47 protein-coding genes (1 of these 47 running past the window's edge) are annotated in these 57671 nt (G+C 73.7%); 38 read left to right on the forward strand and 9 right to left on the reverse strand.

Going from position 1 to position 57671, the window contains the following annotated elements:
* Positions 1 to 46: 46 nt before the first annotated feature.
* The gene (locus tag ACFPFQ_RS17825) at positions 47 to 11131 is read left to right on the forward strand and encodes a hypothetical protein (RefSeq protein WP_379620139.1); all 11085 of its coding nucleotides are present in this window, start codon (positions 47 to 49) and stop codon (positions 11129 to 11131) included.
* On the opposite strand, the gene ACFPFQ_RS17830 is transcribed toward ACFPFQ_RS17825, so the two are convergent.
* A complete protein-coding gene (locus ACFPFQ_RS17830) occupies positions 11113 to 12468 on the reverse strand; it encodes an MFS transporter (protein WP_379620141.1) in 1356 nt (451 codons plus the stop codon). The two genes, ACFPFQ_RS17825 and ACFPFQ_RS17830, sit on opposite strands and share 19 nt — an antisense overlap.
* Before the next feature lie 85 nt (positions 12469 to 12553).
* On the opposite strand from ACFPFQ_RS17830, the gene ACFPFQ_RS17835 reads away from it, so the two are divergent.
* From ACFPFQ_RS17835 to mutM, 7 genes are all read left to right on the forward strand, one after another.
* Positions 12554 to 13522 carry an Lrp/AsnC family transcriptional regulator gene (locus ACFPFQ_RS17835; protein WP_379620143.1) on the forward strand — a complete coding sequence of 323 codons (969 nt, stop codon included), beginning with the start codon at positions 12554 to 12556 and terminating at the stop codon, positions 13520 to 13522.
* 50 nt (positions 13523 to 13572) lie between these two features.
* Positions 13573 to 14052 carry a hypothetical protein gene (locus tag ACFPFQ_RS17840; RefSeq protein WP_379620145.1) on the forward strand — a complete coding sequence of 160 codons (480 nt, stop codon included), beginning with the start codon at positions 13573 to 13575 and terminating at the stop codon, positions 14050 to 14052.
* A gap of 55 nt (positions 14053 to 14107) precedes the next feature.
* The gene (locus ACFPFQ_RS17845; RefSeq protein WP_379620147.1) at positions 14108 to 15742 is read left to right on the forward strand and encodes a lytic transglycosylase domain-containing protein; all 1635 of its coding nucleotides are present in this window, start codon (positions 14108 to 14110) and stop codon (positions 15740 to 15742) included.
* 62 nt (positions 15743 to 15804) lie between these two features.
* Positions 15805 to 16374 carry a YceD family protein gene (locus ACFPFQ_RS17850; RefSeq protein WP_379620149.1) on the forward strand — a complete coding sequence of 190 codons (570 nt, stop codon included), beginning with the start codon at positions 15805 to 15807 and terminating at the stop codon, positions 16372 to 16374.
* Positions 16375 to 16448: 74 nt separating this feature from the next.
* Complete coding sequence (gene rpmF, locus ACFPFQ_RS17855; protein ID WP_379620151.1) at positions 16449 to 16631, forward strand: 50S ribosomal protein L32; 183 nt, start codon at positions 16449 to 16451, stop codon at positions 16629 to 16631.
* A 13-nt stretch (positions 16632 to 16644) separates the two neighbouring features.
* Positions 16645 to 17391 (forward strand): ribonuclease III, encoded by a 747-nt coding sequence (gene rnc, locus ACFPFQ_RS17860; protein WP_379620153.1) that lies wholly within the window; start codon positions 16645 to 16647, stop codon positions 17389 to 17391.
* Positions 17392 to 17401: 10 nt separating this feature from the next.
* Positions 17402 to 18274 (forward strand): bifunctional DNA-formamidopyrimidine glycosylase/DNA-(apurinic or apyrimidinic site) lyase, encoded by an 873-nt coding sequence (gene mutM / locus ACFPFQ_RS17865; protein ID WP_379620155.1) that lies wholly within the window; start codon positions 17402 to 17404, stop codon positions 18272 to 18274.
* A 126-nt stretch (positions 18275 to 18400) separates the two neighbouring features.
* Here the strand turns inward: mutM and ACFPFQ_RS17870 are convergent, their stop codons facing one another.
* From ACFPFQ_RS17870 to corA, 3 genes are all read right to left on the reverse strand, one after another.
* Positions 18401 to 18529, reverse strand: coding sequence for a hypothetical protein (locus ACFPFQ_RS17870; RefSeq protein WP_379620157.1), 129 nt, complete (start codon positions 18527 to 18529; stop codon positions 18401 to 18403).
* A 45-nt stretch (positions 18530 to 18574) separates the two neighbouring features.
* Positions 18575 to 20014: a diaminopimelate decarboxylase family protein gene (locus tag ACFPFQ_RS17875; protein WP_379620159.1), complete on the reverse strand. Its 1440-nt coding sequence runs from the start codon at positions 20012 to 20014 to the stop codon at positions 18575 to 18577.
* A gap of 155 nt (positions 20015 to 20169) precedes the next feature.
* On the reverse strand, positions 20170 to 21204 hold the full coding sequence (corA, locus tag ACFPFQ_RS17880; protein WP_379620161.1) for a magnesium/cobalt transporter CorA: 1035 nt from the start codon (positions 21202 to 21204) through the stop codon (positions 20170 to 20172).
* A 162-nt stretch (positions 21205 to 21366) separates the two neighbouring features.
* Here corA and ACFPFQ_RS17885 point away from each other — a divergent pair, with 162 nt between their 5' ends.
* The 6 genes from ACFPFQ_RS17885 (at position 21367) to ACFPFQ_RS17910 (ending at position 27661) form a co-directional block, all read left to right on the forward strand.
* On the forward strand, positions 21367 to 21687 hold the full coding sequence (locus ACFPFQ_RS17885) for a PadR family transcriptional regulator (protein ID WP_379620163.1): 321 nt from the start codon (positions 21367 to 21369) through the stop codon (positions 21685 to 21687).
* The gene (locus ACFPFQ_RS17890; protein WP_379620165.1) at positions 21684 to 22883 is read left to right on the forward strand and encodes an HAAS signaling domain-containing protein; all 1200 of its coding nucleotides are present in this window, start codon (positions 21684 to 21686) and stop codon (positions 22881 to 22883) included. Before ACFPFQ_RS17885 ends, ACFPFQ_RS17890 begins: the two co-directional genes overlap by 4 nt.
* A gap of 357 nt (positions 22884 to 23240) precedes the next feature.
* On the forward strand, positions 23241 to 23333 hold the full coding sequence (gene kdpF, locus ACFPFQ_RS17895) for a K(+)-transporting ATPase subunit F (protein WP_379620167.1): 93 nt from the start codon (positions 23241 to 23243) through the stop codon (positions 23331 to 23333).
* Position 23334: 1 nt separating this feature from the next.
* On the forward strand, positions 23335 to 24996 hold the full coding sequence (gene kdpA, locus ACFPFQ_RS17900; protein ID WP_379620169.1) for a potassium-transporting ATPase subunit KdpA: 1662 nt from the start codon (positions 23335 to 23337) through the stop codon (positions 24994 to 24996).
* On the forward strand, positions 24993 to 27047 hold the full coding sequence (gene kdpB / locus ACFPFQ_RS17905) for a potassium-transporting ATPase subunit KdpB (protein WP_379620171.1): 2055 nt from the start codon (positions 24993 to 24995) through the stop codon (positions 27045 to 27047). The genes kdpA and kdpB overlap by 4 nt, the downstream gene beginning before the upstream one ends.
* Positions 27047 to 27661: a potassium-transporting ATPase subunit C gene (locus tag ACFPFQ_RS17910; RefSeq protein WP_379620173.1), complete on the forward strand. Its 615-nt coding sequence runs from the start codon at positions 27047 to 27049 to the stop codon at positions 27659 to 27661. The genes kdpB and ACFPFQ_RS17910 overlap by 1 nt, the downstream gene beginning before the upstream one ends.
* A 22-nt stretch (positions 27662 to 27683) precedes the next feature.
* On the opposite strand, the gene ACFPFQ_RS17915 is transcribed toward ACFPFQ_RS17910, so the two are convergent.
* On the reverse strand, positions 27684 to 29270 hold the full coding sequence (locus ACFPFQ_RS17915; protein WP_379620175.1) for a Na+/H+ antiporter: 1587 nt from the start codon (positions 29268 to 29270) through the stop codon (positions 27684 to 27686).
* Between the two features lie 95 nt (positions 29271 to 29365).
* Here ACFPFQ_RS17915 and ACFPFQ_RS17920 point away from each other — a divergent pair, with 95 nt between their 5' ends.
* The 3 genes from ACFPFQ_RS17920 to ACFPFQ_RS17930 are packed head-to-tail and all read left to right on the forward strand — an operon-like array spanning position 29366 to position 32929.
* Complete coding sequence (locus tag ACFPFQ_RS17920; RefSeq protein WP_379620177.1) at positions 29366 to 31867, forward strand: DUF4118 domain-containing protein; 2502 nt, start codon at positions 29366 to 29368, stop codon at positions 31865 to 31867.
* Positions 31864 to 32553 carry a response regulator gene (locus tag ACFPFQ_RS17925; protein WP_379620179.1) on the forward strand — a complete coding sequence of 230 codons (690 nt, stop codon included), beginning with the start codon at positions 31864 to 31866 and terminating at the stop codon, positions 32551 to 32553. Before ACFPFQ_RS17920 ends, ACFPFQ_RS17925 begins: the two co-directional genes overlap by 4 nt.
* 40 nt (positions 32554 to 32593) lie before the next feature.
* On the forward strand, positions 32594 to 32929 hold the full coding sequence (locus tag ACFPFQ_RS17930) for a YciI family protein (protein WP_379620181.1): 336 nt from the start codon (positions 32594 to 32596) through the stop codon (positions 32927 to 32929).
* A 306-nt stretch (positions 32930 to 33235) separates the two neighbouring features.
* Here ACFPFQ_RS17930 and ACFPFQ_RS17935 read toward each other — a convergent pair whose 3' ends face one another.
* A complete protein-coding gene (locus ACFPFQ_RS17935; protein ID WP_379620183.1) occupies positions 33236 to 33994 on the reverse strand; it encodes a CAP domain-containing protein in 759 nt (252 codons plus the stop codon).
* A gap of 19 nt (positions 33995 to 34013) precedes the next feature.
* Between ACFPFQ_RS17935 and ACFPFQ_RS17940 the strand changes: the two genes are divergently transcribed.
* The 7 genes from ACFPFQ_RS17940 to ACFPFQ_RS17970 all read left to right on the forward strand — a co-directional run bounded on the left by ACFPFQ_RS17940 (position 34014) and on the right by ACFPFQ_RS17970 (position 43980).
* A complete protein-coding gene (locus ACFPFQ_RS17940; protein ID WP_379620185.1) occupies positions 34014 to 34307 on the forward strand; it encodes an acylphosphatase in 294 nt (97 codons plus the stop codon).
* 36 nt (positions 34308 to 34343) lie between these two features.
* Positions 34344 to 37955, forward strand: coding sequence for a chromosome segregation protein SMC (smc, locus tag ACFPFQ_RS17945; protein ID WP_379620187.1), 3612 nt, complete (start codon positions 34344 to 34346; stop codon positions 37953 to 37955).
* A 31-nt stretch (positions 37956 to 37986) separates the two neighbouring features.
* Complete coding sequence (ftsY, locus tag ACFPFQ_RS17950; protein ID WP_379620189.1) at positions 37987 to 39321, forward strand: signal recognition particle-docking protein FtsY; 1335 nt, start codon at positions 37987 to 37989, stop codon at positions 39319 to 39321.
* Positions 39322 to 39445: 124 nt separating this feature from the next.
* Positions 39446 to 40858, forward strand: a complete 1413-nt coding sequence (locus ACFPFQ_RS17955; protein ID WP_379620191.1) for an ammonium transporter — start codon at positions 39446 to 39448, stop codon at positions 40856 to 40858.
* Positions 40859 to 40863: 5 nt separating this feature from the next.
* Positions 40864 to 41202 (forward strand): P-II family nitrogen regulator, encoded by a 339-nt coding sequence (locus ACFPFQ_RS17960; protein WP_379620193.1) that lies wholly within the window; start codon positions 40864 to 40866, stop codon positions 41200 to 41202.
* 88 nt (positions 41203 to 41290) lie between these two features.
* A complete protein-coding gene (locus ACFPFQ_RS17965) occupies positions 41291 to 41629 on the forward strand; it encodes a P-II family nitrogen regulator (protein WP_379620195.1) in 339 nt (112 codons plus the stop codon).
* Positions 41626 to 43980, forward strand: coding sequence for a [protein-PII] uridylyltransferase (locus ACFPFQ_RS17970; RefSeq protein ID WP_379620197.1), 2355 nt, complete (start codon positions 41626 to 41628; stop codon positions 43978 to 43980). The genes ACFPFQ_RS17965 and ACFPFQ_RS17970 overlap by 4 nt, the downstream gene beginning before the upstream one ends.
* Before the next feature lie 99 nt (positions 43981 to 44079).
* Here ACFPFQ_RS17970 and ACFPFQ_RS17975 read toward each other — a convergent pair whose 3' ends face one another.
* A complete protein-coding gene (locus tag ACFPFQ_RS17975) occupies positions 44080 to 45393 on the reverse strand; it encodes an MFS transporter (protein ID WP_379620199.1) in 1314 nt (437 codons plus the stop codon).
* Complete coding sequence (locus tag ACFPFQ_RS17980; protein ID WP_379620201.1) at positions 45390 to 45818, reverse strand: MarR family winged helix-turn-helix transcriptional regulator; 429 nt, start codon at positions 45816 to 45818, stop codon at positions 45390 to 45392. Before ACFPFQ_RS17980 ends, ACFPFQ_RS17975 begins: the two co-directional genes overlap by 4 nt.
* Before the next feature lie 173 nt (positions 45819 to 45991).
* On the opposite strand from ACFPFQ_RS17980, the gene ACFPFQ_RS17985 reads away from it, so the two are divergent.
* From ACFPFQ_RS17985 to rplS, 13 genes are all read left to right on the forward strand, one after another.
* A complete protein-coding gene (locus ACFPFQ_RS17985; protein WP_379620203.1) occupies positions 45992 to 47305 on the forward strand; it encodes an ammonium transporter in 1314 nt (437 codons plus the stop codon).
* Entirely contained in the window at positions 47302 to 47640 is a 339-nt protein-coding gene (locus ACFPFQ_RS17990; RefSeq protein WP_379620205.1) for a P-II family nitrogen regulator, read from the forward strand. The genes ACFPFQ_RS17985 and ACFPFQ_RS17990 overlap by 4 nt, the downstream gene beginning before the upstream one ends.
* Positions 47641 to 47779: 139 nt before the next feature.
* Positions 47780 to 48364: an AAA family ATPase gene (locus ACFPFQ_RS17995; RefSeq protein ID WP_379620207.1), complete on the forward strand. Its 585-nt coding sequence runs from the start codon at positions 47780 to 47782 to the stop codon at positions 48362 to 48364.
* A gap of 44 nt (positions 48365 to 48408) precedes the next feature.
* Entirely contained in the window at positions 48409 to 49941 is a 1533-nt protein-coding gene (gene ffh, locus ACFPFQ_RS18000; RefSeq protein WP_379620209.1) for a signal recognition particle protein, read from the forward strand.
* A gap of 6 nt (positions 49942 to 49947) precedes the next feature.
* Positions 49948 to 51024 (forward strand): amidohydrolase family protein, encoded by a 1077-nt coding sequence (locus ACFPFQ_RS18005; RefSeq protein WP_379620211.1) that lies wholly within the window; start codon positions 49948 to 49950, stop codon positions 51022 to 51024.
* Positions 51025 to 51132: 108 nt separating this feature from the next.
* Entirely contained in the window at positions 51133 to 52269 is a 1137-nt protein-coding gene (locus ACFPFQ_RS18010; RefSeq protein WP_379620213.1) for a CPBP family intramembrane glutamic endopeptidase, read from the forward strand.
* A 166-nt stretch (positions 52270 to 52435) separates the two neighbouring features.
* The gene (rpsP, locus tag ACFPFQ_RS18015) at positions 52436 to 52891 is read left to right on the forward strand and encodes a 30S ribosomal protein S16 (RefSeq protein WP_379620215.1); all 456 of its coding nucleotides are present in this window, start codon (positions 52436 to 52438) and stop codon (positions 52889 to 52891) included.
* A gap of 73 nt (positions 52892 to 52964) precedes the next feature.
* Positions 52965 to 53204 (forward strand): RNA-binding protein, encoded by a 240-nt coding sequence (locus ACFPFQ_RS18020; RefSeq protein ID WP_379620217.1) that lies wholly within the window; start codon positions 52965 to 52967, stop codon positions 53202 to 53204.
* Position 53205: 1 nt separating this feature from the next.
* Positions 53206 to 53745 (forward strand): ribosome maturation factor RimM, encoded by a 540-nt coding sequence (rimM, locus tag ACFPFQ_RS18025; RefSeq protein WP_379620219.1) that lies wholly within the window; start codon positions 53206 to 53208, stop codon positions 53743 to 53745.
* A 102-nt stretch (positions 53746 to 53847) separates the two neighbouring features.
* The gene (locus tag ACFPFQ_RS18030) at positions 53848 to 54063 is read left to right on the forward strand and encodes a helix-turn-helix domain-containing protein (protein ID WP_379620221.1); all 216 of its coding nucleotides are present in this window, start codon (positions 53848 to 53850) and stop codon (positions 54061 to 54063) included.
* A gap of 14 nt (positions 54064 to 54077) precedes the next feature.
* Positions 54078 to 54647 carry a Clp protease N-terminal domain-containing protein gene (locus tag ACFPFQ_RS18035; protein ID WP_379620223.1) on the forward strand — a complete coding sequence of 190 codons (570 nt, stop codon included), beginning with the start codon at positions 54078 to 54080 and terminating at the stop codon, positions 54645 to 54647.
* A gap of 27 nt (positions 54648 to 54674) precedes the next feature.
* Positions 54675 to 55433: a tRNA (guanosine(37)-N1)-methyltransferase TrmD gene (gene trmD, locus ACFPFQ_RS18040; protein ID WP_379620225.1), complete on the forward strand. Its 759-nt coding sequence runs from the start codon at positions 54675 to 54677 to the stop codon at positions 55431 to 55433.
* 148 nt (positions 55434 to 55581) lie between these two features.
* Positions 55582 to 55941 (forward strand): 50S ribosomal protein L19, encoded by a 360-nt coding sequence (gene rplS, locus ACFPFQ_RS18045; RefSeq protein WP_379620227.1) that lies wholly within the window; start codon positions 55582 to 55584, stop codon positions 55939 to 55941.
* A gap of 153 nt (positions 55942 to 56094) precedes the next feature.
* Here rplS and ACFPFQ_RS18050 read toward each other — a convergent pair whose 3' ends face one another.
* Positions 56095 to 56244, reverse strand: a complete 150-nt coding sequence (locus ACFPFQ_RS18050; protein ID WP_379620229.1) for a hypothetical protein — start codon at positions 56242 to 56244, stop codon at positions 56095 to 56097.
* A 693-nt stretch (positions 56245 to 56937) separates the two neighbouring features.
* On the opposite strand from ACFPFQ_RS18050, the gene lepB reads away from it, so the two are divergent.
* A protein-coding gene (lepB, locus tag ACFPFQ_RS18055) for a signal peptidase I (RefSeq protein WP_379620731.1) crosses the window boundary here: on the forward strand, positions 56938 to 57671 show its 5' portion. 256 nt of this gene lie beyond the right edge of the window; the window shows 734 of its 990 coding nt (coding positions 1-734); the start codon lies at positions 56938 to 56940; the stop codon falls past the right edge of the window.

Genomic DNA, 57671 nt, shown 5'->3' on the forward strand with positions numbered 1-57671 from the left:
ATCGCTCCCGCCCGCCGATCCCGGCGCGCTGGTTCCCGGCGCGCTGGTGCCCACGGTCGTGCTGGTCGCCGTCGCGGGGATCGCCGGGGTGGTCGTGGTGGTCGCCGCCGCGAAGCGGCTGGCGCGCCTGGTCCGGACCTGGTCGGCGCGCCTGCGGGTGGGGGTCGCCGCGACGGTGACCGCGCTCGCGAGCGGTGCCTGGGCCGTGACCGGTGGCGGTCCGGTCGCGGTGGCGATCGCCGCCACCGGCACCGCGGTCGCCGCCGCGGCGGTGGTCGCGAACCGTGCCGGGTCACCGGCGCAGCCGCGCGGCCCGCCGTCGTCACCGCGCATTTCCCGCCTGCAGCGTGCGGCCGCGGCCGCGGCGATGGTGATCGCGATCCGGGCCCCGGGCATCGCGACGGCCGCCGACGCCGCCGTGACCCGGTGGCAGCGCCTGCCGCGCGGCGTGCGGTCCGGGCTCGCCCGGACCGTCCGGTTCCCGGGTGCGCTGCTGCGCGAGGTCCGCTCCTGGACGGTGCGCGTCCTGTTCGAGGTCCGGTTCTACCTGCCGGTCCTGCAGATGGTGCTGCTGTGGGTGCTGACGCTGGTGGTCGGACCCGCCGCGGCCGCGGCGATCACGTCGTACGTGCAGGTGTTCCCGCACGGCAAGGTGACGAGCCGGCGCAACCGCAACCCCGGCCGGCTCGTCGAGTGGGCGGGCGCGGCCGCCGTCACCATCGAGCTGGCGTCGACACCGGCCGTGCCGCTGCCGCTGCCCGCGGTGCTGCACGCCGTGGTGGACGCCTCGTTCCGCAGCAGCATCGTGTTGTTGCTGGGCCCGGTCGTCGAGTCGACGGGGACGTTCACCGCGATCACCGACCCGAGCCAGTGGCCGGCCGGGGTGCTGCCGGTGGCGCGCGGCAGCTTCTCGTTCGTCGTGCTCGGGTCGATCCGGATCGACCTGTTCGGGCAGGGCTACCAGCTCGGCGGCAAGCAGGCGATCACCGGGCTGACGTCACCGAAGGTCGCCGGGATGCGGCCGTGGCGGCGGCTCGTGAACTGGGTGCGCTCCCACGACATCGCGCTCTCGACGACGAACCTCCTGCGCTTCTTCACGGTGTGGCAGCTCGGGTTCGGTGTCGGGCTCCCCGGGGTGACGTGGAACCTGTTCGAGCTGCGGATGTCGATGCGCGAGCTCGTGATCGCCCGCGGCGGCCGCAAGCGCACTTTCAGCCTCCTGGAGGGGCCGAGCAACGTGGTGCGCGCCGCGGTGCGGTGGACCGGCCGGTTGCTCCCCGGCCCGTTGCGGCGCGCGGCGGCACGACGCGGCGGCCGGTGGACGGCTCGCGGTGACCGCTACCGCGCGCGGTTCGTGGCGCGGGCGACGTCGGACATCCGGGCCGAGCTGGCGCGCCAGCGGCCGGCAGCGGCGGTGCTCGCCGAGCGGCGGCGCCGGTTGCACGCCGAGTTCGACGCCGTGCTGGCGGACCGGGCCGATCCCATGACGCAACCGGCCGCCGCGGCGCTCTGGCAGCGGATCGGGCGGCTGGACCGGCGCCGCGCGGCCGTCGAGGCTGCGATCGCCGAGAACGAGGCGCGGCTCACAGCGCTCACCACGCAGCCGGCGGTCGGTGGCGGGCCGCTCGGGAAGGACTTCACCCCCGAGGAGTCGGCGCTGGTCGGGGCGGTGCTGGCGGCGGCGGACGACATCGCGCGGTGGAGCGGGCAGCCCGTCCACAACCACGGCCCACCGCTCACCGACGAGCAGCTGGGTCCCGACGAGCAACTGGGCACGATCACCCGTGAGCGCCTGGTCGCCGGGCTGAGGCGCCACGGCGTCGAGCCGGCGCGGGCCGCCGACATCGCGGACCGCTTCTACGCCTTCGCCTGGCGCGACGCCCGCACCGGCCGCGGGGTGATCGTGGTGCCGGCCGAACGGCTCGCCGACCTCGAACGCACCGGGATGCTCGGAGCGGTCATCGCGCACGAGCGCGACTTCCACCTCGGCGCCCCGCACGACGAGGCAGCCCACGCCGCCCACGCCGATGCGTTGATCAGCGCGTTCGAGGCGCGGCTCGCGCAGGGCGACGCCCTCGAACAGCTGCTGGTCGCCGCGGAGGCACAGGGCCGCCTCACGCCGTACGCCCCGATCGATCTGTTCGAGCCCGCCGCCGTCGCGGGGGTGCCGGTGTGGGTGCTCGACGACCCGGCGGCCGAGATGGATCCGGTGCTCGCCGACCGGGTGGCGTTCCGGTGGCACGGGCGCGGGGTGGTGCTGACCGCGGCGGTACTGGCCGAGATCCACGCGCACCTCGATGCGGGACGGCTGCGCGCCGACTGGTGGACCGGCCTGTTCACCAGCGCCCCTGACTGGGCCGTCCTCGGCCGCGCCCCGCCCGGCGCGGGCGGCCCCGGCCCCGTCGGCGCCGAGCTCGTCCAGCGGCTGGACGCGGCGCGCGCCTGGGGCGTCGACCTCACCGCGGCGCAGGTGGCCCACCGGCGCAGCGCGGCCTGGGCCGGCTTCGCACCGCGGACCGGCGGAACGGGCGGGCCGGCGTGGGAGCTGGCGACGGCATTCGGCACCGTCGTGCTGTCGGGCGAGCAGCTCAGCGCCGACGGCACCCCGTTACTGGCGTCGCCGGCGGTGGCGCTGGGCCAGCTGGCCGAGGGTGCTGCGCGCTGGCTCGACGAGCCGCTCCGCGGCGAGGCGCTGCTCGGGCTGGTGGCCGCCGCGCTGGCGCGCACGCCGATCCGCTCCGACGGCTCCGCAGCGGTGCGCGTGATCCGCGTCCGGTTCGACGCACCGATCGCCACCCTGATCTGGGCCGACGGGCAGGTCACCCGTGACGTGGAGCTGGTGCTGCAGCAGACCGCGCCCGGCCGGTACCTGCTGACCGCGCTGCACCCTGTCTCCGAGGGCGCGCCGCCGTCGCTCGTCGCCGACGACGCCCTGTTCACGGCGGCCCAGGCCAGTGTCGTGGCCATCCGGGACCGCACCGGCCAGATCATCGGCAGCGGCGTCGTGGTGGCGGCGGCCACTGCGACGACGCCGGCCCGCGTGCGCACGGCCTACCACGTCGCCGAGCTGATCGACGGCCGCACGACGGTGGACGGGCGCCCCGTCACGGAGGTGCGCTCGCTGCCGGTCGACGCCTACGGTGACCTGGCCGAGACCGCGGCGGCGGGCCGCGGCTTCCTGTCGTTCGGGCTGGACTCGGGGTCGGCGCCGACGCTCGACGTCGCGGAGTTCGCCGTGTGGGGGCTGCCGCGCCCGGCGGCCGCGGTGCGCGCGGAGCCGGTGGCGAGCGGGGACGTGCTGACGGTCGTCGGCTTCCCGAGCGGGACCTACCTGGTGACCGCCGCGTTCGTCCTCAACACCCGCAGGGGCCTGGTCGACACGATCGCGATGGTCGGCGGCGGCGCGTCCGGCGGGCCCGCGTTCGACGCGGCCGGTCGGGTGGTCCTGACCGTCGCGATCAGCCGGGCCGGGCGGCTGCTGGGTCCGGGCCCGGCGCTGCAGAGCCGGTTCGGTGCGCGGATCACCACCGGCGCGGCCCGGCCCGTCCCGGCGATCTACGAGAGGCGCCCGTTCGCGGAGCCCGGGGACGAGGAGCGGGCGGTCGCGGAGATCACCGGACACCTCGACACGGTCGAGGCGCTCGTCGCGGAGCTGACCGCGGAGCTGCCCGACGACCCGGCCGGGGTCGCCGCGACGATCGACGGCGACACCTACCAGTTCGTCGGGTTCGTGCGTGACCGGTTGGTCTCGGCGCCGGCGACGGAGCGGTTCCGCCTGCTGGCCGCCCGCACCGACGCGGTGTTCGAGGCGCTCGAAGCGCTCGACGCCGCGGCCGCACCGCGACGCCCGGGCCGTCACCGTGGCGGCGGCCCGGGGGCGATGATCATCGCAGGCCTCGCGGGGTCGGGACTCGTGCTGGCCGCGCTGGTGGCGTCGGCCCGGCCCGCTGCCGCGGCGACGGCATCCGGTGGCCCGTCGGTGGCACCGGGGATGCTCGAGACCGCCGCGCAGCTGGGCGTCACGGCGGCGGTGCTGGTGGCCGGCGCGGCCGTGGCCGTCCGCGGTGTCGCCGCGGTGGCGCGCTGGTTCGCGTCGCGGACCGGCACACCCGACGGCGCCCGGGCCCCGCCGCTGCAGCGGCTGCGCGTGACCGTCGCCCGCATCGTGGCCGTCGCCGCGATCGCGGTGGGGATCCTGCTGACGGTCGCCCCGGCCGCTGCGGCGGATCCCGGCACCTCGACCACCGCCGACGTCGTGGTGCACCGCAACGACACGCTGACGGCCATCGCGGCCGAGCACGACACCTCCGTCGTCGCGATCGTGCGGGCCAACCCGGGGCGGTTCGGCGACGCGCGCACCTGGGACCTGATCTTCACCGGCGAGCACCTGAACGTGCCCGTCCGCGCCCCGGCGACCGTGGCGCCGCCGGAGGTGGAGCCGCACACGCCGCCGGTGGTCGTGGCCCCGGAGCAGCCGCAGGCCCCGCCGGTCGTGGTGGCACCACCGGCGCCATCCGGTCATGACGGCGGCGACCCGCGGTGGATCGGTTGGACCGGCCGGCTGGGCGGCGCGGTCGGCGCGCTCGTGCTGCTGCGGTGGTGGCGCGTGAGCAAGCGGCACCGGGCGTTCGACCGTCGGACCGACGGCTGGGAGCGGATCCCCGCCGCGGGGCCGCCCGACCCGGTGCGCGACCTCGAGGTGCTCCTGCAGTGGGTGCTGGGCAGGCTCGCCGTCACACCGGGCACCGGTGCCGACCTGCGGGTGCTCGGGCAGGCCGGCGGGGAGGACGCCGATGCGGCGCTCGTGGCGGTCACGCTGCTCGGCCTGCGGGAGCGCCCGGCCGGCCGGGACGCGCTGGTCGAGGCGCTGGTGGCGGCCGGGCTGATCCGGATCGACGAGGCCCGTGACGGTGCGCGGACGGCGATCGGTGCGCTCGCGCGGGCACGGGGCCGGGGGGCCGAGGTTCGGGCGGTCGTGGGCCGCCTGCGGGCTCGCGCCCAGAACTCCGGGGAGCCCGCCGAGCTCGCGGCACTGGCGGCCTACCTGGCCGGGTTGCCGGATCGCACCGCGGTCGGCCGGCTCGTCGCCGACCTCGTCGGTACGGGCCTGCTGCGGATCGAGCGCACGGCGCGGGGTCGCGTGCTCGTCCCGGACGGCGAGCTCGCCGCGCTGCTGGCGGCGGCCCCGCCGCAGCTGCTCGTCGGGATGGGCCGCAACCTGCACGCGATGCTCGGTGGCGGGCCGCAGGATTCGGCGGCCGACCTCGCCGCGGCCGTCGTCGCGGTGGTGCGGGAGGCCGTCTGGGACGCCCGCACCGCCCGGCCGGGCCGCTGGTCCCGGCTGCCGCTGCGGGTGCGCGGGCGCGCGGCGGAGCTGGCACGGCTGTTCGACCCGGTCCGGGCCGCGGCGCGGGCCGTCGACGACGCCGCGGCGCACCTGCGCGACATGCGCCGCCAGGCGAACCGGGCGGGGCAGCTCCCCGCGGCGGCGCTCGCGCGCGCCGCGGCAGCGGCCCGGCTGGAGGAGGTGCGCGGGGGTCCGGTGTGGCGGCGGCTGGTGCGGTGGCCGCGAACGTTGCCGGGTTCATCGCGTGATCCAGGCGGTTCCTCGCAAGGCGCCGCCCGCAGCTCATACCGGGGTATTCGCCAGGGCGGCAACGCCGCGAGGGGCCGCCTGGGCGCGCGAGGGACCCGGTGGACGTTTGTGGTCGCCGCACCAGGGGCGCTGCCGATCGCTCGGCTGCGGGGGGTGCTCATCGCGCGCGCCCACCGGCGGCTGGTCGACGGCCTTCCGGCGGAGCTGCGGGGAGCGGCCCCAGAGCGCCTCGCGGAGGTGCTGGCCGAGCAGGTCCGGACGGCAGCGGCGGCCGTCGCCGCGGCGCAGGCGGTGGAGCGGGCAGCGGCCGTCACGGCGTCGAACGCGGCCGCCGTCGCAGGGTTCACCCGCCGGGAGACCGCGCGGCGGCGCGACGTGGCCATCCTCGGGCCCACGCGGTTCCTGCCGGCGCTGGCCGGGCTGATGGGCGCGTTCCCCGGGCAGGCCGCCGGTGCCCAGATGATCGCGGGCACCGAGTTCGCCGCGGCCTACGGCAAGCCCGTGTCGTGGGTGACGCAGCAGGGCGCGGTCGGGACGAGCGTCGCGGCCGGTGCCGGGCTCACGGCGGCGCTGCTCGGCGACCGGTTGATCCGCAACATGGTCGCGATCATGGCGCTGGGTGCGGCGGGGTCGGCGGCGTTGCTGGTGATCGGACTGCTGCCGGTGCCCGCGCTGTTCCTGCCGGGCGTGCTGACCGTCGGTGTCATGGGCGTGGCGGGTGGGCTCGTCCGCGGGCGGATGGACCGCTACCACCCCGTGGCGGTGGAGCTGAAGGACTCCCGCGACACGAGCTACGAGACGTCGTTCAAGGTGGCCCAGTTCGTGTTCCCGCTCGCGATCTCGCAGGGCACCGCCGTCGTCGGTGTACCGGTCACGATGGTGGCGCTGGCGCTGGTCGCCGCCGCGCTGACCGTCGCCGTGTGGGTCGTGCTGCGCGGCGAGAGCCCCGACGCCCGGCCGCGCGCGCCGCCGTCGGTCGGTGCGGCCGTGCGCGGCAACCTGCAGCAGGCCTTCGGCACGCCGCGCGGCCTGCTGCGCTGGGTGCTGTCCATCCCGCTGCTCACGGCGCTGACCGGCCTCTACGCGACCGCGCTCGGCGGCGCGATGGTCGATCAGATGGTCGTGGTCAACGACCCGACCCACGCCGTGTTCGCCTCCACGGCCACCGCCGTCAGCGTCCTGGTGACGGTTCGCGGCGTCGCGTCGGTGCTCGTCGGCGCCGGGTGGGAGCGGTTCAAGGAGCTGCTGGGTCGCCCGGGAGCGCTGCGCCGGGCACTGGGCAACCGCTCGGCGCCGCTCGGGACGCTGAGCGAGGCCAGGGTGCTGCTCGCCGTCACGCTGCTGGCCACGTCACTGGCCGGGCCCGTGCTCTGGCTGCTGCTCGCGCCCGGGCTGGTGCCGTTCGGGGTGCTGTTCACCCTCGGCGCGGTGTTGACGGCGTGGGCACGGATGCCCACCAACCGGTGGATGGAGGGCGCGACCGGCGCGTCGCTGAACAACACGGCAAAGGCCGGCAGCCTCGCGCTCGGCGGCGCTGTCTCGGCCGCGGTGCTCGGCGCCTACTCGACGCTGGTCACGGCCCAGGTCCGGGCCGGTGGCGATCCCGCCGCGCTCGTGGCGGCGGCCGACCTGCGGCTGGCCCTGCTGGCCGTCCCGGTCGTACTGCTCCCGGTACTGGTGGCGCGCCTGATCGGGACGCTGCGCACCGGCACCATCGACGAGCTGCGCACGGCGTTGGCGCGGGTCGGTGCCGATGCCGCGGAGACGGCCACGATCGCAACCGCACTGACCGGGAGCGGGCTCAACGACGTCGGATCCGTGCGGGCCCTGTTCCTGCCGGGGACCTGGCGCCCGCGGCTCCTGGCCGACCGGCGCCACCGGATGGGTGCCGCGCGGCGCGCGTCGGTGGAGCTGACCGACACCGAACGGGCCCGGTTGCTCGCCGCGCTCGCGACGTTCGAACCCCGCTCCGGAGGTCGCCTGGCGCGGGGCGTCCGCGCCGCCGTCGAGCGGATCCGGCAGTTGCGGCCGGGCCGTGGTGACCGGGCTGCGCGGGCACCGCCGGTGCGCGACGCGGCCGAGCTGCTGAGCGCCATCACGCAGCGCACGACGCGGATCGCGGCGATCCCGGCGGACCGGTGGGTGCCCGAGCAGGTCGTGCTGCGCGACGGGCTGGTGTCCGCGCTGTCGGGGATCCACACCGGCGAAGCGACGGGACCCGCCGGGCTCGCCCGCGCCGAGGAGCTGCTGGCGGAGCTGGACCACCACATCGCCATCGCGGCCGGTGCCGGCCGGAACGCGGGATGGCGCGGCGGGACGAGCCGCAGCCTGCGCGTCGCGCACGGGGTGGCGACGACGCTCGGGGTGGGGCTGCTGCTGTTCGGCATGTACTCGATGACGATCCTGGCCGGTGCGGTGTCGGGCATCGGCGAGGGCGTGCTGTTCGTCGTCGCGCTCGGGGCGCAGGTGGTGGGGATGATCGCCATCGCGCCGTGGTGGACGAAGCTGTCGCACCGCGGGATGACGGTCGCGATGCTGCTGGCGTCCGGCGCGGGGTACCTGCTGTTCGCCGCTGCCGGCGGCTGGACGCCGGGCTACTACCTCGCTGCCGCCGTGATGGGCCTCGCGGGCAGCGCGAACCTGACGCTCCTGTCGCTGTTCGGCGGCTGGGTGGCGCGGACCACCGCGTACCGGCGGGCGCAGGGCACCCCGGTGGTGCTGTTGGAGGGCGTCATCGGGTTCGCCGTGCTCGGACTGGTGCTGACCCTGTCGGGCATGCTGACACTGCAACCGCTGCTGCTGCACATCGGGCTGCCGGTGGCGGCGGCGGTGTCGGCGGGACTGGTCGCGCTCGTCGCAGCGGCACTGTGGTTGACGACGCCGGCCACCCGCTGGGACCGGGAGGTCCCCGACTCGATCACCGACCTGATGCTCGGGCCGTTCCGGGCGCTGCGCCACCGCTTCATCCGGGCCGTGGCGCTGCTCTACGGGTTCACCGCGGCCACGATCGGCGCGTTCGACGCGATGTGGCGCAGCGCGATCGCGCAGCTCGGGCCGGCCGCCGAGTGGGTGCCGTCGGCGGCGAGCTTCGGCTTCGTCGCGGGCGGTGTCGTGGTGGCGGTGCTGCTGGCGGTCCCCGAGGTCGTCGCGGCCCGACGGGGTGGGGCAGCGGTGCCCGTCGCCGGGCTGCTGCAGCGGCGACCGGCCGCGTTCGTGCTCGGCATGGGCGCCCTGATGGCGCTCGGCGCGGTGGCGGTGGTGGTGTCGCAGCACCTCACCGGGAACCCGGCGCTGGGCATCCTCGCCGCCGCCTACCTGGGCGAGGCCGGGTCCACCGGGATGATCCTGGGCGTCGACGCGATCATCGACGGCCGGGCCGACCTCACCGCGACCGAGAAGGCACAGGCGAAGGGCGCCGCGAACACGATCAAGGCGATCGGCCAGTTCGCCATGGGCAGCGGGGCGGCGACGGCGGTGTGGGCCGGCAGCACCCCGCTGCCCGCCGGCTGGGACGGCGTCTCCCTGCTGATCGCCGCGGCGGGCGGTATCACGCTGGTGCTGGCCGTGCGCCTGGTCCGCTACGGGCGGGGCCGGATCGCCGGGTTGGGCCGCACGCTCGCCGTGCTGGTGCCCGCTGCGCTGGTCGCAGGGCTCGCCGCAGCGGCAGCCGCGGGCCGGCCGGCGGCCGTCGCGATCGTGACCGCAGCCCGCAGCGGTCCCGGGACCGGGGTGCTCGCCAGCGCCGCGGCGGTGGCGGCCACCGTGGCGGTGACCCGGTGGGTCCGGGTGCGCGGTCCGCCTGCCTGGGTGGTCGCCGCGCGCCGGTGGGCCGCGCGGCTGCTGCGCCGTGGACCGGGCGGGGGACCGTCGCTGCTCGGTGGCGGGGAGCTGAGCGGGCGTGAGCGGGCCATCACCGCCCAGATCGCCGCGACGGCCCCGGTGGCGGAGGAGCTGCCGGCGAGCGACCCGGAGGTCGCGGTACTCACCGGCGGGCTCGATGCGGCGACCTTCCGCGCGCACCACGCGCGGGGGATCCGGGCCGTCGACGGCTTCGCGACGCGGCGGGCACTGGCGGGCTCCGGCGCCCGGCTGGTCGTCTGGGCGGCTGCCGACGGCTGGCTCCACCTCGACTCCGCCGTGCTGGCAGCGCTGCGGGCGGGCGCGCTCGACGCCGCGGCGCGCCGGGCGCTGTTCACCCACGAGCTCGTCCACACCCGCCACCCTGGCCGGTCGGAGGCCGACGTCGCCGGTGCCGCTCCGCTGCCGGACCTGGCCGCACTGGCCGGGGTGGTCGGCACCGACCGGTTCGACGGGCGACTCGTGCCCGTTCTCGACGAGGCCGGTCATCGTGTGTGGCAGGGGCTCGAACTGGGCCGCCACCCGCCGGCCGCGCTGAGCCGCCTGGTGCGGGTGAGCGAGCCGGGCAGCGCGTTCGGCGAGACCACCGTGGGGGTGCTCTGGTGGGTCGACGGCGGCGTCGGTCACGTCGTCGTGCCGGAGCCGGAGCGCCCGCGGCGACGCTGGGGATGGGGGCGCCGCCACGAGGTCGTCGACGTCCAGCTCGCGGTGGGCGGCAGCGCCTGGAGCGTCCCGGGCACCGAGGTGCTGCCCCACTCGCGCCGGACTGCGCGCCCCGGCCTGCGCGTGCTGCGGATCGAGGACCCGCGGCTCGGCCCGCTGTTCCCGGAGCCGACCGGGTCCGGCCCGGTGACCGGGCCGGTTGTCGTGATGGGCCGTCCGGCCGGTCGCGTCGACGTGCGCTACGCGGACGCCGTCGCGGCGCTCGACCTGCACGGCCAGGCGGTGATCACCGGCGGGCTGCTCACCGATGCCGGCGCGGAGGTTCTGGAGGTGGTCGGGCACGGCTGGCCGGAACCGGTGCACACCGGTGGCGTGTTGATCACCCGGCGCCGTGATGATCGGGGAGTCACCGTCGAGCACCTGGTGGGGCTGCTGCGACCGGGCGGCCGAATGCGGGGCGCGGGGGAGGTGGTGTTGCTCGCGACACCTGCCGCGGCCGTCGAGGCGGTGCTGGCCGGGCTCGGGGTCGCGCGGCCCGGTCCGGCCCCGGTCGACCGGGGTTGGGCGCAGCGGCTGGCGGCCGCGCCGCGCTACGCCAACGGGATGCCCGCCGCACTCGGCGCGGAGCTCGCCGATCTCGTGCTGCACTCGGCGCCGCCGGCGCCGGTCGGCGGCACCGCGGCCCGCGCCCTGACCGCGGGGGGCGCCCACGTCCTGTGGGCGCTGCGCGCCGACGGCTCGCTCTGGATCAGCAGCCCGACCGGGCGCCGGTACGACCTGCTCGTCGTCCACTCGGTCGTCGCCGACGGGCAGGACGTGCTCGCCGCCGGGGAGGCCTGGTTCCGCACCGGCGGCTCCGGCGAGCACATCAACCTCGACAGCGGCCACTACCACTGGGACAACTCCGAGGCTGAGAGCATCGCGGCGCTCGAGCTGGGCCGCGCGGCGTTCCACCGCCACGGGATCACCTTCGACGCCGCCGAGCACCGTCCCGGTCACCGGCGCGGTGCCTGATCGAGCGAGCTGGCGCGGGCCGGTCGGACCAGCAGCGCCAGCGTTCCGGCCAGCAGGGCCAGCCCGGCGGCCACCGCGCCGACACGTCCCAGGCCGGTGCCGGGGGCGGCGCCGGCGAACACGATCCCGAGCGCGGCGACGCCGAGGGTCTGCCCGAGCTGGCGCACCGTGGTCATGAGGCCGCTGACCCGGCCGGCCTGTTCCGGGATGACGGTGGCCATCACGGCCCCGGCGATCGCCGGCCCGGCGATCCCGATCCCCAGCCCGGTGACGAGCAGCCCCGGCGCGATCGACCACGGGTCGGGCTGGGCCGACGCGCCCTGCAGGGCGCACCCGATCCCGCTGAGCAGCAGCCCGACCCCGAGCGGGATCCGCGGTGCGACGCCGTGCAGCAGCCGCCCGGACAGCATCGAGGCGATCGCCGTGGCCGCGGCCAGCGGCAGCAGCGCCACCCCGGCCGCGAGCGGGTCCAGCCCGAGCGTGCCCTGCAGCCACACCGACGTGTACACCAGCGCCGCGAACGCGACCGACCACACGCCCGCGCCGGTCAGCGCCGTGGCGAACGGCAGCTGCCGCAGGAGGGCGACGTCGAGCAGCCCGTCCGGGCGGCGGGCCTCGATGCGCAGGAACGCGACGGCGGCGACCGCCGCGACGCCCAGCCCGACCACCGCAGCGACGTCGAGGCCGTGGTCGGCGATGCGCGTCAGCCCGATCGTCAGTGCGGCCGCCGCCGTCGCGAACGCGGCGGTGCCCGCGACGTCGACGCGTCCCGCCCGCCGGACGCTCCGCTGGAACGCGACGGCGGTCAGCACGGCCGCCGCGGCGGCCACCGGCAGGTTGAGCAGGAAGATCGAGCGCCAGCCGAGCGTCGCGGTCAGCAGCCCGCCCAGCAGCGGACCGGCCGCGCCGCCGAGCGCGTTGACGGCGAAGAAGACCCCGAACGCGGTGCCGCGCTCCCGGCCGGCGTAGGTCGTGGCGAGCAGCGCGAAACCGGTGACGGCGAGCGCCGCGCCACCGATGCCCTGCGCGGCCCGCGCCGCGACGAGCCAGCCGAGGCCGGGGGCCAGCGCGCACCCGAGCGAGGCCGCCGCGAACGCGCCGAGCCCGGCGAGCAGCGCGCGGCGCAGGCCGAGCCGGTCGGCGACCGCACCCGCGGCCAGCATGAGCACGGCCAGCACGAGCGGGTAGCCGGTGGCCACCCACTCCAGGTCCACCAGCGGCGCGGCGAGGTCGGCGCCGATCGCGGGCAGCGCGACCGTCACCACCGTGGTGTCGACGACGAACAGGAACGACCCGAGACACACCGCCAGCAGCGGCATCCACCTGCGTAGTTGCATGGTCGGATGCTGAGCCGCGGGTGGCAGGAGCCGGATGCCACGGCGACGATCATGACCGGAACCGTCAGCCGCTACCGTCTCCATCGTGGAATCCGTCATCCTGGACGACGTCGACCGGAAGCTCGTCCACGCCCTGCAGCTCGACGGCCGCGCCCCGCTGCGTACGGTCGCGGCGGTGCTCGGCGTCTCCGAGAACACCGTTGCCCGGCGCTACCGGCGGCTGCGCGGGGCCGGCGTGCTGCGCGTCGTCGGGGCGGTGAACGGGAGCCGGCTCGGTTACACGTCCTGGCTGCTGCGGCTGCAGGCCACCCCCGATGCTGCCGGCGCGATCGCCGCAGCGCTGGCGCGGCGCGACGACACGTCGTGGATCTACCTCGTCTCCGGCGGCACCGAGGTGCTCTGCACCACGCAGGTCCGCTCCACCGCCGACCGCGACGACCTGCTGCTGGCCAAGCTGCCCCGCACCCACCGCGTGCTGGCGATGTCGGCGCACGCGCTGCTCGCCGGCTACGGGATCCCGACCACGTGGCGCGGGCTCGCGAGCCTGGACGACGACCAGGCCGCGGCGCTGCGACCGCCGCCGGTCGATTCCGACGACACGCCGCTCGCGCTCGATCCCGGCGACGCGGCACTGCTCGACGCGCTGGCCCGCGACGGCCGCACGACCTACGCGGAGCTGGCGACCGCGGCGGGTTCCTCGGTCTCGACCGTCCGCAGGCGCGTCGAGCACCTGCGCCACAGCGGGGTGCTCTCCCTGCAGCTCGACATCGCTGCGGAGTCGCTCGGGTTCGCCGCGCAGGCGCGGCTGTGGATGACCGTGCAGCCCTCGGCGCAGGTGGCCGTCGGCGAGGCGCTCGCGACCCACCCCGAGGTCGCGTTCGTGGCGGCGACCACCGGTGTCACCAACCTGACGGCGGCGGTGCAGTGCCGCGACACCCGGGACCTGTACCGCTACCTGACCGAGCGGGTTGCTCCGTTCGACGCCGTGCGGACGCTGGAGACGGCTCCGGTGATCCGCACGGTCAAGCGCGCCGGAGCGCTGCTGCCCACCTGAAGGAGGGGGTGCCCGCAGGTGGCACGCGGCGAGACGGCAGCATCACCGGTGTGAGCCCCTCCACATCGCTTCCGCGCCCGGCCCTCCACGCCGTCCTCGCGGCGTCGGCGCTGCTGGTCTCCACGCTGCTGCTCGGCGGCTGCAGCACCTCCGTCGCCGGGGTGCCCACCGCGTCGACGGGCACGATCACGTCCGATCCGGGGGTGCCGCCCGTCACCTCGTCGCCGCCGAGCACCGGCTCGAGCGTGCCCGCCTCCGGTGGCTGCAAGGTCACGCTCGGCCGCGGCAACGTCACCATTTCGGGTGGTGGCGGGCGTGCGGTCACGTCCAACGGGGCCACGTCGTTCTCGTGCCGCAGCGGCCCGCTGATCGCCGTGGGGCAGATCGCCGAGAACTCCGTGTCGTTCACCGTCAACGGCGTCAACGCCACGATCACCGTGAACTCCACGGTCAGCACCGGGCCCTACACGATCTCCGTGATCAGCATCGTCAACGGCACAGCGACGCTGCAGGTGGTCCCTAACAGCTGAGCCTCCGCCCGGCAACCCCTGGCGGACCGGACGCCGAGCATGCAGGCTCGATGCCGTGCGGCGGGCGCGGTTCGGAGCAGCGGTGGTGGGTGCCGCGGTGCTCGCTGCCGTCTGCACGATCCCGCAGAGCAGCGCCGCCGTCGCCGAGCAGCCGTGGTCGTCGATCCCGGCGAGCAGCGGGCGGTTGCCGACCGGCCCGCCCTTCGCCGCCGTCGTGGCCGGGTCGGTGCTGCGCGCCGCCCTCACCTCCGACGCGCCCACCCCGCCCGCCGCGACCGCTCCGGCGGCCCCGCTCACGCCCGAGCAGGTCGATCGCGTGCGCGCGGCGATCCCCGCCGGGCTCCACGGCATCCCCGGGCCGGTGCTCGACGCCTACCGGCACGCCGCCGACCTCCTCGCCGTCTCCGCCGCCGGCTGCCACCTGGACTGGTCGGTCCTCGCCGGGATCGGGCGCATCGAGTCCGGCCACGCCGCGTCGGGTCGCGTCGACGCGAAGGGCACCACGCTCGGCCGGATCCTCGGCCCGCGCCTGGACGGCTCGCTGCCCGGCACGGCCGTCATCACCGACAGCGACGGCGGCGCCATGGACGGCGACGCCGCGTTCGACCGCGCGACCGGCCCGATGCAGTTCCTGCCCGGCACCTGGCGCGCAGTGGGCGCCGACGGCAACGGCGACGGCGTCGCCGACCCCAACAACGTCTACGACGCCACGCTGGCCGCCGGGCGCTACCTCTGCCAGGGCGGCGGTGACCTGCGCGATCCGGCCGCGTTGACCGCCGCGCTGTACCGCTACAACCAGTCGGCCGCCTACGGCGCCGACGTCGTCGCGTGGGCCGAGGCGTACCGGACGGGGGCCACCCCGGTGCCGGCCCGCACCGATCCCGTTCCGGCTCCCGCCCCTGTTCCCGCGCCTGTTCCGGCCCCCTCGCCGCCGGGGGGTGCGTCGGTGCTGGCGGCGGCCCCGCCCGCCGCCGCGCCAGGCACCCCGCCTCCCGCGACCCCGTCCGTTGCGACCCCGCCCGCTGCTGCTGCTCAGCCCACGGGGGAGCCGGCGCCGAGCCCGACCCCTGATGCCCCCGCCCCATCCGCCGTGCCCACCGAGCCCGCGGTGGCGACATCGCTGCCGGCCACCGCGTCGCCGGCAACGACACCGCCCCCGACGACGTCCCCGGCAACGACGTCCCCGGTTGCCACGTCGTCGGCAGCCACGCCGACCGCGCTGCCGCCGCCCCCGCTGTCGTCGACCGCGCTGCCGCCGACCCCAGCAACACCGACCCCGACCCCCGCACCCACGGCGGCGCCGACGACTCCACCCCCCGTGGCCTGCCCCACCGCGCCGGTCGAGCTCGCGCCGGCCCAGGTCCGGGTGCTGCCCGAGGGCGGCGGGGTGCTGCTGCGGTTCACGGTTCCGGCCGGTTGCACGGTCACGGCGGCAACGTTGCGGTTCGTGCCGGGAGCCACGGACGTCGGCCGTGCCGTCCAGGTGAGCCGGGTGGCCGGGCCGTGGACCGACGCGACGACGGCCGTCCCGGTCACCGCGGGCGCTCCCGTGGCGGTACCGGCGGCGCCGGGGGAGCGGACCGTCAGCGTCACCGGGCTGCTGGCCGCGGGCGGCACCGGGCTGCTGGTGCACCCGGCGGGGCCGTTCGCCGCGCCCGCCGGGCTGACCGTGACCTTCGCCGCAGGCTGAGCCGCAACGGCAGATCCGGCCGCTCGGCGAAGACCGGTTGCCGGTGCGCCTACTCTGGACAGGTGAGTACGCACCACCCCCTCCCCGGTCATCCGAATCCCGCCAGCCCGTGGGTCTTCAACACCCGCGAGCTCGGCAGGCGCCCGGGCACCATGCGCAGCTACCAGCGCACCATCCCGGCACCCGCAGAACGGCTCGGTCTGGAGACCATCGGCGTGCCGGAGGGCTCCGACGTCGAGCTGGACGTCCGGCTCGAGTCGGCCACCGAGGGCGTCTACGTCTCGGGCACCGCACACGCCCCGGTCGTCGGCGAGTGCGCGCGCTGCCTCGACCCCGTCACCGACGAGGTCACCGCGCACGTCGGTGAGCTGTTCGCCTACCCCGACACCGCCACCGACGCCACCACCGACGAGGACGAGCTGCCGCGGGTCGTCGGCGACTTCCTCGACGTCGAGCAGACGGTGCGCGACGCGCTGATCGGCGACCTGCCGATGGCCCCGCTGTGCCGCCCGGATTGTCCGGGATTGTGCGTCGAGTGCGGCGAGAAGTGGGCCGACCTCGCGCCCGACCACGGGCATGAGACACTTGACCCTCGATGGGCTGCTCTGCGCGAGCGGCTCTCTGCAGACTGAGCACCGCTGCAGACCGAGCACCGCCGGCTGATCATCCCCAGCCGGCACACCCGATACTTTCTAGGAGATCTACCGTGGCTGTCCCGAAGCGCCGGATGTCGCGGTCGAACACGCGCTCACGGCGGTCGCAGTGGAAGGCCACTGCTCCCACTCTCGTCGCTTGCTCGAACCGCGCCTGCCGCGCCACCAAGCCGCCGCACCTGGCGTGCCCCACCTGCGGTACCTACGACGGCCGCCAGGTCGTCAGCCCGGCCTGATCGCCGGAGCGACATGGCGGAGCGTGGCCCACAGGGGCCCGTGGGTGACCGCGGGCCCCTTCTCGCGTCCCTCGGCGTCGAGATCGAGGAGGATCTGCTCACTCTCGCGCTGACCCACCGGTCCTACGCGTACGAGAACGGTGGCCTGCCCACCAACGAGCGCCTGGAGTTCCTCGGGGATTCCGTGCTCGGGGTGGTCGTCACGGAGCGGCTCTACCGCGAGCACCCGGATCTTCCCGAGGGGCAGCTGGCGAAGCTGCGCGCGAGCGTGGTCAACATGCATGCGCTCGCGAGCGTCGCCGTCACCCTCGGTGGCGACGACGGCCTCGGCGCGTACCTGTACCTGGGGCGCGGCGAGGAGATGACGGGCGGGCGCAGCAAGGTCAGCATCCTCGCCGATGCCACCGAGGCGCTCATCGGTGCGGTGTACCTGCAGGGCGGACTCGAGGTCGCGCGCGGTCTCGTGCACCGCTGGTTCGACGACCTGCTGGTCGGCGCGCCGCTGCTCGGCGCCGGGCTGGACTGGAAGACGAGCCTGCAGGAGCTCACGGCGTCGCTGGAGCTCGGCGTGCCCGAGTACCGCATCACCGAGGACGGCCCCGACCACCTCAAGATCTTCACGGCCACCGCCGTCGTGCGCGGGCGCTCGCTCGGCTCGGGTGAGGGGCGCACGAAGAAGGAAGCCGAGCAGAAGGCTGCCGAGCTGGCCTGGCGGGCGCTCACGGCTGAGGCCGCCGAGTCCGACGCCGCCACCGGCTGAGGAGCGCAGCATGCCCGAGCTGCCGGAGGTCGAGGTCGTCCGGCTCGGCCTGGCCGACCACGTGCTGAAGCGCACCATCGACACGGTCGTGGTGGAGCACCCACGCGCCGTGCGCCGCCACATCGAGGGCGGCGCCGACTTCGCGGCCCGGCTGGCCGGTCGCAGCATCACCGCCGCCCGCCGCCGCGGCAAGTACCTCTGGCTGGAGCTCGACGACGAGAGCGAAGCTGTGCTCACCCACCTGGGCATGAGCGGTCAGATGCTGATCGCCGGCCCGGAGCGTCCGGTCGACAAGCACCGCCGCGTCCGCGTCCGGTTCGCCGACGACGGACCGGAGCTGTGGTTCGTCGACCAACGCACCTTCGGCGGCCTCTCGGTGCACCCGCTCGTCCCGATCGCGGGCGGCGAGCTGCTGCCCGAGCCGGTCGCCCACATCGCGCGCGACCCCATGGACCCTGCCTTCGACCTCGACGCGGCCGTCGCCGGCATCCGCCGCCGCCGCACGGGCATCAAGCGGGCGATCCTGGACCAGACCGTCGTGTCCGGCATCGGCAACATCTACGCCGACGAGGCGCTGTGGCGCTCCCGGCTGCACTGGGCCCGGCCGACCGAGACCATCACGCGCAAGCAGGGCCGCGAGCTGCTCACCGCCGCCACCGAGGTCATGAATGAGGCGCTCGCGGTCGGGGGCACGTCGTTCGACGCGCTCTACGTCAACGTCAACGGGGCGTCGGGCTACTTCGACCGCTCCCTCGACGCCTACGGGCAGGTCGATCGCCCCTGCCGGCGCTGCGGCACCCCGATCCAGCGTGACGCGTTCATGAACCGCAGCTCCTTCAGCTGCCCGCGCTGCCAGCCGCGCCCCCGCAACGCCCACCCCTGAGCCCGGCGCGGTCGGGCCGCACGCGCCGCGCCAACCCAGTGGCCACCGCGCCGATGTCGGGACGTTGGCGCGGTGGCGAACTGGTTGGCGCGGTCACTCCGGCGTGCCCACCGGGCGCCCGCGACGTCAGGAGCTCAGCGCACCGACGATCCCGAGCACGATCCAGCCCACGACCTCGACGCACGCAGACCAGAACGTCGCGGTCTCGGCGGGCGCCGGGCGGGGTGCTTCGGTGGTGTTGCTGTTGGTCTCCATGTCGGGCTCCCTCTCACGTTCTCCGCGCTGTCACGGATGGCGCTGTCACGGATGAGAGGCCGGCGGGAGGCATGGTGATACGTCGCGACGCAGCAGGTCTTCGAGCGTCTCGCGCCGCAGCATCGGCACCGCCGCCCCGCTCGCCACCGCGACGACGGGTGCGCGCCCGATCTGGGTGCAGGTGGAGGCGAGCGACACGTGGTAGGCGCCGCTGCACGGCACGGCGAGGAGATCACCTGCTGCGATGTCGGCGGGGAGCTCGACGTCCTCGGCGAGCACGTCGGTGGACTCGCAGTGCCGCCCCACCACCGTGACGGTGACCGAGGGCGCACGCAGCGGCCGCCCGAACATCCGCATCGGGTACCGCGCCCCGTACAGCGCCGGGCGTGCGTTGTCGCTCATCGCTCGCCCTCGCTGCGCTCGGTCGGCGCTTCGCGCAGGGCGCTGTGCAGATGATTCGCTCGCAAGCTCGCTCATCCCGCCGTCGACGGCGACGAACGTCGTGTGCAGCCCGTGCTTGACCGCCGCCACCCGGCAGACGGTGACGCCCGCGCGCGCCACCAGGGCCCTCCCGGGCTCGACGGTCAGCCGCGGCACCGCGATGCCGCGCTCCCGGCAGGCCCGCACGACGGCAGCGGGCACGATGCGCCCGAACGTCGCCGGGTCGAGCGAGCGCTCACCGGCCGCGTACGCCACCGCATGGCCGCCACCCAGGTCGAGTTCGGGCAGCTCGATGCCGTGCTCGGCGGTGACGGCGGCGAGGAACGCGACCATCGCCTCCGCCGCCTCCACGTAGCGCGCGACCACCCGCACCTGCGAGCCGATGTGGCAGTGCAGTCCCACGAGCTCCAGCGCCGGGTGGGCGAGCACTCGCCGCACGGCCTCCGCGGCGTCGCCGGTGGCGATCGACAGACCGAACTTCTGGTCCTCGGTGCCGGTGGTCAACCCGGCGTGCGTGTTCGCGTCGACGCCGGGCACCACGCGCAGCAGCACCCGCTGGCGCGCCGGCACCACGGCGGCAAGCACGTCGATCTCGTCGAGCGAGTCGATCACGATGCGGCCGACGTGGGCGTCGAAGGCGGCTTTGAGGTCCTCCGTGGTCTTGACGTTGCCGTGCAGCACCATCCGCACACCGGGGAACCCGGCGGCAGCGGCCACCGCCACCTCGCCGCCGGAGCAGACGTCGAGCGCGAGCCCCTCCTGGTCGGCCAGCCGGGCCATCGAACGGCACAGGAACGCCTTCGCCGCGTAGGCGATCTCGACGCCGGGCAGCGCATCGCGGTAGGCGCGGCAGCGCGATCGGATGTCGGCGGCGTCGAGCGCGATCATCGGGGTGCCGAACCGGCCGGCGAGCTCGACGAGGTCGACGCCGCCGACGGTGAGCCCGCCGTCGCACGAGGACCGCGTGGTCTCCGGCCACAGCCCCGGTTCGAGCCGACACGACAGCGATGTGCGCAACGAGGGGATGAGATCGGCGAGGGTCACCGGGGCCTCCAGTTCGATGGCGGCCGTCCTACGGCCGCCGACCGATCCTTTGTGCCCCTCCTGCCGCTGCCCGGCACCGGTCCCCGTGGTCGCGTTGACGGTCCGGCTCCGCGTCCTGACGCCGTACTGACACCCGGGTGGCGGCCGCCACAGCCCTACAGCCAGCCGCGCTTCTTGAAGATCGTGTAGAGCCCGAGCCCCAGCAGGACCATCAGCAGCACGGCCATGGGATACCCCAGCGGCCAGTCGAGCTCCGGCATGTGCGTGAAGTTCATGCCGTAGATCGACGCCACGAGCGTGGGGGCGAAGAGGATCGCCGCCCACGACGAGATCCGCTTGACCTGCTCGTTCTGATCGAAGCCCGCCTCGGTGAGCCGGGCCATCTCGTCGTTCTGACGCTGTGCCACGAGCGTGGCGTTGACCTGCAGCATGCTGGTGAGCAGATCCCGGTAACCCTCGACGCGCTCGATGGCGCGGGTGGCGTGGTCGATGACGTCGCGCAGCGCGCGACGCAGCTCCAGGTCGGCCTCGCTCGCGCGCTCCTTGAGGTGCTCGCGCAGCTGGCCGAACAGGTCGGTGAGCGGCTCCACCGCCCGCTGGAACTCGATGACCTCACGGCTGAGCTGGTAGATGCGCCGCGACACGGCCGGATCACCGTCGAAGACCTGCACCTCGATGCTGTCGATGTCGTCCTGCAGCCCGTCGAGCACGGGCCCGTAGTCGTCGACGACCTTGTCGAGTACCGCGTACAGCACCGAGTACGGGCCGTTCTTCAGCAGCGCCGGCTCGCTCTGCAGGCGGTGGCGCACCTCGCCCAGGTCGGGCTCCTCCGCGTGGCGGACGGTGATGACGAACTCGGGGCCGAGGAACAGGTGCACCTCGCCGATGTCCACCACCTCGACGGAGTCCACGTAGCGGGCGGGGCGAAGGACCACGAAGAGCGTGTCCCCGTAGCGCTCGAGCTTGGGGCGCTGGTGCGCGGTGACGGTGTCCTCGACCGCGAGCGCGTGCAGGTCGAACTCCTCGGCGACGGCCTTGATCTCCTCCGGGGTGGGGCGCAGCAGGCCGATCCACGCGAAGCTGTGGCTCCCGTCCGGGCAGGCGCGCAGCTCCTCGAAGGTGTGGTCCAGCGAATCCGGGTCGACGGTCCGCTCCCCGTCGACGTAGATCGCGTTGTCGACCACCGGCATGCGCGGCTCCCTGCACCCGGGCGGCTGTCTCGCCACCGTTCCCATCGGGAGCCTAGCCGGGTCCGCGCGAGCTGCCCGACGATCATCGACACACCTGTCCTACGCGGTTCGCACTACTGTGCAGAGCGTAGTACTGTGCACAGCGCAGAGAGGGGGGTGACCATGGAACCGAGCCAGCTGCTCAAGGGCGTGCTCGATCTCGCGGTGCTCGCGGTACTGGATCGTGCCGACGGTTACGGCTACGAGGTGGTGCGCGGCCTGCGCGCCGCGGGGCTGGAAGAGGTGGGCGACGCATCGGTGTACGGCACGCTGCGCCGGCTCTACCACGCCGGCCTGCTCACGTCCTACGTCGTGCCGAGCGGCGAGGGACCGCACCGCAAGTACTACAGCTTGAACGCCCCCGGCCGGGATCGCCTCCGCGAGGCCACCGGCACCTGGCGGGCGTTCGCGAAGACGATGGAAGGGCTGGTGGGGGCGGCATGACCGACAAGGCTCCCGACAACGGGGGGAATGCCGAGATGCCCACGGACGTGCTGCGCACCGCGACCGACCCGACCGCCGAGTACCTCGACGGCGTGCGGGCGGAGCTGTCGGACCTGCCGGCATCAGAGGTCGCCGAGATCCTCGACGACGTCCGGTCCCACCTCGCGGACCTGGCCACCGAGCTCGGACCCGACGCCGGGACCGGGGAGTTCACCGCCAGGCTGGGCACGCCTGCCGTCTATGCGGCAGAGCTGCGCGCCGCGGCCGGTTACCCGGCCGCGCCCGCCGGGACGGCCCCGGCGTCGAAGCCCCCGGTCGGGGCGGCCGCCGCGCGTCTCGGCTGGATCGCGCTGGCTGCGGCCACGTTCTTCCTCGCCGTCGGGGTGCTCGGACGGCTTCCCGGGGCCTTCCTCGTCGCGCTGGTTCTGGCGGTGGTCGGCCTGCTGCTCGTCGTCAGGGACGGGCCGCGGCTGCCGACCGTCGCGGCACTGCCCGAGATCCGCGGGCTGCTCGGAGCCCGACCCGCATCCGGCCAGCCCGCGCGCGCGGTCACCGACTTCGTCGCCACCCTGCAGCCGGCATGGTGGGTACTGCGGGCGGTTGTCGCCGCGATGCTCGTGGACCGGGTGTTCGGCAGCAGCCGCGGCTCGTGGATCCTGCTGTTGATCGCCGCGCTGGTGGGCATCGCCGTGTCGATCTGGCTGGGTCACCGGTCCCGGAGCGACCGGCGCTGGCTCTGGCTCGTGGTGCCGCTCAACGCGCTGGCCGTGCTGCTCCTGCTGGCAACGATCGGCGGTGGATCGACGCTGGTCCGGTTCTCGAACAGCAGCCAGGTCGTGTACTCCTCGCCGTCGCAGCGCGGGCTGTGGATCGACTCCGAGCGGGAGATCAAGGACATCCGGCCCGTCGACGCGTTCGGCAACCCGCTCGCCAACGTCTACCTGTTCGACCAGGACGGGCGCGCCATCGACACCGCGAAGGAGTGCACCACCAGCTCCGGCGCCGCCCCGGCAGGTGCGCCCTACCCGCGCGGTGTGACCGAGTACGGCTATGACGGCAGCTGCATCACGCTGGCGCCGGGCCCCCTCGTCGTGGCGGTGCCGCGCCCGACCCCGACCGCGCCGACGCCCGCTGCCGCGACCCCTGCTGTGCCGACCCCTGTTGTGCCGACCACTGCTGCGGCGCCGCCCCGCTGACCCGGGCCCCGCGACGGGCCGCGCCGGCGGTGGTGGGGGACGCCGGGGCGGGTCGACTCGGCCCACGTCAGGAAAGCCACTTTCCCGCAAGGATCTTGCGGGAAAGTGGCTTTCCTGCAACCCCGCGTGACCGCCACCACCACCCCGTCAAGAACGCGTCAACGCCGCAGGGTGTGGGCGTCAACGCGGCGTTGGCGCGACCCCACGACGGGGTGAACGAGACGACCCTTCGTAGCGGCCCGCCATCCGGCGGGCCGATGTCATGTGGAGGGTCTCGATGGCCGACCTGGCCTACGCGCTGCTGCTCGTCGGTGGTTTCGCGCTTCTCGTCCTGATGTTGCGGGGGCTCGATTCACTGTGAACGCCGTCGCCGACATCGCCGGCGGGCTCATCGCACTGGGCCTGCTGATCTACCTGTTCGTCGCACTGCTGCGCCCGGAGCGGTTCTGACATGAACGACACCGTTGCCGGCCTGCTCCAGGTCACTGCCCTGCTGTTGCTGCTGCTGCTCGTGTACAAGCCGCTGGGCGACTACATGGCCCGGATCTACACCAGCGAGAAGCACTGGCGCGTCGAGCGCTGGCTCTACCGGATCGTTCGGGTCGACCCGAGCACCGAGCAGCGCTGGACGACCTACGCCGCGGGCGTCCTCGGCTTCTCCTTCGTCTCCGTGGTGCTGCTGTACCTGCTGCAGCGCCTCCAACCGTTGCTGCCACTGGCCTTCGGCCACGATGCCGTGGATCCGGCAACGGCGTTCAACACCGCCGTCTCGTTCGTGACCAACACGAACTGGCAGTCCTACGTGCCCGAGTCGGTGCTCGGGGACACCGTGCAGATGGCCGGGTTGACGGTCCAGAACATCGTGTCCGCCGCCGTCGGCATCGCCGTGGCGATCGCGCTGGTGCGCGGGTTCGCGCGCTCGGCGACCGACCGGCTCGGCAACTTCTGGGTCGACCTCACCCGCGGGGTCATCCGGCTGCTGTTGCCGTTCGGGTTCGTCGCGGCGATCGTGCTGGTCGCGACGGGCGTCGTCATGTCGCTCCGCTCCGGTGTGGACATCACCGCAGTCGACGGGACGCAGCACACCCTGCCGCTGTTCGGAGCGGCGTCCCAGGAGTCGGTCAAGGAGTTCGGCACCAACGGCGGCGGCATCTTCAACGCCAACTCGGCGCACCCGTTCGAGAACCCCAACGCGTTGTCGAACCTGCTGGAGATCTTCCTGCTGCTGGTGATCCCCGTCTGCCTGACCCGCACGTTCGGCACGATGGTGCGCAACACCCGGCAGGGCACGGTGCTCGTGGCCGTCATGGGCGCCATCTGGGCGGTGTTCCTGGCCGTCGCGTGGCTCTCCGAGACCCACCCCAACGGCCCGGCGACGCTCGCCGCGGGCGCCGCGATGGAGGGCAAGGAGGTCCGGCTCGGCATCCCCGCGTCCGTCCTGTTCGGAGTGTCGACGACGGGCACGTCCACCGGTGCGATCAACTCCTGGCACGACAGCTACTCGGGCGGCGCGGGCGGCATCACGCTGCTCAACATGCTGCTCGGCGAGGTCGCGCCCGGCGGTGTCGGGGCGGGTCTCTACGGGATACTCGTGATGGCGATCATCGCGGTCTTCCTCGCCGGTCTGATGGTCGGACGCACCCCCGAGTACCTGGGCAAGAAGCTCGGCCGCGTGCAGGTCACCGCCGCGTCGATCGCGATGTTGACGATGCCGGCGCTGGTCCTGCTGGGCGCCGGGCTCGCGATCGCCCTGCCCGACACGGTCAGCGCCATGACCAACGACGGCGCGCACGGGTTCTCCGAGGTGCTCTACGCCTACGCCTCGGCTGCCAACAACAACGGCAGCGCGTTCGGCGGCCTGACCGTCACCAGCGACTTCTTCCAGACGACGCTCGGTATCGCGATGCTCTTCGGCCGGTTCGTGCCGATCCTCGCCGTGCTCGCACTGGCCGGCTCGCTGGCCAAGCAGCGCAGCGTCAAGGCCGGCGCCGGGACGCTGCCCACCGACGGCGCGCTGTTCGGCGTGCTCGTCACGGGCACCGTGCTCCTCGTCGCCGCGCTCACCTTCTTCCCGGCGCTCGCGCTGGGTCCCATCGCAGAGGCACTCTCATGAGCATCGATCTCCAGGAACGGCCGGTGGCCGCGAATCCGGCCGCGAGCCACGTCAAGGCGGGCGCGTTCAACCCGCGGCAGCTGTGGTCCTCGCTGCCAGACGCGTTGCGCAAGCTCAACCCCCGCACCCAGCTGCACAACCCGGTCATGTTCGTGGTGTGGGTCGGATCCGTGCTGGTCACGGTGCTCGCGATCATCTCGCCGACCGTGTTCGCGATCCTCATCGCGATCTGGCTGTGGTTCACCGTGCTGTTCGCCAACCTCGCCGAGGCCGTGGCGGAGGGGCGCGGGAAGGCGCAGGCGGAGTCGCTCCGGCGCACCAAGAAGGAGACGGTCGCCCGCAGGCTCGGCCCGGACGGGGTCGAGGTGCCGGTGCCCGGCACGGAGCTCACGATCGGTGACCTCGTGGTCGTCGAGGCCGGCGAGACGATCCCCGGCGACGGTGACGTCGTCGAGGGCATCGCGACGGTGGACGAGTCGGCGATCACCGGCGAGTCCGCTCCCGTGATCCGCGAGGCGGGCGGGGACCGCAGCTCGGTCACCGGCGGCACCACCGTGCTGTCGGACCGGATCGTCGTGAAGATCATGACCAAGCCCGGTGAGTCGTTCGTGGACCGGATGATCGCGCTGGTCGAGGGTGCGGCCCGGCAGAAGACGCCCAACGAGATCGCGCTGACGATCCTGCTCGCGGTGCTCACGATCATCTTCCTGCTCGCGGTGGTGGCGGTGGCACCGATGAGCGCCTACGCCGGGCAGCAGCAGTCGCTGATCGTGCTGACCGCGCTGCTGGTCTGCCTGATCCCGACCACGATCGGCGCGCTGCTCTCGGCCATCGGCATCGCCGGCATGGACCGGCTGGTGCAGCGCAACGTGCTCGCGACGTCGGGCCGGGCCGTCGAGGCCGCGGGCGACATCGACACGCTGCTGCTGGACAAGACGGGCACGATCACCTTCGGCAACCGGCAGGCCACCGAGCTGGTCCCGGTGCACGGCGTCTCCGTGGCGGAGCTCGCCGCGGCGGCGCGGCTGTCCAGCCTCGCCGACCAGACCCCGGAGGGCCGCAGCATCGTCGCGCTCTGCGCGGCGCAGTACGGCCTGCCGGGCGAGGCGACGGCCGCGGAGGCCGTGCTGGAGTTCGTGCCGTTCACGGCGCAGACCCGGATGTCCGGTGTGGACGTCGGCGAGCGGTCTGTGCGCAAGGGTGCCGCCGCGGCCGTCATGGCGTGGACCGGAGCCGATCTCCCGGAGGTCGACGCGGTCGTCGCCGAGGTCTCCGACGACGGCGGCACGCCGCTGGTGGTGGCCGAAGGCTCGCGGGTGCTGGGCGTCATCCGCCTGTCCGACGTGGTCAAGCCCGGCATGCGCGAGCGCTTCGCCGAGCTGCGGGCCATGGGCATCCGCACGGTGATGATCACCGGTGACAACCCGCGCACCGCGCGGGCCATCGCGGCCGAGGCCGGCGTCGACGACCACCTCGCCGAGGCCACCCCCGAGGACAAGATGGCCTTGATCAAGAAGGAGCAGGAGGGCGGGCGGCTGGTCGCCATGACCGGTGACGGCACCAACGACGCGCCCGCTCTCGCCCAGGCCGACGTCGGCGTCGCGATGAACACGGGGACGGCCGCGGCCAAGGAGGCCGGCAACATGGTCGACCTCGACTCCGACCCGACCAAGCTGATCGAGATCGTCGAGATCGGCAAGCAATTGCTCATCACGCGCGGTGCGCTCACGACGTTCAGCGTGGCCAACGACCTCGCGAAGTACTTCGCGATCCTGCCGGCCATGTTCGTGGCGCTCTACCCGTCGCTGGGCGCGCTCAACATCATGGGGCTGGCCACGCCGCAGTCGGCCATCCTGTCCGCGGTGATCTTCAACGCGCTGATCATCGTGGCGCTGATCCCGCTGGCGCTGCGCGGCGTGCGCTACCGGCCCACCACCGCGGCGAACCTGTTGCGCCGCAACCTGTTGATCTACGGGTTGGGGGGTGTGGTCATGCCGTTCGTCGGCATCTTCCTCATCGACCTGCTCGTCCGACTGATCCCGGGGATCTGATGATCACCACCATGTGGCGGCAGACCGCCACCGGCCTGCGCATGATCGTGGCCTTCACCATCCTGCTCGGCGTGCTCTACCCGCTCGCGACGTTCGCCGTCGCGCACATCCCGGGGCTGGCGGCCAGCGCGGAGGGCTCGGTCATCACCGACGCGTCCGGCACCGCCGTCGGGTCGTCCTTGATCGGGATCGACCCGGTGCCGGCCGACCCGGCGAAGGACCCCTACTTCCACACCCGGCCGTCGGCCTCGGCCAAGGACGTGCTCGGCCCGACCGACACCACGACCTCGGGTGGCTCGAACAAGAGCGGCTTCAACACCGACCTGCTCGACGCCACGAACCAGCGCCGGGACCTGATCGCCGCCCGCGAGGGGGTGGCTCCGGCCGCGGTGCCGCCCGACGCCGTCACCGCGTCGGCGTCCGGGCTCGACCCGGACATCAGCCCGGCCTACGCCGCGCTGCAGGTGGCGCGGGTCGCGCGGGTGACCGGGCTGCCGGTCGCCACCGTCGAGAAGCTCGTGGCGGACGCCTCCAGCGGGCGGATGCTGGGCTTCCTCGGCGAGCCGACCGTCAACGTGACGGAGCTGAACCTTGCGGTCGCGGCGGCGGCATAGCGCAAGAAGGGGTCCGCAGGGCTCACTCGACGTCCGCGGCGGGCTCGCCGAGGCGGACCTCCTCGGCGTCGAGCCGGGCCTGCAGCCTGCGCAGCACGATGTCGTCGATCTGGCGCTCGTCACGCAGCCGCACCACCGAGGCGCGCTTGTAGGTCAGCAGCGCGGAGCGCAGGCGCTGGTAGTCGGTGTGATCGGTGCGCTCGGCGGTGAGCGCCGGATCGTCGCCGGGCGCGGGGTCCGACAGGGAGTGCAGGTGCTCCTCGTAGTCGGCGCGCACCCGTTCGACGACGGTGGCGCCGATGCCGAGCTGCTCGGCGACGCGGTCGAGCTCGGCCAGCCCGGTGCGCGTGGCGGTGCGCTCGGCGAGCGCCTGCTCGCGGGCCTCGGCACCGTCGTCGGGCAGGTTGGCCCAGCGCAGCACGGCGGGCAGTGTCAGGCCCTGCACGATCATCGTCACGAGGATGACGCCGAAGGTGACCAGCACGATGAGGTCGCGGCCCGGCACATCCAGTGGGACGGCCAGCGCGGCGGCGAGCGACACCCCGCCGCGGAACCCGGCCCACGCGCTGGGGAACCGGTGGCGCGCTCCCACCCGGCGCAGCCGCTGCTGCGGACGCCGGTCGAGCGCCCTGATCACGTACGGCATGGTGTAGGACCACGCCACCCGCGTCCCGATCACCACACCGGCGACGAGCAGTGCCTGCAGCACCGCGTCGCCGATCGAGGTGGACCACAGCCCGTCGACCGCCCCGCGCAGCTGCAGCCCGACGAGCACGAACAGCGTGCCGTTGAGCACGAACGTGGCGATCTCCCAGAACCCGCGCGACTGCAGGCGGGTGCGTGCGGTCACCATCCGGGGACCGGCCTGGGAGAACGCAAGCCCGCAGACGACCACCGCGAGCACTCCCGACGCGTGCACCTGCTCGGCGAGCAGGAACGCGGCGAAGGGAGCGAGCACGGTGCAGACGTTCTGGACCACCGGCTGGCAGACGAGCTTGCGGGTCTGGACCAGCAGCCAGAACACGACGAGGCCGGCCGCCGCGCCGCCCGCGTAGGACAGGACGAAGGCGCCGATGGCCACGGGCCAGGTGAACTGCGCCTCTCCGGTGGCGACCGCGACCGCGAGCCCGAAGACGACGAGCGCCGTGCCGTCGTTGACGAGGCTCTCGGCGCGCAGCGTGGTGAGCGTGCGCCGCGGCAGCTGCCCGGCCACCGCGCTGACGGCGGTGGCGTCGGTCGGCGCCACGACCGCGCCCAGTATCCAGGCCACCGGCCAGGAGAGCCCGAGCGCGTGCCCGACGAGTGCCACCGTGGCGGCCGTGCACAGCACGAGCACCACCGAGGAGAGCACGACGGTGCGCAGGTTGGCGCGGATCTCGCGCAGCGACGTGGACAGCGACTCCCAGTAGAGCAGCGCCGGCAGGAACAGCAGCAGCACGACCTCGGGCGGCAGGACCACGCTGCCCGTCCACGGGATGAATGCGAGCGGCACGCCGCCGAGCAGCAGCACGATCGGCGCCGCGATCCGGAGCCTGCCCGCGAGCCAGGTCAGCCCGACCACGGCGACTCCGAGCACCACGAGCACCTGCAGCGCGTGCGGATCCTGCATGACGTCGATCCCCCGTTCGGGTTGGCCTGCCGGTGGACATCCTGCGGCTCGGGGCGCCGTCGTCACAACCGCGCAGGTCCGGGGAGGATGGTGGGATGAGGCGAGGGGAGTTGCGGATCTACCTCGGGGCCGCGCCGGGGGTCGGGAAGACCTTCGCCATGCTCGGCGAGGCCCGCCGCCGCCTCGACCGCGGCACCGACGTCGTCGTCGGGCTCGTCGAGACCCACGGCCGGGAGCGGACCGCGGCGCTGCTGGCGGGCATCGAGGTCGTGCCGCGCCGCGCGGGCGGGCCGCTTCAGGAGATGGACCTCGACGCGGTGCTCGCCCGTGCCCCCGAGGTCGTGCTGGTCGACGAGCTGGCCCACACCAACGCGCCCGGATCCCGGCACGCGAAGCGCTGGCAGGACGTCGAGGACCTCCTGGAAGCCGGTATCGAAGTGCTGACCACGGTCAACGTGCAGCACCTCGAGTCGCTCAACGACGTCGTCGAGCGGATCACCGGCGTGCGCCAGCGCGAGACGGTGCCCGACGAGGTGGTGCGCCGCGCGGAGCAGCTCGAGCTCGTCGACATCACCCCCGAGGCGCTGCGGCGCCGGTTGGCGCACGGCAACGTCTACGCCGCCGAGAAGGTGGACGCGGCTCTGGCCAACTACTTCCGGCCCGGCAACCTCACGGCGCTGCGCGAGCTCGCGCTGCTGTGGGTGGCCGACGAGGTGGACGTGGCGCTGCAGCGCTACCGCACCGACAGCAAGATCACCGAGGTCTGGGAGACCCGCGAGCGCGTCGTCGTGGCGCTGACCGGGGATCAGGAGAGCGAGACGGTGCTGCGCCGCGCCGCGCGGATCGCCAAGCGCTCCGGGGCGGCCGACCTGCTGGCGGTGCACGTGCTGCGCAGCGACGGCCTGGCCGGGCAGCCGGTCGGGGCGATCCCGCGGCTGCGGGCGCTCGCCGAGGACGTCGGCGCCAGCTTCCACACCGTTGTCGGCGGCTCGGGCGAGGCCGACGTCCCTGCCGCGCTGCTCGACTTCGCCCGCGGTGCCAACGCCACCCAGCTGGTGCTCGGCACGTCGCGGCGCTCGCGCCTGGCCCGGGTGTTCGACCAGGGCATCGGCGCGCGCGTCGTGCAGCAGTCGGGCTCGATCGACGTCCACATGGTCACCCACGACGCGGCCGGGCGCGGGCTGCGGCTGCCTGCCCTGCGCAGCGCCCTGCCCGTGGTGCGCAAGGTGGCCGGTTGGGCGCTCGCGGTGGTGCTGCCGCTGGTGGCCACGGTCCTCGGGGTGCTGCTGCGCCATCTCGTCGGGCTCTCGACCGACGTGGTGCTCTACTTCCTGGCCACGGTCGTCGTCGCGCTGGTGGGCGGGCTCGGGCCGGCGCTGCTCGCGGCCGTGGTCGGCGGGCTGCTGCTCAACTTCTTCCTCACCCCGCCGCTCTACTCGTTCACGATCGCCGAGGGCGAGAACGTGGTCACCGTGGGGGCGATGGTGGTGGTCGCCGTGCTGGTCGCGCTCGTGGTCGACCGGGCGGCCCGGCGCGCGCAGCAGGCGACCAGGGCGCGGGCCGAGGGGGCGCTGCTCGCCTCGTTCGCCCGCACCGTGCTGACCCGCACCGACCCGCTGCCCCGGCTGCTGGAGAAGGTGCGGGAGGCGTTCGGGCTCCACTCGGTGGCCCTCCTCGAGCGCACCGACGGCTGGCGGTGCATCACGTCGTCGGGGGAACCGGGCTGCCTGACCCCCGAGGAGGCCGACGTGGACGTCGAGATCGAGGAGAACCTGCACCTCGTGGGCACCGGCCGGAGCCTCGCCGCCGCCGACCGGCGGCTGCTGGAGGTGGTCGGCGGGCAGGCGCTGCTCGCGTTGCGCAGCCAGCGCGCGGGCGCAGCTGCGGACGAGTCGCGCCGCCGGGCCGAGATCACCGAGACCCGCAGCGCGCTGCTCTCGGCCGTCGGCCACGACCTGCGCACCCCGCTGACGTCGATCAAGGCGGCAGCCGGCAGCCTGCGCGACCCGACGCTGGACCTGCCCCCGGCGGATCGGATCGAGCTCACGGCCATGATCGAGGAATCGGTGGACCGGCTCACCGCGCTGGTGGACAACCTGCTCGACTCCTCGCGGCTCGCGGCGGGCGCGGTCGTGCCGCTGCTCGCCCCGATCGGCTACGACGAGGTGGCCGTCCGGTCGCTGGCGGGCCTGGACGGCGCGGCCCGCGTGAAGATCGACATCGACGAGTCGCTTCCCGACGTCGTCGCCGACGCGGGGCTGCTGGAGCGGGTGGTCGCCAACGTCATCGACAACGCGCTGCGCTACGCCCCCGGCGTCCCGGTGGTGCTGCGGGCCAGCGCGTACGCCGACCGCGTCGAGCTGCGGATCGTCGACTGTGGGCCCGGAGTGCCGCGGCTGTCGCGCGAGGCCCTGTTCGCGCCGTTCCAGCGCCTCGGCGGGGCCGGTCCGAGCGATCGCGACGGTGCCACGGGCGTCGGGCTCGGGCTGGCGGTGGCGCGCGGGTTCACCGAGGCGATGGGTGGCACGCTGACCGCCGAGGACACCCCCGGCGGCGGGCTGACCGTCGTGATCTCGCTCCCGGAGGCGCAGCGATGACCCCCCACCGGGTGCTCGTGGTCGACGACGACCCGCAGATCCTGCGCGCGCTGCGGATCAACCTCACCGCGCACGGCTACCACGTGCTGCTGGCCGCCGACGGTGGCGCGGCGCTGCGCGCAGCGGCCGACGGCCACCCCGACGTCGTCGTGCTCGACCTGGGCCTGCCCGACATGGACGGCACCGAGGTGATCGAGGGCCTGCGCGGCTGGACCACCGTCCCGATCATCGTGTTGTCGGCGCGGGTCGGGGCCACCGACACGGTCCGTGCACTCGACGCGGGCGCCGACGACTACGTCACCAAGCCGTTCGGGATGGCTGAGCTGCTCGCCCGGCTGCGCGCGGCCGTCCGGCGCGCGACCGTGTCGGCCGTCGACGGGGAGCCGGTGGTCGACGTCGGTGACTTCCGTGTGGATCTCGCCGCCAAGCGGGTGGCGCGCGCGGACGGCGCGGAGGTGCACCTGACGCCGACGGAGTGGGGCGTGCTGGAGCTGCTGGTGCGCCACCGCGGCAAGCTGGTGGGCCAGCGCGAGCTGCTGCGGGCGGTCTGGGGTCCGAACTACGGCACGGAGACGAACTACCTGCGCGTGTACATGGCCCAGCTGCGACGCAAGCTGGAGGCCGACCCGGGGCGTCCCAAGCACCTGATCACCGAGGCCGGGATGGGGTACCGGTTCGAGGTGTAGCGGCTTAGGGTCGGCGTCCCCCGCGTCCGAGGAGAGCCCCGTGAGCGAGATCACCGACGAGTACATGCAGGAGCAGCTGGGACGCAGCCGCGTCTACACGCTCGCGATGCTCCGACCCGGGCCGAAGTACGGGACCGAAGGCAGTGACGCCGTCATCTGGGAGCACGGCAGGCGCAACTTCGAGCTCCGTGCTGCCGGCACGATGTCGATCGTGGGGCCGGTGATGGACGGCACGGACCTGGCCGGGATCAGCATCCTCACCGCCTCGGTGGAGGAGGCCGCGGCCCTGCTCGACGGCGACCCGGCGGTGCAGGCCGGCCTGTTCGGCTACGAGCTGCACCCGCTGCGCAGCTTTCCCGGGGATGCGCTCGGGTAGGGCACCCGATGGCTGTCAGGAGGCGAGTGATCAACGCCCACGGGTTCCGGTTGGATCATGAGCCAGTGCGCGCTCGACTACCGTCACGAAGATCAACGCCTACTGGGTCATGGTCAACACCGAACCAGTGGGCGTTGATCACCCCAGCCGCACCGCAGCGCCCCACGTCGGACCCTCCTGTGCGCCTCGGCGAGCATGATCCGCGCGAGCCGCACCGCAGCGTCATCGACAGGGCCGTGGCGTGCGGCCCGCGCACCCCGCCATGACGGACTTTCCTGCAACGCGAGGGCCGGGCGACGGGCGGGCTCAGCGCCCGAAGTCCTGCGTCCAGTAGTCGCCGTTCTGGTCGAAGCCGACGCCGATGGTGGTGAAGGTGCAGTCGAGGATGTTGCGCTTGTGGCCGGGGGAGTTCATCCACGCCTGCACGACCTCGGCCGCCGTGCGCTGCCCGCGGGCGATGTTCTCGCCGCCCGGGTCCGGGTAGCCGGCGTTGGTGATCCGGGTGACGAAGGTGCGCCCGTCCAGGCTGTCGTGGGAGAAGTAGCTCTGCAACGACATGTCGGCGCTGTGGCCCTGCGCCGCGGTGTCGAGGCGGTCGTCGCGGCGCAGGGCCGCGCAGCCCGCCTTGGCCCGTTCCTGGTTGGTCAGGGTGACCACACCCGCGGTGCCGGCGGGGGCGAGTGCCCCGCCGGGAGCGGCGGGCGGGGGCGCGGTGACCGTCGTCGGTGGCGGCGCGGCCTTCGTCGTGGTGGGCGGCGGGGCCAGCGCCCGGGTCGGGGGCGCCACCGGGGCGGCCGGCGCCGGCTTGGAGGTGCTCGGCTGGGCCGGCGCGGCGGGGGCGGGCTGCGCCTGCGTCACGTCGGCGACGGTGGGGGTGGCGGTGGGGAGCGAGAACGACGGCGTGCCGGTGGGCAGGGCCGCAGGGGCCTCGGCGATCGAGCCCAGCGCGGTGGACCAGCTCTCCGGGAAGGTCCCGGTGGGCGCCACCGTCATGGCCCCCACGAGGACGGCGCCGGTGGCGAGGCTGCTCAGCAGCACAGCGCCGTGGCGTCGGAACGTGATCACAGCGCGGTAACGTAGCAGCATGCCGGGCACGAACAGTGATTCCTCCGTTCGGCTCACGGCCTGGGTGCACGGGCACGTCCAGGGTGTGGGTTTCCGCTGGTGGACGCGATGCAGAGCCCTGGAGCTTGGGCTGGTTGGCGCAGCGCGCAATCTCCCGGATGGACGAGTGGTGGTGACAGCGGAGGGTGAGAAATCAGCGTGCAGCGGTCTGCTCAGTGCGCTGAAGGGTGAATCGACGCCGGGCCGTGTGGATCACGTGGTGGATCAGTGGGGCGAGGCGCGAGGCGGCCTGCACGGGTTCGTCGAGGCCTGACGGTAGCCTTCACGGCCACTGCTAGTCGGGAGAACCGTGTACCTCAAGAGCCTGACGCTGAAGGGCTTCAAGTCCTTCGCCTCGGCCACCACCTTGCGGCTGGAGCCGGGCATCACCTGCGTGGTGGGCCCCAACGGCTCGGGCAAGTCGAACGTGGTCGACGCGATCAGCTGGGTGCTCGGGGAACAGGGCGCGAAGGCGCTGCGCGGCGGCAAGATGGAGGACGTCATCTTCGCCGGCACGTCCGGCCGGGCCCCGCTGGGCCGCGCCGAGGTGACGCTGACGATCGACAACTCCGACGGCGCGCTGCCCATCGACTACGGCGAGGTGTCGATCACCCGCCGGATGTTCCGCGACGGCGCGGGCGAGTACGAGCTCAACGGCAGCAGCTGCCGGCTGCTCGACATCCAGGAGCTGCTGTCGGACTCCGGCATCGGCCGCGAGATGCACGTGATCGTCGGGCAGGGCCAGCTCGACTCCGTGCTGCAGAGCAAGCCCGAGGACCGCCGCGCCTACATCGAGGAGGCCGCAGGCGTCCTCAAGCACCGCAAGCGCAAGGAGAAGGCGCTCCGCAAGCTCGACGCGATGCAGGCCAACCTCACGCGCCTGACCGATCTCACCGCAGAGCTGCGCCGCCAGCTCAAGCCGCTGGGGCGCCAGGCCGAGATCGCGCGCCGCGCGCAGGCCGTCCAGTCCGAGCTGCGCGACTCCAGGCTGCGCCTGGCCGCCGACGACCTCGTGACGCTGCGCGATCAGCTCGCGCGGGAGGAGGCCGACGAGTCCGCGGCCAGGGCCCGCCGCGCGGAGGTCGAGGAGCAGCTCTCGGTCGCCCGCGTCGAGCAGGAGCGCCTGGAGGCCGCGCTCGCGCAGGACGCCCCGCGACTCGCCGCCGCGCAGGACACCTGGTACCGGCTCTCGGCGCTCGCGGAGCGCCTCTCGGGCACCGTCCGGCTCGCGCAGGAGCGCCGCCGCCACCTCGCCGACGCCGGCGAGGCCCGCACCCCCGGTCGTGATCCCGACGAGCTGGAGGCCGAGGCCGAGATCGTCGCGGAGCAGGAGGACGAGCTCGTCGAGGCGGTCGCGCAGGCACGTCGCGCGCTGTCGGAGATCACCGACGAGCGCGCCGAGCACGAGCGCACGCTGGCCGCGGCCGAGCGGGCGCACATGGCCGCGGTGCGCGCGCTGTCGGACCGCAAGGCCGGCCTGGCGACGCTCGCGGGCCGCGCCGAGGCGATGCGCAGCACGGCCACGGCCACCGCCGAGGAGATCGAGCGCCTCTCCGATGCGCTGGCCGAGGCGCAGGAGCGCACCGACGTCGCGCAGGCCGAGCTCGACGGCGCCACCGACGAGCTGGGTGACGGCGGCTCGGCGGGCGGCGACCTCGCCGAGCTGGAGCAGCGCAGCGCCCAGGCCGTCGAGGCGCACAAGGGCGCCCGCGCACGCGTCGCCGAGCTGGTGGCGCAGGAGCGTGAGGTCGAGCAGCAGCGGGCGCACTGGCGGGCCCGGGTCGACGCGCTGTCGGTCGGGCAGGCCCGGCGCGACGGTTCCGGGTCATTGCTCGACGGCGACCTGCCCGGCGTGCTCGGCCCGGTGCCCGGCCTGATCACGGTCGAGCCATGGGCCCGCACGGCCGTCGCGGCGGCGCTGGGCGACCTGGCCGATGCCGTGGCGGTGGAGAGCGCTGAGTCGGCGGTCGGGGCACTGCGCCGGCTCCGCAGCAAGGACGCCGGCCGCGCCGCGCTGCTGGTCGGGTCGTTGCAGGAAAGCCACTTTCCCGCAACGACGTTGCGGGAAAGTGGCTTTCCTGCCATCGGGGAGCTACCCCCCGGCACCCGCTGGGCCACCGACGCCGTCACCGCGCGAGGCCCGCTCGCCGGCGCCGTCGCCCGCCTGCTGCACGGCGTCGCCGTCGTCCCCGACCTCGACGCCGCCCGCGCGCTGGTCGAGGCCCACCCCGAGCTCACCGCCGTCACCACCGACGGCGACGTCCTCGGCGCCACCCGCGCCGAGGGCGGCTCCGGCTCCGCGTCCACCGCGCTCGACGTGCAGGCCGCCGTCGACGAGGCGCGGGAGAAGCGGGAGTCCGTCGAGCAGGAGCTCGCCCGGCTGCGCCCCACGCTGGAGGGCGCGCGCGCCGAGGAGGCCGCCCGGCTCGCCGACGTCGAGGCCGCCCGCACGACCCAGACCGCCGCCGAGCAGCGCCGCACGGCCGCGTCCGCGCAGCTGGGCCGCTTCGAGCAGGCGGTGCGCTCGGCCACCGCCGAGGCCGAGCGGCTCCGCACCCGCCGCGACCAGGTCGAGACCCGCCGCTCCGACGCCCTGCTCGCGTTGGAGGCAGCCGAGCGGCAGCTCGCCGTCGCCGAGGACGAACCGGTCGAGGACGAGCCCGACACCGAGATCCGCGACGCCGCGGCCGAGGCACTCGACACCGCCCGCTCGGCCGAGGTCGACGCGCGGCTGTCCCTGCGCACGGCCGAGGAGCGGGCCCGCGCCATCGCCGGCCGGTCCGAGGCGCTGCGCCGCCAGGCCACCGCGGAGCGCCAGGCCCGCCAGCGCGCCGCCGCCGCCAGGGAGTCCCGCGAGCGGGGTGCCGTGATCGCCGCGCTCGTCGTCGAGGCGGGGGAGACGGCGTGCGCGCGCATCGCGGAGTCGCTCGCCGTCGCCGCGCTGGAGCGCGACGCCGCTGCCGCCGCCCGTGACACCCGGGAACGGGCACTGGGCGAGGCCCGCGCCACCACGAACCGGCTCGGCTCGCTGATGGAGAAGCTCACCGACACCGTGCACCGCGACGAGGTGGTGCGCGCCCAGAACCGACTGCGCCTCGAGCAGCTCACCGAGCGGGTGCTGGCCGAGCACGGACTGGGCATCGAGGACCTGGTCACCGAGTACGGGCCGGACGCCCCGGTGCCCGCGTCGGCGGCGGAGATGGCCGAGTACCAGGCGGCGAAGGAGCGCGGCGAGGACGTCACAGAGCCGCCCCCGATGCCGTTCGACCGCCCCACCCAGGAGCGCCGGGCGCAGCGCGCCGAGAAGGACCTCACGCTGCTGGGCAAGGTCAACCCGCTCGCGCTGGAGGAGTTCGCGGCGCTGGAGGAGCGCTACCGGTTCCTCTCCACGCAGCTCGAGGACCTCAAGAACACCCGCCGCGACCTGCTCACGGTGGTCCGCGAGGTCGACGACAAGATCCTCGAGGTCTTCGCCATCGCCTACGCCGACGTCGCCCGCGAGTTCGAGATCGTGTTCTCCACGCTGTTCCCCGGCGGCGAGGGCAGGCTGGTGCTCACCGACCCCGAAGACATGCTCACCACGGGTGTCGAGGTGGAGGCGCGGCCACCCGGCAAGAAGGTCAAGCGGCTGTCGCTGCTGTCGGGTGGGGAGCGCTCGCTCACGGCCATGGCGCTGCTCGTCGCGATCTTCCGCGCCCGCCCGTCACCGTTCTACATCCTCGACGAGATCGAGGCCGCACTCGACGACGTCAACCTGCGCCGGCTCATCTCGCTGATGGAGGAGCTGCGCGAGACCAGCCAGCTCATCGTCATCACGCACCAGAAGCCGACGATGGAGGTCGCCGACGCCCTCTACGGCGTCAGCATGCGCGGCGACGGCATCACCACCGTGATCAGCCAGCGCCTGCGAGCCGCAAGCTGAGCCCACCCGGGCGTTGTGACAGGGTGTTGCGGTGAGTGCACAGACCTTGTGGATCGTCGTGGGCGTCGTCGTGGCGATCCTGCTCGTCGCCCTCGTGGTGGGCCTGGTGCTGCGCAGCAGGCGCCGGATCAGCCTGCGCGACGCCGCCGAGCTGGAGCGGAAGGCCGCCGAGGCGCAAGCACCCAAGCGCGGAGGCACCTACCAGGCGGAGAGCGGCTTCGCCTTCTCCAGCGGCGCCCCCGTGGAGACCCCGGAGCTCCCCGCCCCGGTCGAGGAGACGCCCGCCCCGGCCCCCCTCGAGGCCGAGCCGGCGACTCCCGAGCCCCCAGCGCCCGGCCCGACCGAGCCGGAGCCGGCTCCGGCGCCGGTCGACGCCCCCACACCCGTCGAGACCGCACCCGTCGCGCCCACGCCCGTCACGCCGGCCCCCGCACGGGAGCCGATCGCACCCGTCGAGGGCCGCCTGGAACGGCTGCGCGGCAAGCTGGCGCGGTCGCGCTCCGGCTTCGGGCAGGGCCTGCTCGGGCTGCTCGGTGCCGGCGACATGGACGAGGAGTCGTGGGAGGACGTGGAGGCCACGCTCCTGCAGGCCGACCTCGGCCCCGACATGACCGCCGAGCTCGTCGACACGCTGCGCACGGAGCTGGCCGGCCGCGGCGTCCGCACCCCGGAGCAGGCCCGCCAGCTCCTGCGCGACGTGCTCACCGACGCGCTGCGCACCGATCTCGACCGCTCCGTCCGCGCGCTCCCGCACTCGGGACGGCCCGCGGTGCTGCTCGTCGTCGGGGTCAACGGCACCGGCAAGACCACCACCACCGGCAAGCTCGCCCGCGTCCTCGTCGCAGGCGGCCGCAAGGTGGTGCTCGGAGCCGCCGACACGTTCCGCGCCGCCGCCGCGGAGCAGCTGGTCACGTGGGGCGAGCGCGCCGGGGCAACGGTCGTGCGCGGCGCCGAGGGCGCCGACCCGGCCAGCGTCGCCTTCGACGCGGTGAAGCGGGGTACCGAGGACGGCGCGGACGCCGTGCTGCTCGACACCGCGGGCCGCTTGCACACCAAGACCGGCCTGATGGACGAGCTGAACAAGGTCAAGCGCGTCGTGGAGCGCCAGGCTGAGGTCGACGAGGTGCTCCTCGTGCTCGACGCCACCACCGGTCAGAACGGCCTGATCCAGGCCCGCGTCTTCGGCGACGTGGTGAAGGTCACGGGCATCGTGCTCACGAAACTCGACGGCACTGCCAAGGGCGGCATCGTGTTCCGCGTGCAACGCGAGTTGGGCGTCCCGGTCAAGCTCGTGGGCCTGGGCGAGGGTCCGGACGACCTTGCGCCATTCGAACCAGCGGCCTTCGTCGACGCGCTGCTCGGATGATCCGGTAACGCGTCTGTAACCCCGAGCGGTCTGCCGTTCACCAACGCGCAACAACTCGCGACCTCGCGCGAAACACGGCACCCAGAGTATTCCCACCAGCCTGCCGACCAGCTGGAGGGAAACCGTGCTCAATTCCGGTGATACTGCATGGGTGCTCGTGAGCGCTGCGCTCGTGATGCTCATGACGCCCGGTCTGGCGTTCTTCTACGGCGGAATGGTCCGCAGTAAGAGCGTCCTCAACATGCTCATGATGAACTTCATCGCGCTTGCGGTGGTCGGGGTGCTGTGGGTCTTCTACGGCTTCAGCCTGGCCTTCGGCAACGACATCGGCGGTGGACTGCTCGGGAACCTGGACTTCGCCGGGTTCCAGAACATCATCGGCCACCTCGTCGGATTCGCGGTGACCACCGGTACGCCGGTGGCGTGGCCCGGCCCGGATGCGCTGCCCATCGCCGCATTCGCGATGTTCCAGCTGATGTTCGCGGTGATCACTCCGGCGCTGATCTCCGGTGCTATTGCCGACCGCGTCAAGTTCTGGAGCTGGACGCTGTTCATCGCACTCTGGTCGACGATCGTGTACTTCCCGGTCGCGCACTGGGTGTTCTCGTTCGACGGTTTCATCAGCGCCGACGCGGTGGGCGGCTGGATCGCCAACATCTCCAAGCTCGGCGCGCTCGACTTCGCCGGTGGTACCGCGGTGCACATCAACGCCGGTGCGGCGGGCCTCGCGCTCGCCCTCGTGCTCGGCAAGCGTCGTGGCTGGCCCAAGGAGCCGATGCGGCCGCACAACCTGCCGTTCGTGCTCCTGGGTGCGGCGCTGCTGTGGTTCGGCTGGTTCGGCTTCAACGCGGGTTCCGCGCTGACCGCCGGTGACCTCGCCGCCACCGCGTTCACCAACACGATGGTCGCCACGTCGGCCGCCGTGCTCGGCTGGCTGATCATCGAGCAGATCCGCGACGGCAAGCCCACCACCCTCGGTGCCGCGTCCGGCGCCGTCGCGGGCCTCGTCGCGATCACGCCCGCCGCGGGGTACGTCAGCCCGCTCGGTGGCATCGCGATCGGCTTCATCGCCGGCCTGCTGTGTGCGCTGGCCGTCGGCCTGAAGTTCCGTCTCGGCTTCGACGACTCGCTCGACGTCGTCGGTGTCCACCTCGTCGGCGGTCTCGTCGGCACCCTGCTCATCGGCTTCTTCGGCACGGTCTCGGTCAACAGCCTCGGTGCCGACGGGTTGTTCTACGGCGGTGGGCTGGCCCAGCTGGGCAAGCAGGCGGTCGCGGCGTTCACGGTGTTGGGCTACTCCTTCGTCGTCACCACGATCCTGGCGCTGATCATCAAGTACACGATCGGCTTCCGGATCAAGGACGAGGCCGAGGTCGTCGGCATCGACGAGAACGAGCACGCGGAGACCGCGTACGACTTCTCCACCCTGCGTGGCGGCGGCGGCCTGGGCACGTCCCGCCCGCTCCCGCCGAGCACCACGGCCGAAGCGAAGGCATCGACGGAGCAGGTCCCGGCAACCGCAGGCAAGGAGAGCTGAGCGCGATGAAGCTCGTCACGGCGATCGTGAAGCCGTTCGTCCTCGAAGACGTCAAGGGCGCGCTCGAGCAGATCGGCGTCCTCGGGATGACGGTCAGCGAGGTGCAGGGCTACGGGCGGCAGAAGGGGCACACCGAGGTCTACCGCGGCGCGGAGTACTCGGTGGACTTCGTGCCGAAGGTCCGGGTCGAGGTCGTCGCCGACGACCAGCTCGCCGACAAGGTGGTGGACGCCGTCGTGGAGGCGGCCCGCACCGGCAAGATCGGTGACGGCAAGGTGTGGGTCACCCCCGTCGAGACCGTGGTCCGGGTGCGCACCGGCGAGCGCGGGAACGACGCGATCTGACCTGTTCGGAGATGTGATCGGCCGAGCCCGCTGCGCCGCGAGACGGTGCAGCGGGCTCGGTGCCAACCACACCGAGGGGAGAACCGCGATGATGCTCGTGACGGCCATCGTCAAGCCGTTCGCGCTGGGCGACGTGCGGGCCGGGCTCGAGGGGCTCGACATCGCGGGGATGACGGTCAGCGAGGTGTCCGGGTACGGGCGCCAGCGCGGCCACACGGAGGTGTACCGCGGTGCCGACTACCAGGTGGACTTCGTGCCGAAGGTCCGCGTCGAGCTGGTCGTCGACGACGACGTGGTGGACAAGGTGATCGACGCGGTCGTCACGGCCGCGGGTTCGGGCAAGATCGGGGACGGCAAGGTGTGGGTCAGCGCGGTCGACACGATCGTGCGCGTGCGCACCGGGGAACGGGGTGCCGACGCGCTGTGAGTGCCGGGGACGGGGCGTCGGGGGACGCAGGCGATCTGATCAGGGCGAAAGCCAAGTTGCTCGACCCGGGCGCCGGCAAGCGCCGGTTGGGCCCGGAGGCGCTGCGCACGGCGCTGGTGGACCTGCACGACTTCTGGCTCTCGTCGCGGTGCGCGGCGATCGGGCTCACCGACCGGGCCGCGCTCGTGGCCGTCGGGGCGCTGGGGCGGCGCGAGCTCGCGCCGTACTCCGACCTCGACCTCGTGCTCCTGCACGACGGCCGCAAGGACGTGGAGCGGCTGGCCGAGCAGCTCTGGTACCCGCTGTGGGACGCGGGCATCGGGCTGGACCACTCCGTCCGCACCCCCGGCCAGGCCGTCCAGGTGGCGGCCACCGACCTGCGGGCGGCGTTCGGGCTGCTGGAGGCGCGGCACATCGCCGGCGACCCGGAGCTCGCGAGCAAGGTCAGCACGGCCGTGCGGCAGGCCTGGCGGGCCGGCATCCGCAACCGGTTCGACGAGATCACCGACGGCGCCCACGAGCGGTGGCGCAAGTCCGGCGACGTCGCCCACCGCGTGGAACCCGACCTCAAGAACGGTCACGGCGGGCTGCGCGACATCCAACTCGTCGACGCGCTCGCCGCCGCGCAGCTCGTCGACCGCCCGTCGGCCGACGTGCTCGCCGCGCGCTCGCTGCTGCTCGACGTGCGCACCGAGCTGCACCGCCTCGCCGGGCGGGCTCGCGACGTGCTGCGCGCGCAGGACGCCGACGAGGTGGCCGCGTCGCTGGAGATCGCCGACCGGTTCGAGCTCGCCAGGGCGCTGTCGGGCGCGGCGCGTTCGGTGGCGTTCGCGGCGGAGGTCGGGCTGCGGTCGGCGCGGGGAGCGCTGCCGCGGCGCGGGCTCGCGGCGCTGCGTCGCGCGCCGGTGCGCCGGCCGCTCGACAACGGGGTCGTCGAGCACGCCGGTGAGGTCACGCTCGCCCGCGATGCCACGGCAGCGCGGGATCCGGCGCTCGTACTGCGGGTCGCGGCGACGGCCGCGCGCACCGGGTTCCCGGTGGCGGCCGGCACGCTGCACCGGCTCGCCGACACCGCCCCCGAGCTGCGCGAGCCGTGGCCGCGGGCCGCGCTGGGCGAGCTGCTGTCACTGCTGGGCACGGGCCGCGCCCTCGTCGACGTCGTAGAGTCGCTGGACCGCACCGGCCTGTGGGGTCGGCTGTTCCCCGAGTGGGGTGCGGTGCGCGACCTGCCGCCGCGCGACCGCGCCCACGTCTGGACGGTCGACCGGCACCTCGTCGAGGCCTGCGCGCAGGCCGCCCGCCTGACGACCCGGGTCTCGCGACCCGACCTGCTGCTCGTCGGGGCCCTGCTGCACGACATCGGCAAGGGCCGCGACGGCGACCACTCGGTGGTGGGCGAGTCGATCGCGGTGCAGGTCGGCAGGCGGTTGGGGCTCTCCGATGCCGACGTCGCGGTGCTCGGAGCGATGGTGCGCCACCACCTCCTGTTGCCCCACACCGCCACGCGGCGCGACCTTGACGATCCGACGACGATCGCGCGCGTCGTCGAGACGATCGAGGGCAACGGGCTGCTGCTCGACCTGCTCGAGGCGCTCGCCGAGGCCGACTCGCTCGCCACCGGGCCCGGCGTGTGGAGCCCCTGGAAGCGGGCGCTGATCCGCGACCTGGCGTTGCGCTGCCGCACGTTGATCGCGGGGGAGGCGCTGCCGGAGGCCGGCACGCTCACCGAGAGCGGCACGGCGCTCGCCGCCGCCGTCGACGGGGACGGGAAGCCGCAGCTGCGGCTCGACGACTCGGTGGATCCGGCCACGGTGACCGTGGCGGTGACCAACCGGCCCGGCCTGCTCGCCGCGGCGGCCGGGGTGCTGGCGCTGCACTCGCTGGAGGTGCACGCCGCGCAGCTGACCACCACGGGCGGCGTCGCCGTGTTCACGTTCACGGTGTCACCGAAGTTCGGCGGGTTGCCCGACCCGGCCCTGCTGCGCTCGGACCTCATCAGGGTGCTCGACGGCACCTTCGGGCTGCCCGAGGCACTGGCGCGCAAGGAACGCGACTACGCGCCGATGTCACCGTCGGGTGAGGCGCCTGCCCCGCCGCGGGTGCTGTGGTTCGACGACGAGGCCACCGGTGCGGTGGTGCTGGAGCTGCGCGGCACCGACCGGATCGGCCTGCTGCACCGGATCGCCACCGCGCTGGAGGGCTGCGGGGCCGACCTGCGCTGGGCACGGGTGGCGACGCTGGGCGGCTCGGTCGTCGACTCCTTCTGCCTCGACGGCGGCGCGGGTGGCAGCAGGCTGCCCGACTCCGAGCGGCGCCGGATCGAGAAGGCGGTGCTGGCGGCGGCGGTCTGAGGCCCGGCACCGCCCGACTGCCGTCGCAGGGCGTTCACCCCGTTGCAGGAAAGCCACTTTCCCGCAACGACGTTGCGGCAAAGTGGCTTTCCAGCAATCTCAGCTCGCGGGGTGGAACACCTCAGCCCGCTCCCGCACCCCGGCCTCCCCGGTGCCGTCCTCGCGGATCTCCTCCACCTCGTCGGCGTCGAGATCGGCCTCACCGGCGTGCACGGCCTCGCCCGCCGCCAGCTCGACGTCGGCCTGCGCGAGCAGCTTGTGCCCGGTCGCGAGCACCCCGATCGCCAGCAGCACCGCGAACGACCCGAGCGCGAAGGGCACGTGCACGTTGAGGTGCTCGGCCAGCAGCCCGGCCGCGAACGGCGCGAGCCCGCCGCCGATGAACCGGATGAAGCCGTAGGCGGCCGACGCCACCGGGCGCTCGACGGGCGACACGAGCATCACGGCCTGCGTCGTGAGGGTGTTGTTGATGCCGATCAGCGCGCCCGAGGCGATGACGGCGACGACGAGCGTCGGCGTCGAGCCGGTCCAGATCGCGATCACGGCGAGGATGGCGGCGAACAGGAACAGGTTGACGTAGAGGGTGCGGGCGGTGCCGAGGCGGCGCTGCAGCCGCGGCGCCACGAACACCGAGAAGATCGCGACCAGCAGGCCCCAGCCGAAGAACACCGCGCCGAGCTGGTAGATCGACAGGTGCATCGGGAACGGGACGTAGCCGAGCATGGTGAAGAAGCCCCAGTTGTAGAGCAGCGCCGTGACGCCCATGGTCAGCAGCCCGCGGTGGCGCAGTGCGCGCAACGGCTCCGCGAGCGACGCCCGGTGCGGCGGTCGTGGGGTGGCCGGCACGAACAGGACGGTGGCGATCAGCGCGATCGCCATCAGCACCGACACTCCGAAGAACGGGCCGCGCCAGCTGATGTTGCCGAGCACCGCGCCCAGCAGCGGGCCGCAGGCGATGCCGATGCCCAGCGCCGTCTCGTACAGCACGATCGCGCCGGCGAACCCGCCGCTGGCCGAGCCCACGATCACCGCGAGGGACGTCGCGATGAACAGCGCGTTGCCCAGCCCCCAGCCGGCGCGGAACCCGACGATGCCACCGATGCTGTCGGACAGGCCCGCCAGCGCGGCGAACGCCACGATCAGGATCAGGCCCGCGATCAACGTGTTCTTGGCGCCGATCCGGCTCGACACCCAGCCCGTCACGAGCATCGCGACGGCGGTGACCACCAGGTAGCTGGTGAACAGCAGCGTCACCTGGCTCGGGGAGGCGCCCAGCTGCGTGGACAGCGCCGGCAGGATCGGGTCGACGAGCCCGATGCCCATGAACGAGACGACGCAGGCGAACGCGACGGCCCACACCGCCTTCGGCTGCCGGAACGGGCTCGCCGGCCGTGCCGGTTCCGCTGTGGTCATGAGCGAGCTCCTGTCGAGACGAGGCGGGTGATGGCCGGCACGGCCGCGGCGAGCGCGGCCTGGTCGTCGGCGTCGAGCGTGTCGATCAGGGCGGCGAGCGCTGCGGCCCGCTCGCGGCGGCGCTCGGCCAGCAGGTCGAGCGCGGCGGCGGTGGCCGCCACGTGGACGCTGCGGCCGTCGGCCGGATCCGGGGTGCGCTGCACGAGGCCCTGGGTGTGCAGGCGCGCGACCAGCCCGGTCATCGCGGGCTGCGTGACGCCCTGCGCTTCGGCGAGCTGCGTGATCCGCATCGGCCCGGTGCGTTCCAGCGTGGCCAGCGTCGAGGCGGCGACCAGGCTCAGGCCGGCGCGTGCGGTCAGCCGCGGCAGCAGGGTGACGAGCTGGTCGACGCCCGCCGCCACGACGTTCTGATCGATAGCATGCACAACGACTTGTATAGCATCATTATGTATCTCGGGCATGGGCCGAACGGTGTGCCTGCGCGCACAGCACGCCGGTGACCGGCCGGACATCCAGACGTAACCTCCGGCGGGTACCCGTTCACGCCCGCGAAACACGACGTCGCACCGGCGTAACAAAAGCCTCTGAGGATCACGGCGTGGATACGGGGAACACGGCGTACGTGCTGGGCAGCGCGGCGCTGGTGATGCTCATGACGCCCGGGCTGGCGTTCTTCTACGGCGGCATGGTCCGCTCGAAGAGCGTGCTCAACATGATGATGATGAGCGTCGTCAGCCTCGGGGTGGTGGGGCTCATCTGGGTGCTGGTCGGGTTCTCGCTGGCGTTCGGCGACTCGCACGGCGGGCTCATCGGCGGCTTCGAGTACGCCGGGCTGCGCGACACCACCACGACCGTCGGCAGCGGCGTGCCCCTGCAGGCGTTCGCCATGTTCCAGCTCATGTTCGCGGTGATCACCGGGGCGTTGCTGTCGGGTGCCATCGCCGACCGGGCGCGGTTCTGGCCATGGACCCTGTTCGTCGGGCTCTGGACGCTGCTCGTCTACGTCCCGCTGGCGCACTGGATCTTCGCGGCCAACGGGCTGGTCGGGCGCAACGGGGGCTGGATGGCCAACGCGCTGGGCGCGCTGGACTTCGCGGGCGGCACCGCCGTCGAGATCAACTCCGGGGCGTCGGCGCTCGCGCTCGCACTGGTGCTCGGCAGGCGCCGCGGCTGGCCGCGCGAACCGATGCGCCCCCACAACCTGCCCGCGGTCCTGCTGGGCGCGGGCCTGCTGTGGTTCGGCTGGTTCGGGTTCAACGCCGGGTCCGCGCTGGTGGCAGGCGCCGTGGCGAGCAACGCCTTCGTCACCTCGATGACGGCGTCGGCCGCGGCCGTGCTCGCCTGGCTGGCGCTCGAGCACCGGCTCGACGGCCGCCCGACGAGCCTGGGCGCCGCCTCGGCCGCGGTCGCCGGGCTGGTGGGCATCACGCCGGCGTGCGGGTTCGTCGACACGTTCGGTGCGCTGGTGATCGGGCTGGCCGCGGGGGTCTGCTGCCAGCTCGCGATCCGGCTCAAGTACAAGCTCGGCTACGACGACTCGCTCGACGTCGTTGCCATCCACGGCGTCGGCGGCGTCATCGGGATGCTGCTGATCGGTCTGTTCGGCACGAAGGCGGTGAACGGCGGCGGCGCCGACGGGCTGTTCTACGGCGGCGGCTTCGCCCAGCTCGGCAAGCAGGTCGTCGCGGTGCTCGCCACGGCGGCGTTCGCCTTCGCGATGAGCGCGCTGCTGGCCTGGCTGGTGCGGGTCACGGTCGGCTTCCGGGTCACCGCGGACGTCGAGGCGGAGGGCATCGACGAGGCGGAGCACTCCGAGACGGCCTACGACTACGCTCCGCTCCTGTCGTCGACGCGCAGCGTGCGCCCGACACCCCGTCCCGAGCCGACCGTCGATGAGGAGATCGCCCCGTGATACTCGTGACCGCGATCGTCAAGCCGTTCGCACTCGGTGACGTCCGGGCGGCGCTCGAGGAGCTGGGCGTGCTCGGCATGACCGTCAGCGAGGTGCAGGGCTACGGGCGGCAGAAGGGCCACACCGAGGTCTACCGCGGCGCCGAGTACACCGTCGACTTCGTGCCGAAGGTGCGCGTCGAGGTCGTCATCGACGACGAGTCCGCCGAGAAGGTGATCGACGCCGTGGTCGCGGCCGCCCGCACCGGCAAGATCGGCGACGGCAAGGTCTGGACCACCAAGGTCGAGACCATCGTCCGCGTCCGCACGGGGGAGCGCGGCACCGACGCGCTGTAGCCCCGCTCGCCCGGCGCTGCGCCAGGTCCGGAGCGAACGGCGCGTTCGTCCACTCCTGATGGACGAAGGTGCCGTTCGTACGGCGACATCGGCGGCCCGACCGCGGGAACGAAACGCCCATATCGCACGTTTTTCTCCCATGACGTGCCTCGTGCTGCCCGGCCGGACACTCCTGCTCGTCGCGGGGATGCCCGGGGCGGGGAAGTCCACGCTGCTCGCCGCGCTGCCACCGAGCCCGGACGTCGTGGTGCTCGACTCCGACGCGTTCCGGGCGGCGCTGCTCTCCACGGTCCGGCTGCCCTACGGGTGGCTGCGGCCGCTGGTGCACCTGCTGCACCGCCTCGCCGTGCTGCGGGCGGCCTGGTCGCCGGTGTCGACGGTGGTGGTGCACCTGCCGGCCACGGCGCCCGGCACCCGCGCTGCCGTCGCGCGGCTGGCCGCCGCTACGCGTCGCGACGCCCACCTGCTGTGGCTCGACGTCGACGCCGAGGCGGCGCGCGAGGGTCAGCAGGTGCGGGGTCGGGTGGTGCCGGAGGCGTCCTTCCGCGGGCACGCCGACCGCGCCGCGGCCACCTCCGTCGCGCTGCGCACCCGCCACCCCGACGGCTTCCGTGGCGTCACCGTGCTGGATCGGCAGGCGGCACGGGCCGGGCTGCGGCTGCGCACCGGGCCGGTCGGACCCGTCACCGCGAGCTCTGGAACCGCACTCTCGCGGGCGAGCTGAGTACGCGATGCACGTCCCGCCCCCGTCCCAGTAGTCTTGGCCCGGTGTTCGACACCCTCTCCGAGCGGCTCTCCGGCACCCTGGCCAACCTCCGGGGCAAGGGACGGCTCTCCGACACCGACATCGACACCACCGCGCGCGAGATCCGCATCGCGCTGCTGGAGGCCGACGTCGCGCTGCCGGTGGTCCGCGGCTTCATCGCGCGCGTCAAGGAGCGGGCCAAGGGCGCGGAGGTCTCCGGCGCGCTGAACCCGGCGCAGCAGGTCGTCAAGATCGTCAACGAGGAGCTCGTGGCGATCCTCGGCGGCGAGACGCGCCGCATCCGGCTCGCGAAGGAGCCGCCGAGCGTCATCATGCTCGCGGGCCTGCAGGGCGCCGGCAAGACCACCTTGGCCGGCAAGCTGGCCAACTGGCTCAAGGGCCAGGGCCACACGCCGCTGCTCATCGCCTGTGACCTGCAGCGACCCAACGCGGTCAACCAGCTCCAGATCGTCGGCGAGCGGGCGGGTGTCACCACGTTCGCCCCCGAGCCCGGCAACGGGGTGGGCGACCCGGTCGACGTCGCGCGCCGCGGCATCGCGCACGCCCGCGACAAGATGTTCGACATCGTCATCGTCGACACCGCGGGCCGCCTCGGTGTCGACGAGGAGCTGATGCGCCAGGCCGCAGACATCCGCGACGCCGTCACCCCCGACGAGATCCTGTTCGTCGTCGACGCGATGATCGGCCAGGACGCCGTGGCCACGGCCGAGGCGTTCCGCGACGGCGTCGGGTTCACCGGGGTGGTGCTCACCAAGCTCGACGGTGACGCCCGCGGCGGTGCCGCGCTGTCGGTCCGGGAGGTCACCGGCCAGCCCATCCTCTTCGCGTCCACCGGCGAGAAGCTCGCCGACTTCGACGTCTTCCACCCCGACCGGATGGCGAGTCGCATCCTCGGGATGGGCGATCTGCTCTCGCTCATCGAGCAGGCGGAAGGCGCGTTCGACCAGGAACAGTCGGTCCAGACCGCGGCCAAGATGGCCAGCGGTGAGCTGTCGCTGGAAGACTTCCTCGACCAGATGCTCGCCATCCGCAAGATGGGCCCGATCGGCAACATCCTCGGCATGCTGCCCGGCGCCAACTCGGCGCAGATGAAGGAAGCACTCGCCCAGGTCGACGACAAGAGCCTCGACAAGCTGCAGGCCATCATCCGCGGCATGACGCCCGGTGAACGGGCCGACCCGAAGATCATCAACGGTTCGCGGAGGCTGCGCATCGCCAACGGGTCCGGCGTCACGGTCACCGATGTCAACGACCTGGTCAACCGCTTCTTCGAGGCCCGCAAGCAGATGAAGGCGATGGCCGGCCAGTTCGGCTTCGGCGGCGGCCGCAGCGCCACGCGCAAGCTGGCCAAGGGGCGCAAGAACAAGAAAGGCAAGGGCCGCGGTCCCACGCCGTCGCGCAACGCCGGTGCGCTGCCCGCAGGCATGCCCGACCTGTCGGCGCTGCCGCCGTCGCTGCGCGAGCTGCCGCCGGGCCTCGACCAGCTGCCCGCCGGGTTCGACCTGTCCAAGCTGAAGTTCCCCAAGGGCAAGTAGGCCGTCGTGTTTCGGTTGCGGGGTGTGGTCCTACCCGGCGACGTCGAACGGGAGCTGTACGTCGACGCGTCCGGGGTGCTCGTCGAGGAGCCGATCGCGGGTGCCGAGATGCTGGTCGACGGCGGGTGGATCCTGCCAGGACTCGTCGACGCGCACTGCCACATCGGGCTCGGTGCGGACGGTCCCACCGACCTCGAGGAGGCCGACGCGCAGGCCCGCGTCGACCGCGACGCCGGGGCGCTGCTCATCCGCGACGCCGGCTCACCCATCGACACGTCGCCCCTGCAGGCCCGCCACGACCTGCCCGAGATCATCCGGGCGGCGCGGCACGTCGCCCGTCCGAAGCGCTACATCCCGGGCCTCGCGATCGACCTCGACGACGCCGCCCTGCTGCCCGAGGTCGTCGCCGAGCAGGCCGCGGCGGGCGACGGCTGGGTCAAGCTGGTGGGCGACTGGATCGACCGGGGCACCGGCGACCTGGCGCCGCTGTGGTCCGACGACGTGCTCGTCGCCGCCATCGACGCCGCGCACGCCGCCGGGGCCCGCGTCACGGCGCACGTGTTCGGCACCGATGCCCTGTACGGCCTGATCAACGCCGGGATCGACGGCATCGAGCACGGCACCGGCCTCAACGACGAGCTCATCGCCGAGATGGCGCGCCGCGGCACCTCGCTGGTGCCCACGCTGATCAACGTGGCGACGTTCCCCGGCATCGCCGACTCCGCGCACCGCTACCCGACCTACGCCGCCCACATGCGCGAGCTGCACGCCGGCGCCTACGACGTGGTGCGCCGCGCGGCCGAGGCCGGCGTGCCCGTCTACGCCGGCACCGACGCCGGCGGCGGCATCGCCCACGGCCGGATCGCCGACGAGGTACTGGCCCTGCACGAGGCCGGGCTCGACGCCACCACGGCTCTGGCCGCCGGGAGCTGGGCGGCGCGCCACTGGCTCGGCCGGCCGTCGCTGCAGGTGGGCGGGCGCGCCGACCTGGTCGTCTACCGGAGTGATCCCCGGCTCGATCTCGGCGTGCTGCGCGATCCCGAGCTCGTGATGCTGCGCGGCGTGCCCGTCCGCATCCGGTAGGCCCGAGCGCCCACCTGTTCGGCTCCGATCCCGAGCCGGTGCATGCTCGACCCGCCGCCCACGGTGGCATCTCACACGCATCTGCGCCGCGGCCGGTAGCGTCAGGGCGTGGGATCTGCGGACGGGGATCGGCCCGACGAGCTGGCCGGTTCGACCATGGGATCCGGGCCGCCCGATGGTGTGCACCCCGTGTTCGGAGTTCCGGTGCCGGGAGATCCGGTGCCGGGAGATCCGGTGCAGCGCGATCCGGTCGACGCGCCGGGCGTCGCCACGGATCCCGAGGTGCCACCTGGCCCCGACGGCGTGCCTCCGGCCGCCGAGTCGGAGCCGATCGCGCCGGTTCCGGTGGCCGCGCCGCCGTATCCCGGCGCCGCGTACGCCCCGGCCGGCCCGTACCAGCCCGGCCCGTACCCGTCGGGTCCGTACCAGCAGGTTCCGTACCAGGCCGGGCCCTACCGGCAGGGTTCGTATCCGCCCGGCGCGTACCCGACCTATCCGGCCCACCCCGGGATGCCGCCGCCCTCGCCGCCGCCCCGCTTCTCGCCGCTGGTGTCGCGCACGCACCGGTGGGGCCTGGGCGCCTACGTCGTCGTCGAGGTGACCTTCCTCGCGGTCTCGTTGCTCGTCTCGTTCCTCGTCTCACGCGTGGGCACGCAGACGGCGGGCACGATCGCGCTGGCGCTGGCCGTGCCGACCGTGATCGCCGCAGGCACCGCGATCCTCATCACCCGGCTGCGGGGCAACGGCCCGCGGATCGACCTGGGCCTGGAATGGCGCTGGCGCGACGTCGGGATGGGCCTGGCGTTCGGGTTCGGCGGCATGCTGGTCTCGATCCCCGTCTCGATCGTCTACGTCTCGATCGTCGGGCAGGACACCAACTCCGCGGTGGGGGAGGTGTTCGGGGAGGTCCGGGCCGCGCCGCCGATGGCCGTGCTGGTGCTGCTGATCGTGGTGCTGCTGGCGCCGTTCTGCGAGGAGGTCGTCTACCGCGGCCTGCTGTGGGGCGGCATCGAGCGGCTCGGGGCCAACCGCTGGGTCACCCTCGCGGTCACGACGCTGCTGTTCGCGCTGGCCCACTTCGAGTTCGAACGCACCCCGGTGCTGCTGATCGTGGCCATCCCGATCGGGCTGGCGCGGGTGTTCACGGGGCGCCTGCTGGCGAGCATCGTGGCCCACCAGGTCAACAACCTGCTACCGGGCATCGTGCTCGTGCTGGGCCTGCTCGGCCTCATGCCTGCCACCTGAGGCGCCGACTCCCGGCGTCATCTGGCAGAATGGCACCTCGGCCCCGCGGCTGGCCCTCTAACCGTGCCGCGGCCACCCACACGTCGAGTGACGCGCTGCCCGTAACCCCACGCGGGCGGCACGGCCTCATCGCCGAAGTACCGATTCGCAGGGAGCAGTTAGCAGCGTGGCCGTCAAGATCAAGCTGATGAGGCTGGGCAAGATCCGTCAGCCGTATTACCGCATCGTCGTCGCCGACGCCCGCAACCGCCGCAGCGGCCGGGCGATCGAGACCATCGGCAAGTACCACCCGAAGCTCGAGCCGAGCCTGATCGAGGTCGACTCCGAGCGGGCGCAGTACTGGCTCGGCGTGGGCGCACAGCCCACCGACCCGGTGCAGCACCTCCTGGAGATCACCGGTGACTGGCAGAAGTTCAAGGGCCTGCCCGGCACCGAGGGCACCCTGAAGCCGCAGCCGGAGAAGGTCGACAAGCTCGTCCGCTTCCAGGCCGCTCTCGCGGCGGCGGGCGAGGAGCCCACCACCGAGGCCACCACGCCGAAGAAGAAGGCCGACCGGCGCGCCAAGGCCGAGACGACCGACGAGCCCGCCGCCGCTGAGGCGACTGCGCCCGCCGAGGCGTGAGCGAGCTTGCGAGTTCACCATTGAGCACAGCACTGCCGGGCGCGGCGACGACGAGCGCTGGCGAGGAGGAGTCGTGACCGTCCTCGCGGATGCTCTCGAGCACCTGGTCCGGGGGATCGTCGATCACCCGGACGAGGTGCAGGTCGACCTCGTCACCACCCGGCGTGGCCGGACGCTCGAGGTCAGGGTGCACCCCGAGGACCTCGGCAAGGTGATCGGTCGCGGCGGACGCACCGCCACCGCCCTGCGCACCGTCGTGGGTGGCATCGGTGGACGTGGTGTGCGGGTGGACGTCGTCGACACGGACCGCTGAGTTGAGCGGAACCACGGTGGAGTCAGAAGTACTGGTCGGCGTCGCCGTGCGACCGCACGGTCTGCGTGGCGAGGTCGTCGTCACCGTGCACACCGATTCGCCGGGAGAACGGTTCGTCCCCGGCGCCGTGCTCATCGCACGTCGCGCCGGGGCGGCCGACTCGGTGCTGACGGTGGAGGCTTCCCGTCCGCACTCCGGCCGGCTGCTGGTGCGCTTCGTGGAGGCGCCCGACCGCGACGGCGCCGAGGCGCTGCGCGGCACGCGGCTGTTGCTCGGCACGGCGTCACTGGCGCCGCCGGCAGATCCGGACGAGTTCCACGTCCACCAGCTCGAAGGTCTGCGGGCCGAGCTCGCCGACGGCACCGTCGTGGGGACGGTCAAGGAGGTCGTGCACGGCCCGGGCGGCGAGCTGCTCGTGCTGGCCCGGCCGGAGGCCTCCGATGCGCTCGTCCCCTTCGTGGAGGCGATCGTGCCCACCGTCGACATCGAGGGTGGGCGGGTCGTGCTGACGCCGCCGGAGGGCCTGCTCGACGTCAACTGAACGCTGTTGTGAAGAAGGGGCACCCGTTGTCGGGTGCCCCTTTTCGCGTCCTTGTTGTCAACTCAGGTTGACAACCGCGTGGTGTCAACCTACGTTGACAGCATGACGGATGCGACACAGGTTGCGGCGGCGGCGTCCAGCAGGGACCCGGCCGTCGGTCTGGCGGCCGTGCTGTCCCTGCGGGGACTGCTGGAGTCGCTCGAGGAACTGCAGGTCACCAACGCGCGCGCTCAGGGCTGGTCCTGGCAGCAGATCGCCGAAGCGTTGCGGGTGAGCCGGCAGGCCGTGCACAAGAAGTACCGCCGGTTCGGGTTCTGAGAGGGGATGCGGAGATGTTCGAACGATTCACCGAAGCGGCTCGGCACGTGGTCGTCGCCGCACAGGACGAGGCTCGGGAGCGGGGTACGAGCGCCGTCCGCAGCGAGCACCTGCTGGTGGCGCTGTTCCGCGTCCCCGAGAACCTCGCGCTCGCTGCGCTGTCGGCCGCGGGTGTGACGAGGGCCGCGGTGCTGGCCGAGATCGACCGCGTCCGCGGGGCGGCACCGCGACCGTCGGATGCCGATGCGCTCGCGACGCTGGGCATCGACCTCGACGAGGTGCGCCGCCATGTCGAGATCAACTTCGGACCGGGTGCGCTCGACCGCACCCGTGCCGCACTGGGTCCGGCACCCCGGTCCAAGGGCCACGTCCCGGTGGACCGGACCGCGAAGAAGGTGCTGGAGCTGTCGCTGCGCGAGGCGGTGCTGCTCAAGCACCGCTCCATCGGCAGCGAGCACCTGCTGCTCGGACTGCTGCACCCGGCGGCGGGCGCCTCGCAGGTCGTGCTCGTCGAGCTGGGGATGGGCCTCGACCAGACCCGCCACGTCGTGGAGGAGCTCGTGCGCGGCCGCCAGGCGGGGTGACAGGGGGCTTCTGCGAGGATCCGTGCGGTGCGGATCGACGTTGTCACCATCTTCCCGGCCTACCTGGCCCCGCTGCGCGAGGCGCTGCTCGGCCGGGCCATCGAGACGGGGCTCGTGGACGTCGCGGTGCACGACCTGCGGGACTGGACCCACGACGTGCACCAGGCCGTCGACGACGCCCCGTACGGGGGTGGGCCGGGGATGGTGATGCGACCGCAGGTGTGGGGCGAGGCGCTCGACGCGGTGCTGGCCGCCGACGCGGCGCCGGCCCGGCTCGTCGTCCCGACCCCGGCGGGCAGGCCGTTCACGCAGGCCACGGCGCAGGAGTGGGCGGGGGAGTCGCGCCTGGTCTTCGCGTGCGGGCGCTACGAGGGCATCGACCAGCGCGTCGTCGACGACGCCGCCACCCGGATGCCGGTGGACGAGGTCAGCATCGGCGACTACGTGCTCGTCGGCGGCGAGGCCGCGGTGCTCGTGATGGTGGAGGCCGTCGTCCGGCTGCTCCCCGGCGTGCTGGGCAACCCGGAGTCGGCGCTGCAGGACTCCTTCTCCGACGGCCTGCTCGAGGGCCCCGCGTACACGCGGCCGGTGTCCTGGCGCGGGCTGGCGGTCCCGGACGTCCTGCGCAGCGGCAACCACGCCGCGATCGCCCGCTGGCGGCGCGACCGGGCGCTCGAACGGACCGCCGCTCGGCGCCCGGAGCTGCTCGCCGGGCTCTCCGCCGAGGCGCTCGACCGGAAGGATCGGGCCTTCCTGGACGCCCTGGAAGGCTCCGGGGACGGGTGATTTCACGACCGGGGAACCCGTCTGGCATCATGGACAAGAGCTCATGCGCCCGACGCACCTCGTCGGGCAGGCCCAGCGCCGCCACCCTCATCAGCGAGAGCGGCGCTCCCGCACGACCGCTATCACGGACCGAGGACGGATCTTCGCGATGAACACCCTGGACGCCCTGGACGCGCAGATGCTGCGCGCCGACATCCCGGCCTTCCGGCCGGGCGACACGCTCAAGGTGCACGTGAAGGTCATCGAGGGCTCGCGCTCCCGTGTCCAGGTGTTCCAGGGCGTTGTCATCCGCCGCCACGGTGCCGGCGCCCGCGAGACCTTCACGGTCCGCAAGGTGTCGTTCGGTGTCGGCGTCGAGCGCACCTTCCCGGTGCACTCCCCGAACATCGACAAGCTCGAGGTCTTCACTCGCGGTGACGTCCGCCGGGCGAAGCTGTACTACCTCCGTGATCTCCGCGGCAAGGCTGCGAAGATCAAGGAGAAGCGCGAGACCCCGTCGGCGTCCTGACCGCGACGGCGCGGTTGACGTAGCCTCGTGGGCGTGGCCCTACCCGAGCTCCCCGATGACCGGCGGGCCCAGCCTCGACGGTACGGACCGGTCGATTCTGCGACCGCCGGACGTCCGGGCGGGACCGTGGATCCGCAGGGTCTGCAAGCAGGATCACTGCCGGGCGGGAGACTGCCCACCACGCCCTGGCTCGACCGCCCTGACCAGCGCGAACCCGACAACGGGTACCGCAACGGCCAAGGCCGTCACAACGGTGGCCAGCACGGTGCCGTCGACGGCACCGGGGGCCGTGGCCCCGTTCACGGGGCCACCGGCAACGGCGCGGCACCGCAGTCGCGCGAGGTGCGCAGCCCGGACATGAGGGGCCCCGACGTGCGGGGTGCAGATCCGGGAACGGGCTCGTACCGCGCAGCAGACCCCCGCGGCGGCGATCCCCGTACCGGCGATCCCCGTACCGGGGATCCGCGCGCCGCAGGCCAGCGCCCTCCCGGGGCGAACGGATCCGGTGTCAGCGGCACCGGTGCGGCGCACCGGGCGGCCGCTCCGGTCAACGGTGGCGACATCGAGGGCACCGGCGGTCGCCGCCGGCTGCGCGACGCCACCGATTCCGGCGCCGTCCGCCGCCCCGACGGGCGTGTCGTCGACGGCAGGGGCCCTTCGGGCGCCCCGCCGCGCGGGCCCGCCGTCGACGATTCGGGTGCCGTACGGCGTCCCGAGCGCGCCGGCCCCGACCGGGTGAGCCCTGAGCGGGTGAACGGCACCGGCAGTTCCACCGGTGCTCACGGCCTCAACGGCACCGGCAGCAGGCGTCGCGTCGACGGCGCCACCGACGGCGGTGCGTCACGCGGAGTGAACGGCACCGGGCGCCACGCCCCGCGCCGCCCCGACGAGCGCGCACCGCAGGGCGGCCGCGCGCCCGCCGGATCCCCGCCGCTCCCCCCACGACGTTCGATCCCCGGCATCGCCGACGACTCGCCGACGGTGGCCCACGAGGTCATCAGCATCGAGGGCGCCGAGGGCGACACCGACGCCGGAGCCGAGCCGCCCGGCAGGCACCGTCGCCGCGCCGGAGCGTCGCCGCAGGGCCGCCCGGCGGCGGAGTACAGCGAGCAGGCAGGCGGTCGCAAGTCCCGCGGGGGCGGCCGCAGGCGTCGGCCGTCGTTCTGGAAGGAACTGCCGCTGCTGATCGTGGTGGCGTTGTTGCTGACGTTCCTCATCCAGACCTTCGTCGCCAAGGTCTACGTGATCCCGTCGGGTTCGATGGAGACCACGCTGCACGGCTGCGACGGCTGCAACAACGACCGCGTGCTCGTCGACAAGATCAGCTTCCGGTTCACCGACCCGGCACCGGGCGATGTCGTCGTCTTCCGCGGCCCCGACAGCTGGAACAGCGAGATCACGGTGCAGCAGCCCAGCAACCTGCTGGTACGCGGCCTGCAGCAGCTCGGCTCGCTCGTCGGTCTCGCCCCGCCCGACGAGAAGGACTTCGTCAAGCGGGTCATCGCGGTGGCCGGCCAGACGGTGCAGTGTTGCGACAGTCGTGGCCGCCTGCTCGTCGATGGTCAGCCGCTCAACGAGCCCTACGTCTACTTCCTCCCCGGCACGGGCACCAAGCAGGACGTCTTCGGTCCCATCACGGTGCCGCCGGGGCAGCTGTGGATGATGGGCGACTCCCGCAACAACTCCGCCGACTCCCGCGCGCCCAACCACGGCCCGGTCCCGGTCACCAA

This window comes from Pseudonocardia sp. GCM10023141, from assembly GCF_042653605.1.

Coding starts and splice junctions, on each gene's coding strand:
- ACFPFQ_RS17830 (WP_379620141.1), bottom strand. CDS start 12,468: ATGCAACTACGCAGGTGGATGCCGCTGCTGGCGGTGTGTCTCGGGTCG.
- rnc (WP_379620153.1), top strand. CDS start 16,645: ATGGCGGAGCGTGGCCCACAGGGGCCCGTGGGTGACCGCGGGCCCCTT.
- mutM (WP_379620155.1), top strand. CDS start 17,402: ATGCCCGAGCTGCCGGAGGTCGAGGTCGTCCGGCTCGGCCTGGCCGAC.
- ACFPFQ_RS17870 (WP_379620157.1), bottom strand. CDS start 18,529: ATGGAGACCAACAGCAACACCACCGAAGCACCCCGCCCGGCGCCCGCC.
- corA (WP_379620161.1), bottom strand. CDS start 21,204: ATGCCGGTGGTCGACAACGCGATCTACGTCGACGGGGAGCGGACCGTC.
- ACFPFQ_RS17885 (WP_379620163.1), top strand. CDS start 21,367: ATGGAACCGAGCCAGCTGCTCAAGGGCGTGCTCGATCTCGCGGTGCTC.
- ACFPFQ_RS17890 (WP_379620165.1), top strand. CDS start 21,684: ATGACCGACAAGGCTCCCGACAACGGGGGGAATGCCGAGATGCCCACG.
- kdpA (WP_379620169.1), top strand. CDS start 23,335: ATGAACGACACCGTTGCCGGCCTGCTCCAGGTCACTGCCCTGCTGTTG.
- kdpB (WP_379620171.1), top strand. CDS start 24,993: ATGAGCATCGATCTCCAGGAACGGCCGGTGGCCGCGAATCCGGCCGCG.
- ACFPFQ_RS17910 (WP_379620173.1), top strand. CDS start 27,047: ATGATCACCACCATGTGGCGGCAGACCGCCACCGGCCTGCGCATGATC.
- ACFPFQ_RS17915 (WP_379620175.1), bottom strand. CDS start 29,270: ATGCAGGATCCGCACGCGCTGCAGGTGCTCGTGGTGCTCGGAGTCGCC.
- ACFPFQ_RS17920 (WP_379620177.1), top strand. CDS start 29,366: ATGAGGCGAGGGGAGTTGCGGATCTACCTCGGGGCCGCGCCGGGGGTC.
- ACFPFQ_RS17925 (WP_379620179.1), top strand. CDS start 31,864: ATGACCCCCCACCGGGTGCTCGTGGTCGACGACGACCCGCAGATCCTG.
- ACFPFQ_RS17940 (WP_379620185.1), top strand. CDS start 34,014: ATGCCGGGCACGAACAGTGATTCCTCCGTTCGGCTCACGGCCTGGGTG.
- ACFPFQ_RS17960 (WP_379620193.1), top strand. CDS start 40,864: ATGAAGCTCGTCACGGCGATCGTGAAGCCGTTCGTCCTCGAAGACGTC.
- ACFPFQ_RS17965 (WP_379620195.1), top strand. CDS start 41,291: ATGATGCTCGTGACGGCCATCGTCAAGCCGTTCGCGCTGGGCGACGTG.
- ACFPFQ_RS17975 (WP_379620199.1), bottom strand. CDS start 45,393: ATGACCACAGCGGAACCGGCACGGCCGGCGAGCCCGTTCCGGCAGCCG.
- ACFPFQ_RS17995 (WP_379620207.1), top strand. CDS start 47,780: ATGACGTGCCTCGTGCTGCCCGGCCGGACACTCCTGCTCGTCGCGGGG.
- ACFPFQ_RS18030 (WP_379620221.1), top strand. CDS start 53,848: ATGACGGATGCGACACAGGTTGCGGCGGCGGCGTCCAGCAGGGACCCG.
- ACFPFQ_RS18035 (WP_379620223.1), top strand. CDS start 54,078: ATGTTCGAACGATTCACCGAAGCGGCTCGGCACGTGGTCGTCGCCGCA.
- rplS (WP_379620227.1), top strand. CDS start 55,582: ATGAACACCCTGGACGCCCTGGACGCGCAGATGCTGCGCGCCGACATC.